The 55584-nt window shown below is 59.2% G+C and carries 45 protein-coding genes, 1 tRNA gene and 1 pseudogene (1 of these 47 only partly in view); 18 read left to right on the forward strand and 29 right to left on the reverse strand.

The window, feature by feature from the left end; all coding sequences use genetic code 11:
* The 3 genes in view from M5C56_RS15300 to M5C56_RS15310 are tightly spaced (each overlapping or abutting the next) and all read right to left on the reverse strand, a layout consistent with a single transcriptional unit that may run on beyond the window.
* Positions 1 to 606: the 5' portion of a TolC family protein gene (locus M5C56_RS15300; protein ID WP_103494098.1), read on the reverse strand. 885 nt of this gene lie to the left of the window's left edge; the window shows 606 of its 1491 coding nt (coding positions 1-606); the start codon lies at positions 604 to 606; its stop codon lies beyond the left edge, outside the window.
* Positions 599 to 1798 carry an ABC transporter permease gene (locus M5C56_RS15305; RefSeq protein WP_103494099.1) on the reverse strand — a complete coding sequence of 400 codons (1200 nt, stop codon included), beginning with the start codon at positions 1796 to 1798 and terminating at the stop codon, positions 599 to 601. Before M5C56_RS15305 ends, M5C56_RS15300 begins: the two co-directional genes overlap by 8 nt.
* Positions 1795 to 2499, reverse strand: coding sequence for an ABC transporter ATP-binding protein (locus tag M5C56_RS15310; RefSeq protein ID WP_103494100.1), 705 nt, complete (start codon positions 2497 to 2499; stop codon positions 1795 to 1797). The genes M5C56_RS15305 and M5C56_RS15310 overlap by 4 nt, the downstream gene beginning before the upstream one ends.
* A 466-nt stretch (positions 2500 to 2965) precedes the next feature.
* On the opposite strand from M5C56_RS15310, the gene M5C56_RS15315 reads away from it, so the two are divergent.
* From M5C56_RS15315 to M5C56_RS15350, 8 genes are all read left to right on the forward strand, one after another.
* On the forward strand, positions 2966 to 3721 hold the full coding sequence (locus tag M5C56_RS15315) for a TetR/AcrR family transcriptional regulator (RefSeq protein ID WP_103494101.1): 756 nt from the start codon (positions 2966 to 2968) through the stop codon (positions 3719 to 3721).
* Positions 3722 to 3897: 176 nt separating this feature from the next.
* A complete protein-coding gene (gene fdnG / locus M5C56_RS15320) occupies positions 3898 to 6963 on the forward strand; it encodes a formate dehydrogenase-N subunit alpha (RefSeq protein ID WP_247263184.1) in 3066 nt (1021 codons plus the stop codon).
* Positions 6963 to 7904 carry a formate dehydrogenase subunit beta gene (gene fdxH / locus M5C56_RS15325; protein WP_103494104.1) on the forward strand — a complete coding sequence of 314 codons (942 nt, stop codon included), beginning with the start codon at positions 6963 to 6965 and terminating at the stop codon, positions 7902 to 7904. The genes fdnG and fdxH overlap by 1 nt, the downstream gene beginning before the upstream one ends.
* A complete protein-coding gene (locus M5C56_RS15330) occupies positions 7901 to 8554 on the forward strand; it encodes a formate dehydrogenase subunit gamma (protein ID WP_103494105.1) in 654 nt (217 codons plus the stop codon). Before fdxH ends, M5C56_RS15330 begins: the two co-directional genes overlap by 4 nt.
* A 4-nt stretch (positions 8555 to 8558) precedes the next feature.
* A complete protein-coding gene (fdhE, locus tag M5C56_RS15335; RefSeq protein WP_103494106.1) occupies positions 8559 to 9482 on the forward strand; it encodes a formate dehydrogenase accessory protein FdhE in 924 nt (307 codons plus the stop codon).
* Between the two features lie 83 nt (positions 9483 to 9565).
* Complete coding sequence (selA, locus tag M5C56_RS15340; RefSeq protein ID WP_103494107.1) at positions 9566 to 11053, forward strand: L-seryl-tRNA(Sec) selenium transferase; 1488 nt, start codon at positions 9566 to 9568, stop codon at positions 11051 to 11053.
* Positions 11050 to 12975 (forward strand): selenocysteine-specific translation elongation factor, encoded by a 1926-nt coding sequence (gene selB, locus M5C56_RS15345; RefSeq protein ID WP_103494108.1) that lies wholly within the window; start codon positions 11050 to 11052, stop codon positions 12973 to 12975. Before selA ends, selB begins: the two co-directional genes overlap by 4 nt.
* Positions 12976 to 13089: 114 nt before the next feature.
* Positions 13090 to 13185: transfer RNA gene (locus tag M5C56_RS15350), tRNA-Sec, on the forward strand.
* 101 nt (positions 13186 to 13286) lie between these two features.
* On the opposite strand, the gene M5C56_RS15355 is transcribed toward M5C56_RS15350, so the two are convergent.
* Positions 13287 to 13901: a TetR/AcrR family transcriptional regulator gene (locus tag M5C56_RS15355; RefSeq protein WP_103494109.1), complete on the reverse strand. Its 615-nt coding sequence runs from the start codon at positions 13899 to 13901 to the stop codon at positions 13287 to 13289.
* Between the two features lie 146 nt (positions 13902 to 14047).
* Here M5C56_RS15355 and M5C56_RS15360 point away from each other — a divergent pair, with 146 nt between their 5' ends.
* From M5C56_RS15360 to M5C56_RS15375, 4 genes are all read left to right on the forward strand, one after another.
* Positions 14048 to 14488 (forward strand): hotdog fold domain-containing protein, encoded by a 441-nt coding sequence (locus M5C56_RS15360; protein WP_103494110.1) that lies wholly within the window; start codon positions 14048 to 14050, stop codon positions 14486 to 14488.
* An 80-nt stretch (positions 14489 to 14568) separates the two neighbouring features.
* Positions 14569 to 14979, forward strand: a complete 411-nt coding sequence (locus M5C56_RS15365) for a DUF2946 domain-containing protein (protein ID WP_103494111.1) — start codon at positions 14569 to 14571, stop codon at positions 14977 to 14979.
* A 125-nt stretch (positions 14980 to 15104) separates the two neighbouring features.
* Positions 15105 to 15710 carry an SCO family protein gene (locus tag M5C56_RS15370; protein ID WP_103494112.1) on the forward strand — a complete coding sequence of 202 codons (606 nt, stop codon included), beginning with the start codon at positions 15105 to 15107 and terminating at the stop codon, positions 15708 to 15710.
* Positions 15711 to 15739: 29 nt separating this feature from the next.
* Positions 15740 to 16198, forward strand: coding sequence for a copper chaperone PCu(A)C (locus tag M5C56_RS15375; protein WP_103494142.1), 459 nt, complete (start codon positions 15740 to 15742; stop codon positions 16196 to 16198).
* Between the two features lie 75 nt (positions 16199 to 16273).
* Here M5C56_RS15375 and M5C56_RS32485 read toward each other — a convergent pair.
* The 6 genes and pseudogenes from M5C56_RS32485 to M5C56_RS15405 form a co-directional block, all read right to left on the reverse strand.
* Positions 16274 to 16405, reverse strand: a pseudogene (locus M5C56_RS32485) (type VI secretion system protein TssA); the annotation flags it as partial.
* A 372-nt stretch (positions 16406 to 16777) separates the two neighbouring features.
* The gene (locus M5C56_RS15385) at positions 16778 to 17134 is read right to left on the reverse strand and encodes a DUF1640 domain-containing protein (RefSeq protein ID WP_103494114.1); all 357 of its coding nucleotides are present in this window, start codon (positions 17132 to 17134) and stop codon (positions 16778 to 16780) included.
* A 297-nt stretch (positions 17135 to 17431) separates the two neighbouring features.
* On the reverse strand, positions 17432 to 19432 hold the full coding sequence (locus tag M5C56_RS15390; protein ID WP_103494115.1) for a U32 family peptidase: 2001 nt from the start codon (positions 19430 to 19432) through the stop codon (positions 17432 to 17434).
* A gap of 122 nt (positions 19433 to 19554) precedes the next feature.
* Positions 19555 to 19935, reverse strand: a complete 381-nt coding sequence (locus M5C56_RS15395) for a RidA family protein (protein ID WP_103494116.1) — start codon at positions 19933 to 19935, stop codon at positions 19555 to 19557.
* A gap of 72 nt (positions 19936 to 20007) precedes the next feature.
* The gene (locus tag M5C56_RS15400) at positions 20008 to 21063 is read right to left on the reverse strand and encodes a sulfotransferase (protein WP_218171190.1); all 1056 of its coding nucleotides are present in this window, start codon (positions 21061 to 21063) and stop codon (positions 20008 to 20010) included.
* A gap of 66 nt (positions 21064 to 21129) precedes the next feature.
* Positions 21130 to 22806 carry a bifunctional sulfate adenylyltransferase/adenylylsulfate kinase gene (locus M5C56_RS15405; RefSeq protein ID WP_103494117.1) on the reverse strand — a complete coding sequence of 559 codons (1677 nt, stop codon included), beginning with the start codon at positions 22804 to 22806 and terminating at the stop codon, positions 21130 to 21132.
* A 457-nt stretch (positions 22807 to 23263) separates the two neighbouring features.
* Between M5C56_RS15405 and M5C56_RS15410 the strand changes: the two genes are divergently transcribed.
* The 4 genes from M5C56_RS15410 to M5C56_RS15425 all read left to right on the forward strand — a co-directional run bounded on the left by M5C56_RS15410 (position 23264) and on the right by M5C56_RS15425 (position 28061).
* Complete coding sequence (locus M5C56_RS15410) at positions 23264 to 24292, forward strand: class I fructose-bisphosphate aldolase (RefSeq protein WP_103494144.1); 1029 nt, start codon at positions 23264 to 23266, stop codon at positions 24290 to 24292.
* Positions 24289 to 24891: a histidine phosphatase family protein gene (locus M5C56_RS15415; RefSeq protein WP_103494118.1), complete on the forward strand. Its 603-nt coding sequence runs from the start codon at positions 24289 to 24291 to the stop codon at positions 24889 to 24891. The genes M5C56_RS15410 and M5C56_RS15415 overlap by 4 nt, the downstream gene beginning before the upstream one ends.
* 246 nt (positions 24892 to 25137) lie before the next feature.
* A complete protein-coding gene (locus M5C56_RS15420; RefSeq protein WP_103494119.1) occupies positions 25138 to 27123 on the forward strand; it encodes a methyl-accepting chemotaxis protein in 1986 nt (661 codons plus the stop codon).
* A gap of 17 nt (positions 27124 to 27140) precedes the next feature.
* Positions 27141 to 28061: a substrate-binding domain-containing protein gene (locus M5C56_RS15425; RefSeq protein WP_103494120.1), complete on the forward strand. Its 921-nt coding sequence runs from the start codon at positions 27141 to 27143 to the stop codon at positions 28059 to 28061.
* A 30-nt stretch (positions 28062 to 28091) separates the two neighbouring features.
* Here M5C56_RS15425 and M5C56_RS15430 read toward each other — a convergent pair whose 3' ends face one another.
* The 19 genes from M5C56_RS15430 to M5C56_RS15520 all read right to left on the reverse strand — a co-directional run bounded on the left by M5C56_RS15430 (position 28092) and on the right by M5C56_RS15520 (position 52920).
* Positions 28092 to 29318 carry an MFS transporter gene (locus M5C56_RS15430; RefSeq protein ID WP_103494121.1) on the reverse strand — a complete coding sequence of 409 codons (1227 nt, stop codon included), beginning with the start codon at positions 29316 to 29318 and terminating at the stop codon, positions 28092 to 28094.
* Positions 29319 to 29654: 336 nt separating this feature from the next.
* Positions 29655 to 30731, reverse strand: a complete 1077-nt coding sequence (locus M5C56_RS15435; protein ID WP_103494122.1) for a DNA/RNA non-specific endonuclease — start codon at positions 30729 to 30731, stop codon at positions 29655 to 29657.
* Between the two features lie 412 nt (positions 30732 to 31143).
* Positions 31144 to 35052 (reverse strand): hypothetical protein, encoded by a 3909-nt coding sequence (locus tag M5C56_RS15440; RefSeq protein WP_103494123.1) that lies wholly within the window; start codon positions 35050 to 35052, stop codon positions 31144 to 31146.
* A gap of 36 nt (positions 35053 to 35088) precedes the next feature.
* Entirely contained in the window at positions 35089 to 36030 is a 942-nt protein-coding gene (locus M5C56_RS15445) for a hypothetical protein (RefSeq protein WP_103494124.1), read from the reverse strand.
* Between the two features lie 71 nt (positions 36031 to 36101).
* Positions 36102 to 37217 (reverse strand): hypothetical protein, encoded by a 1116-nt coding sequence (locus M5C56_RS15450; RefSeq protein WP_103494125.1) that lies wholly within the window; start codon positions 37215 to 37217, stop codon positions 36102 to 36104.
* 19 nt (positions 37218 to 37236) lie between these two features.
* Positions 37237 to 37947, reverse strand: a complete 711-nt coding sequence (locus M5C56_RS15455; protein ID WP_103494126.1) for a hypothetical protein — start codon at positions 37945 to 37947, stop codon at positions 37237 to 37239.
* A 9-nt stretch (positions 37948 to 37956) separates the two neighbouring features.
* Positions 37957 to 39591, reverse strand: a complete 1635-nt coding sequence (locus tag M5C56_RS15460) for a hypothetical protein (RefSeq protein ID WP_103494127.1) — start codon at positions 39589 to 39591, stop codon at positions 37957 to 37959.
* 22 nt (positions 39592 to 39613) lie between these two features.
* Complete coding sequence (locus M5C56_RS15465; protein WP_103494128.1) at positions 39614 to 40678, reverse strand: polyprenyl synthetase family protein; 1065 nt, start codon at positions 40676 to 40678, stop codon at positions 39614 to 39616.
* A complete protein-coding gene (locus M5C56_RS15470; RefSeq protein WP_103494129.1) occupies positions 40678 to 41994 on the reverse strand; it encodes a hypothetical protein in 1317 nt (438 codons plus the stop codon). Before M5C56_RS15470 ends, M5C56_RS15465 begins: the two co-directional genes overlap by 1 nt.
* Before the next feature lie 24 nt (positions 41995 to 42018).
* Positions 42019 to 42417, reverse strand: coding sequence for a hypothetical protein (locus tag M5C56_RS15475; RefSeq protein ID WP_103494130.1), 399 nt, complete (start codon positions 42415 to 42417; stop codon positions 42019 to 42021).
* 29 nt (positions 42418 to 42446) lie between these two features.
* Positions 42447 to 43388: a hypothetical protein gene (locus M5C56_RS15480; protein ID WP_103494131.1), complete on the reverse strand. Its 942-nt coding sequence runs from the start codon at positions 43386 to 43388 to the stop codon at positions 42447 to 42449.
* Between the two features lie 516 nt (positions 43389 to 43904).
* The gene (locus M5C56_RS15485) at positions 43905 to 44687 is read right to left on the reverse strand and encodes an SDR family oxidoreductase (RefSeq protein ID WP_103494132.1); all 783 of its coding nucleotides are present in this window, start codon (positions 44685 to 44687) and stop codon (positions 43905 to 43907) included.
* Positions 44688 to 44847: 160 nt separating this feature from the next.
* Positions 44848 to 45102, reverse strand: coding sequence for a hypothetical protein (locus tag M5C56_RS15490; RefSeq protein WP_247263183.1), 255 nt, complete (start codon positions 45100 to 45102; stop codon positions 44848 to 44850).
* Positions 45103 to 45107: 5 nt separating this feature from the next.
* Positions 45108 to 45854: a substrate-binding domain-containing protein gene (locus M5C56_RS15495; protein ID WP_103494134.1), complete on the reverse strand. Its 747-nt coding sequence runs from the start codon at positions 45852 to 45854 to the stop codon at positions 45108 to 45110.
* A 165-nt stretch (positions 45855 to 46019) separates the two neighbouring features.
* On the reverse strand, positions 46020 to 46805 hold the full coding sequence (locus tag M5C56_RS15500) for a hypothetical protein (protein ID WP_103494135.1): 786 nt from the start codon (positions 46803 to 46805) through the stop codon (positions 46020 to 46022).
* A gap of 45 nt (positions 46806 to 46850) precedes the next feature.
* Positions 46851 to 48014, reverse strand: coding sequence for an MFS transporter (locus tag M5C56_RS15505; protein WP_103494136.1), 1164 nt, complete (start codon positions 48012 to 48014; stop codon positions 46851 to 46853).
* Entirely contained in the window at positions 48011 to 48814 is an 804-nt protein-coding gene (locus M5C56_RS15510) for a hypothetical protein (protein WP_103494137.1), read from the reverse strand. The genes M5C56_RS15505 and M5C56_RS15510 overlap by 4 nt, the downstream gene beginning before the upstream one ends.
* Positions 48815 to 48826: 12 nt before the next feature.
* Positions 48827 to 50266: a radical SAM protein gene (locus tag M5C56_RS15515; protein ID WP_103494138.1), complete on the reverse strand. Its 1440-nt coding sequence runs from the start codon at positions 50264 to 50266 to the stop codon at positions 48827 to 48829.
* The gene (locus M5C56_RS15520) at positions 50266 to 52920 is read right to left on the reverse strand and encodes a glycosyltransferase (protein ID WP_103494145.1); all 2655 of its coding nucleotides are present in this window, start codon (positions 52918 to 52920) and stop codon (positions 50266 to 50268) included. Before M5C56_RS15520 ends, M5C56_RS15515 begins: the two co-directional genes overlap by 1 nt.
* Before the next feature lie 360 nt (positions 52921 to 53280).
* On the opposite strand from M5C56_RS15520, the gene tkt reads away from it, so the two are divergent.
* Complete coding sequence (gene tkt, locus M5C56_RS15525; RefSeq protein ID WP_103494139.1) at positions 53281 to 55362, forward strand: transketolase; 2082 nt, start codon at positions 53281 to 53283, stop codon at positions 55360 to 55362.
* A gap of 3 nt (positions 55363 to 55365) precedes the next feature.
* Positions 55366 to 55584 (forward strand): hypothetical protein (locus tag M5C56_RS15530; protein ID WP_247263182.1); only part of this gene is annotated, 219 nt, incomplete at its 3' end.

The following is a 55584-nucleotide window of genomic DNA, read 5'->3' on the forward strand; positions in this document are numbered from 1 at the left end:
CACTTCCCGGTAGGCGGTGATAATGTCGCTGATGGTCTGCGCGACGTTGGACTTGAGGCTAAGGCGGTTGACCTGCTCGGCGATCCGCGCCACCCGCAGTGGGGCGGTGGTCACATCCCAGCCGGCCCCCCTCAGCAGGGGCTGGATAATTGCCAGGTCGAGGCCGTCGCTGCGATAACGACCGGCGACATCGGCATTGGTCAGTTGTTGGGTCCAGGCCATGCTCAGGCGGGTGCCGTACTCGCTGAGCAGGCTGGTGGTCGGCGAAAGGGTGGTATTGCGCGAGCTGTCCTTGGAACCCCGGTTCGCTTGATAGGTGCCGCTGAGCAACAGCTTGGGATTGAACACATCTTCGGAAACCCGCAGGTCGAACTTCTGCGCGATCCGTTGCAGGTAGGCGCTGCGAATGCTGCGGTTGTTGCGCAGACCCAGGTACACCGCGTCCCCCAGGGTCAGGTCGGTATTCTGCTGGCTCAACAATACGCCACGGGCCTGATTGTTGCGCAGGCTTGGAGCTGACGGCTGGCCGACCAGAGCGTCGGCGGCCAGCGCCGGGCAGCCCGACAGGCAGAGCAGCAGAGCCATCCATGGCCGGGGTCTATTCATCGCGCAGGGCCTCCACCGGTTGCAGTCGTGATGCTGAAATCGCCGGGTAAAGGCCGAAAAACAGGCCCACCAGCAGGGTACTCCCGACCCCCAATGGCAGCGACAGCACCGCCAGGGAGAATTGCCAGGCGGATATCCGTGCATACAGGTAGGCCGCGGCCATGCCGAGCAGCGCACCGCAGAACGCACCGACGGCGGTCAGGCTGACCGCCTCCAGCAGAAACAGGTTACGGATATCCTTGCGCCGCGCCCCCAGCGCCATGCGCACACCGATTTCCCGGCGGCGCTCGGAGACGTTCATCAGCATCACATTCATCACCCCGACACCGCCGCCGACCAGGGAGATGCCGCCCAGGGCCATCAGCAGGTAGCCGAAGGTCCGGCTTTGCCGGGTCATGCCGTCAATCATCTGTTGCGGTACCTGGACCTCGACCTGGCGGCCCCTGAGGCGCTGTTTCAAGGCCTGGGTCAGGGCATCGGCGACTTGATTGGTGTCCTGGCCGGGGGCCACCCGCACGATGAGATTGCTGATCTGCGGGTCGCTCATGATTCGCCCCAGGCCTTCAAGGGGGAGAAACAGCGAGTCGTCGGCCTGCACCGGAATCAGGATGGCCGGCGGTTGGCTGCGGGCGATGCCGATCACCTGGAACAGGTAGTCATTGATGCGGATGCGTTCGCCCAGGCGCAGCGGGTCGCCGGGTTTGCTCAAGGCCTGGGCGATCTTGTGCCCGACCACGACATAGGTTTCGCCGTGATCGAAGTCGGAGATAAAGCGTCCTTCATCCAGTTGCAGGCGCATGGCCCCCATCAACTGGGCGGTGCTGCCCACCAGATTGGCGTTGCTGGCCCGGCCGTGAAACACCACCGCGGCGCTGGACAGGGTGATCGGGGCGATCTCCAGCAGGCCTGGCAACGCCGTGTTCAACGACGACACATCGAGGGTCGCCGGCATCGACGTGCGTACATCGGCATTGCCGGGAAACTGCACCGACAACGTATCGGTGCCCATGTCCTTGAAGATCGCCGAGGCTTCCTGGGCCGCGTTGTGGCCGATATTGATCAGGGCGATCACCGATGAACTGCCGATGACAATCCCCAGCAAGGCCAGGAGCGAGCGTTTACCCAAGGTCCTCAGGCTGACAAAGGCCTCGTGGAGCAACTGGCTGGCACTTTGTTCGACCTGCACGCTCATGCCGGGCAGGCCTCGCGTATCACGCCGTTGTGCACCCGGATCTGCCGCCCCAGGCGTTGGGCGATCTGCGGGTCGTGGGTGACGATGATCAGCGTGACCTGGCGGACGCGATTGAGCTCCAGCAACAGGTCCATGATTTCCCGGGCGGTGCTGCTGTCGAGGTTGCCGGTGGGTTCGTCGGCGAGGATCACCGAAGGTTCCCCCACCAGCGCCCGGGCAATCGCCACCCGTTGGCGCTGGCCGCCGGAGAGGTCGGCGGGGCGATGGTGCGCGCGCGCCTCCAGGCCGACCTGTTCGAGCATGGCCATGGCCCGGGTCAGTGACTCGCCACGGGGGACACCGCGATAACTCAGGGGCAGGGCGACATTGTCCAGGGCGCTGAGGCGCGCCAGCAGGTTGAAACTCTGGAAGACGAAGCCGATCTGCCGGTTGCGGATCGCCGCCAACTGGTCGGGGCTGGAGTGGAAGATGTCATGGCCGGCAAAACGATAGTGGCCGCTGTCGGGCAGGTCGAGCAACCCGAGGATATTGAGCAGGGTGCTTTTGCCCGAACCGGAAGCGCCGAGAATGGCACAGCTTTCACCGGCCTCGATGGACAGCGAGACATTGTCGAGAATGGTGAGGGTTTGCTCGGCGAGGCGATAACGCTTGGCGATGCCCTGCAGGGAGATGAAGCCTTCGTGAGCAATCGTGTCTGTCATCGCTGATCGCGCCGGCCGGCTTGACCCGGCAGGAGCCTCCGTCCCGGGCGCTTTGTGGGACGCTCAGGCGGTTCTCGGGGCAGGGACAAGCACAAGGTTTATTTTATTGTTTCAAATAATTGTTTGAATAGTAACCGTGATCTTGGGGCGACGCCAGCCGCCGGGTTCAAGGAAGGCCAAGACATTTCAGGCAGGGCTTTGTGACAACTGGATACATTTTATTGGTCGGTCAAGCCGGCCGCGACGAGTGCAGGCACTAGCCTTGCTCACGAGGGACAGCCTGGACACAGTTGCCTCCAACTGTGTCTTTTTGAACCCAAATAGAATGGTTTTCAAACACCCGATAAGACACGGTACCCGGCGTAGAGGCTTGCTTTCAAAGGTTTTCACGGGTATAAAAAATCAAATTTATTTTTAAAACACTGTTCATCCGGTCAAATTTTCACCCCGCAAAGGCTCCTCACATATGGTCGCAAAGAAACTCAGTGCCCCGAATGTCACCAAGACCCGACTACTGGATGCCACGGAGGCACTGTTTATCAAATACGGCTACGACGCCGTGTTATTGCGCCAGATCACGGAGCGCGCCCAGGTCAACCTGGCCGCGGTGAACTATCACTTCGGGGACAAGGATTCCCTGATGACCGCCTTGCTCATGCAGCGCCTCGGGCCGCTCAACGAGCAGCGCCTGGAACTGTTGGCCAAATGCGAGGAACAGGCGGACGGCCCGCTGGACTGCGAGACCCTGCTGGGGGTTCTGTTCGCCCCGGCCATGGGCCTGGAACGCAGCGGCGATGGTGATGAAAGCCGCTCCTTCATTCGTTTTCTGGGGCGGGTCTACAGCGATACCTCACCCTTTATCCAGGAGTACCTCAAGGAGCATTACCAGCCGGTTTTCGAGCGTTTCTTCAAGGCCTTTGCCCTGGCGCTGCCGGATATGCCGCGCAATGAAGTCGGGGTGCGCCTGCAATTCGCCCTCAAGGCGATTTCCGGGGTGATTGCCGGGACCGAGCTGCGTTTCCTGATGCAGGCCATGAGCCTGGGGCGCCCGGCCACGGATGCCGAAGTCATGGCCAAGCTGATCAGCCTGGTCTCGGCCGCCATCCATGCGCCGATGCAGGACCGCAAAGCCGAGCAGGCGCTGGAGCGCGTGCTGCAGACCCAACGCTCGATTCGCCAGCAGGGCGTGCCGGTCACGGCCAAGGTGGCCGGCAAGCCATAGCGGATTGATCCCTCGTGTATTGGCGCGCCCATGTTTGAGCCGATACCGATGATCAGGTCACGTCGCACAATCGCCAATCATGGCTAGAGTGAAACTGACGGCAATTGTGCCGCCACCGTGATCGTTTCAAAGAGCCCGGCACCTGACCGGGACCTTCACCTGATCGGGAGTACGCGATGGATCTCAACCGTCGTCAGTTCTTCAAGGTCGCCGCCATCGGCCTTGGAGGCTCGAGTCTGGCCGCGTTGGGCATGGCCCCGACGCCCGCCTTCGCCGAGCAAGTGCGCCACTTCAAACTCACCCATACCCATGAAACCCGCAACACCTGCCCGTATTGCTCGGTCGGTTGCGGGCTGATCATGTACAGCCAGGGTGATACCGCGAAGAACGTGGTCCAGGACATCATCCATATCGAGGGCGATGCCGACCATCCGGTCAATCGCGGCACCCTGTGCCCCAAAGGCGCCGGCCTGCTGGACTTCATCCACAGCCCTGATCGCCTCAAGTACCCGCAGGTACGCAAGCCGGGCAGCCAGGAATGGACCCGGGTTTCCTGGGATGAGGCGCTGGACCGCGTCAGCGACCTGATCAAGGCCGACCGCGACGCCAACTTCATCGAGAAGAACGCCCAGGGGCAGACGGTCAACCGCTGGCTGACCACCGGATTTCTCGCCGCTTCGGCGGCGTCCAACGAAGCCGGTTACCTGACCCACAAGGTCATTCGCAGTCTCGGCATGCTGGGGTTCGACAACCAGGCACGTGTCTGACACGGCCCGACGGTGGCAAGTCTTGCCCCGACGTACGGCCGTGGCGCCATGACCAACACCTGGACCGATATCGCCAACGCGAATCTGATCCTGGTAATGGGTGGCAATGCCGCTGAAGCGCATCCGTGCGGCTTCAAATGGGTGACCGAAGCCAAGGCCCACAACCAGGCACGCCTGATCGTGGTCGACCCGCGGTTTACCCGGACCGCCTCGGTGGCCGACTATTACGCGCCGATCCGTACCGGCAGCGATATCGCCTTTATGGGCGGGCTGATCAATTTCCTGCTGACCGAGGACAAGATCCAGCACGAATATGTGCGCAACTACACCGACGTATCGTTTATCGTCAAAGCCGGCTTCGGCTTCGAGGACGGGCTGTTCAGCGGCTACGATGCGGCCAGCCGCACCTATACCGACAAGTCCTCCTGGGGGTATGAGCTGGGCGAGGACGGTTTCGCCAAGGTCGACCCGAGCCTGCAACACGAGCGCTGCGTCTACCAGCTGATGAAACGGCACTACAGCCGCTACAGCCTGGAACTGGCGAGCCAGACCTGCGGCATGCCCCAGGACGCCATGCGCAAGATCTGGGACGAAATCGCCACCTGCTCGCAACCGGGCAAGACCATGACGATTCTCTATGCCCTGGGTTGGACCCAGCACTCCATCGGCTCGCAGATCATCCGCAGTGCGGCCATGGTCCAGCTGTTGCTGGGTAACGTCGGCATGCCCGGCGGCGGGGTCAATGCCTTGCGCGGTCACTCCAATATCCAGGGGCTGACGGACCTCGGGCTGTTGTCCAATTCGCTGCCCGGCTACCTGACCCTGGCTTCCGATGCCGAGCAGGACTACGACACCTATATCGCCAAGCGCGCCCTCAAACCCTTGCGCCCCGGCCAGTTGTCCTACTGGCAGAACTACGGCAAGTTCCATGTCAGCCTGATGAAAGCCTGGTATGGCGCCAATGCCACCGCCGAAAACCACTGGGGCTACGACTGGCTGCCCAAGCTCGACAACCCTGGCTACGACATCCTGCGCATGTTCGACCGGATGGGCCAGGGGCTGGTCAACGGCTATATCTGCCAGGGCTTCAACCCGATTGCCGCGCTGCCCGACAAGAACCGGGTGACCGCGGCGCTGGGCAAACTCAAGTGGCTGGTGGTGATGGATCCGCTGTCCACTGAAACCTCGGAGTTCTGGCGCAACGCCGGACCTTACAACGATGTCGACACCGGCAGTATCCAGACCGAGGTCATTCGCTTTCCGACCACCTGCTTCGCCGAGGAAGATGGCTCGCTGACCAATAGCAGCCGCTGGCTGCAATGGCACTGGAAAGGCGCCGAGGGGCCTGGGGAAACCCGCACCGACGTGAAGATCATGAGCGAACTGTTCCTGCGTCTGCGCAAACGTTATCAGGCCGATGGCGGCGCTTTCCCCGAGCCGATCCTCAAGCTCAGCTGGCCGTACAAGATCGCTGATGAACCGTCACCGGAGGAACTGGCGCGGGAAATCAACGGTTACGCCAGCGCGGACTTCACCGATGCCACGGGGACTGCCATGAAGGCCGGCCAGCAACTGGCCGGATTCGCCCAGCTCAAGGACGACGGCAGCACCGCTTCGGGCTGCTGGATCTTCTGCGGCAGCTGGACCGAGCAGGGCAACCAGATGGCCCGGCGCGACAACAGCGATCCCTACGGCATGAAACAGCACCTGGGTTGGGCCTGGGCCTGGCCGATGAACCGGCGCATTCTCTACAACCGTGCGTCCGCCGACACCCAGGGCAAGCCCTGGTCGCCGGAAAAACGCCTGGTGTGGTGGAACGGCAAGGCCTGGGGCGGCACCGACGTGCCCGACTACAAACCCGATGTACCGCCGGAAGCCGGGATGAACCCGTTCATCATGAACCCCGAGGGCGTGGCGCGGTTCTTTGCCGTGGACAAGATGGCCGAAGGGCCGTTCCCGGAGCATTACGAGCCGTTCGAAACCCCCATCGGCATCAACCCGCTGCACCCGGACAACAAGAGGGTCACCAGCAACCCGGCGGCCCGGATCTTCGATTCGGTCTGGGACAGTCTGGGCGTGGCGAAGGATTTCCCCTATGCCGCGACCACTTACCGGCTGACCGAACATTTCCACTTCTGGAGCAAGCACTGCAAGCTCAACGCCATTGCCCAGCCCGAGCAGTTCGTCGAGATCGGCGAGCTCCTGGCCAAGGAGAAGGGCATCGTGGCCGGCGACCGGGTGCGGGTCAGCTCCAAGCGCGGGCATATCGAGGCGGTGGCGGTGGTGACCAAACGGATTCGGCCGCTGCAGGTCAACAACCAGGTCGTGCACCACATCGGCATCCCGTTGCACTGGGGATTCACCGGGGTGGCGCGGCATGGCTACCTGACCAACACCCTGGTGCCGTTCCTCGGCGATGGTAATTCACAGACCCCGGAATCCAAGTCATTCCTGGTCAACGTGGAGAAAATCTGATGGCCAGCCAAGACATCATTGCCCGTTCGGCGACCACCACCTTGCCGCCCTCCGTGCGCCAGCAGGAAGAAGTCGCCAAACTGATCGACACCACCAAGTGCATCGGCTGCAAGGCCTGCCAGGTGGCGTGTTCGGAATGGAACGAGCTGCGCGACGAGGTCGGCCATAACCATGGCACCTACGACAACCCCCAGGACCTGAGTGCCGAAAGCTGGACCCTGATGCGCTTCACCGAGCATGAAAATGCCGCCGGCAACCTGGAGTGGCTGATCCGCAAGGACGGTTGCATGCACTGCGCCGACCCCGGCTGCCTGAAGGCCTGCCCCAGCCCGGGGGCGATCATCAAGCACGCCAATGGCATCGTCGATTTCAACCAGGACCATTGCATCGGTTGCGGTTACTGCATCACCGGTTGCCCCTTCGACATACCGCGCATCTCGCAGAAGGACCACAAGGCCTACAAGTGCACGCTGTGTTCGGACCGGGTGGCGGTGGGACTGGAGCCGGCCTGTGTGAAAACCTGCCCGACCGGGGCGATTGTCTTTGGCAGCAAGGAGGACATGAAGGAGCACGCCGCCGAACGCATTGTCGACCTCAAGTCCCGCGGCTTCGACCAGGCCGGCTTGTACGACCCGGCCGGGGTCGGCGGCACCCATGTGATGTACGTGCTGCACCACGCCGACCAGCCGTCGCTGTACGCCGGCCTGCCGAACCAGCCGAGTATCAGCCCCTTTGTCGAATTGTGGAAAGGCATCAGCAAGCCCCTGGGCCTGCTGGCGATGGGCGCCGCGGTGCTGGCGGGCTTTTTCCACTACGTGCGCATCGGCCCGCAACGGGTGGAGGAGGATGAGCATCCGGCCCCCCCGGACAGCAGCGTCCATCAGGTCGATCCGAGCGTGCATGTCTTTGATCCGAAAACCGGTGAGGAGCCACGGCCATGAGCGACAAGCCGATCCTGCGTTATACCGCCAACCAGCGCACCAACCACTGGCTGGTGGCGATCCTGTTCTTTATGGCCGGCCTGTCCGGGCTGGCGCTGTTTCACCCGTCGTTGTTCTGGCTCAGCCAACTGTTCGGCGGCGGTCCCTGGACCCGTATCCTGCATCCGTTCATGGGCCTGCTGATGTTCGTGCTGTTCCTCGGATTGGTGATCCGCTTCTGGCGGGCCAACTTCTTTATCGCCAACGACCGCTTGTGGCTCAAACGGGTAGATCGGGTGATCCGTAACGAGGAGGAGGGCGTACCGCCGATCGGCAAGTACAACCCCGGGCAGAAACTGCTGTTCTGGACGCTGCTGGCTTGCATGTTGGTCCTGCTGTTCAGCGGCGTGGTGATCTGGCGGGCGTATTTCAGCCAGTACTTCGGCATCGGCAGCATTCGCCTGGCGGTGTTGCTCCATGCCCTGGCGGCGTTCGTACTGGTGTTGAGCATCATCGTGCATATTTATGCCGGTATCTGGATCAAGGGCTCGGTCGGGGCCATGCTGCATGGCTGGGTCAGTCGTGCCTGGGCACGCAAACACCATGAGTTGTGGTACCGCGAGGTGACCCGGAACGAAGCCTCGACCGCCGAGCCACGGAAAAAGGGATAAGCGCTTGAGCACGATATTGGAACCTGGACAGATCGAGGCTTCGGCCAGTTCGCCGCCGTTTCTGCATCTGCCGCCGCCGACGCTGTTCGCCCTGCGCGCAGCGCGGCTGGAGCAGTTGGCGGTCGGGCATCCGCTGGCCGAATATATCGGACTGGTGGCCGGGCTTTGTCGGGTGCAGCAGCAACTGCTGGATCAACCGCCAAGCACCGCGCTTCCCGATCCTGAGCGCCAGCGGCTGTGCCTGGAGCATGGCCTGCCGCCGCTGGCTGCTGACAGCCTGGTGCGCGAAGACCTTTGGCTGCCTTGGCTGGACGCCTTGTTGTCGGGTCATGCCACCCGTGTCCCCGCCGTGCGACAGGCCATCAGCACTTTGCAGGACACCTGGGGCGGGCAACGTAAAGTCTGGGCGCTGGCCTTGCTCGGGGGCCAGTATTCCGGCCTGCCGGCAGCCTTGGTGCCGTTTCTCGGGGCGGCCTTGCAGGCGGCCTGGAGCTATTGGCTGCTGAGCGTGCCGAACCTGGCCTTGAAACCCGGCGACAGCCTGAGCCAATGCCCGGCCTGCGGTTCGCCGGCCATGGCCGGGGTGATCCGCCACCGGGGCAAGTTCAATGGCCTGCGTTACCTGGTGTGTTCACTGTGCGCCTGCGAGTGGCATGTGGTACGGGTCAAATGCATCTACTGCGAACAGAGCAAGGGACTCAAGTACCTGAGCCTGGGGGATGACGGCCACGAAGCGGGTCATGCACCGTTGCGGGCGGAAATCTGCCCGGGCTGTAACAGCTATCTCAAGCTGCTCTATCTGGAAGAAGATGCCGAGGCCGAGGGGCTGTCAGCTGATATCACCAGCCTGGCGCTGGATATTCGTCTCGATCAGGAAGGGTATCTGCGCCAGGCACCCAACCTGTTGCTGGCGCCAGGGGGCGATTAGGCGATGGCGTCGTGCCCCTCCCTCAAGGAACGAGCGAGGCGTCTACACTCAGGTTTCCGCATCGCGTCTTCAGGAAACCGCTGATGTCCTCGAGCCTTGCCGCTGTCCCGCCACGTCTGCCTTCCATCGATAGCCTGCTGCGCGACCCCGCTTGCCAGCCCCTGGCCGAGCGCTATGGTCGGGATGCCTTGCTGACAACCTTGCGGCAGTTGCTCGATGAACTGCGTGAACCGGTCCGTTCGGGCCAGCTCACGGCCAACGAACTGACCCCGCCCGTTCTGGCGGGCCGAGCCGGCGAACGCCTGTTCAACCAGCACCGCAGCCGTGTGCAACGGGTGTTCAACCTGACCGGCACGGTGCTGCACACCAACCTCGGCCGGGCGCTGCTGCCCGAAGAAGCCATAGACGCCATGCAAATCGCCGCCCGTTACCCGCTCAATCTCGAATTCGACCTGCGCAGCGGCAAGCGTGGCGACCGTGACGACCTGATCGAAGGCCTGATTCGCGAACTGACCGGCGCCGAAGCCGTCACCGTGGTCAACAACAATGCCGCCGCCGTGCTGCTGGCCCTCAACAGCCTCGGGCAACGCAAGGAAGGCATCATCTCCCGGGGCGAGTTGATCGAGATAGGCGGGGCCTTTCGCATCCCCGATATCATGGCCCGCGCCGGTGTCCGCCTGCATGAGGTGGGCACCACCAATCGCACCCATGCCCGAGACTACGAAACCGCCATCGGCCCACGTAGCGGCCTGTTGATGCGGGTGCACGCCAGCAACTACAACATCCAGGGCTTTACTGCCCAGGTGCCCACCGCCCGGTTGGCAGAGATTGCCCATCGCCATGGCTTGCCGTTGCTGGAAGACCTGGGCAGCGGCAGCCTGCTCGACCTCACACGCTGGGGCCTGCCCGCCGAACCCACGGTGCGCCAGGCGCTGGAAGACGGCGCCGATATTGTCACCTTCAGCGGCGACAAATTGCTCGGTGGGCCCCAGGCCGGGTTGATTGTCGGGCGCAAGGAGTTGATCGCGAAGATCAAGAAGAACCCGTTGAAACGGGCGTTGCGGGTCGACAAGCTGACCCTCGCCGCGCTGGAGGCGGTGCTGGGGTTGTACCGTAACCCGGACCGATTGGCTGAACGTTTGCCCAGCTTGCGCCTGCTGACCCGACCCCAGGCGGAGATCCTTGCCCAGGCCGAGCGTCTGCGTCCGTTGTTGGCCGGCGTCTTGGGGGAGGGCTGGAGCGTCTCGGCGATGCCGGCGCTGGGCATGATCGGCAGCGGTAGCCAACCGGTGGCGCGGCTGCCCAGCGCGGCCTTGTGCCTGCGGGCGAATACCTCGAAGCGCCTGCGCGGACGCAGTTTGCATGGGCTGGAGGCGGCGTTGCGGGGGTTGCCGATTCCGGTGTTGGGGCGCATCGATGATGATGCCTTGTGGCTGGATCTGCGTCAGTTGGATGACGAGGCGGTCTGGGTGGCGCAGCTTGCGGGGTTGAACCTCGGGACCGCGTCATCGTTCATCGCGAGCAAGCTTGCTCCTACAAAAAGCGGGCCGCAGGGGAGTCGGACGAGGTGATCGTCGGCACGGCGGGGCATATCGACCATGGCAAGACGAGCCTGCTCCAGGCGCTGACCGGTCAGGCCGGCGACAAGCGCCGCGAGGAGCGCGAACGCGGCATCACCATCGATCTGGGTTACCTCTATGCCTCGCTGGAGCCCGGCTGCGCGCTGACCGGTTTTATCGATGTGCCCGGCCATGAGCGATTTATCCATAACATGCTGGCCGGCGCCCAGGGGATCGACCTGGTGTTGCTGGTGGTGGCCGCCGATGACGGGGTGATGCCCCAGACCCGCGAGCACCTGGCGATTGTCGAGCTGCTGGGCATTCCCCGGGCATTGGTGGCGATCAGCAAGTGCGACCGGGTGGAGCCTGCGCGCAGGGCCCAGGTGCGCACCGAGATCCAGGCATTGCTGGCGTCCGGCCCTTATGCCCGGGCACCCTTTATCGAGGTTTCCAGTGTCACCGGTGAGGGTATCGAGACCTTGCGCCAAGCGTTGCTCGAAGCCCAGGGCGAGGTCCGGCGACGCAGTGATGAGGGCGGCTTTCGCCTGGCGATCGACCGCGCCTTCAATGTACCGGGCAGCGGTATCGTGGTCACCGGCACGGCTTTGTCCGGTCACGTTGGAGCCGGTGATGTCCTGGCCCTTGGACCTACCGGCAAAGCGGTGCGGGTCCGTGGTCTGCACGCGCAGAATCAGGCGGCAAGCAAGGCGTTCGCCGGGCAGCGGGTCGCTTTGAACTTGAGTGCCGAGCGCCTGGCGCTCGAGCAGATTCATCGCGGTCACTGGCTGCTGTCCGAGTGGCTGCATGCCCCGACCCAGCGGCTGGATATCGAACTGCGACTGCTCGCCAGTGAAACCCGCCGGTTCGAACACTTCAGTTCGGTGCACATTCACTTGGGCACCCAGGATGTACTGGGCCGGGTGGCTTTGCTGGATACCACGCAGTTGGCGCCGGGAGGCCTAGCCTTTGCCCAGTTGCTGACCCATGCACCCTTGCAGGCCGTGCACGGTGACCGTCTGGTGTTGCGTGATCAAAGCGCACAACGGACCCTCGGTGGTGGCCGGGTGCTGGATCCCTTTGCGCCAACCCGTCAGCGCCGCAGCCCCGAGCGCCTGGCGCAGTTGCAGGCCTTGGCGCAGGCCCAAAGCCTGGAGACGGTATTGCCGACATTACTTGCCGGCAGCACCGGGGGTCTTGATCCACAACGCCTGGAGCGTCAGTTCAATCGTCCGCGCAACAGCTGGACGCTGCCCGCCGATATCAGTGTGATCGCCACGCGCCAAGGCTCGTTGTTGTTCAGCAGCACAGGTTGGCAAGCCCAGAAGGACGCCTTGCTCGCGCAACTGGCACGCTTTCACAGCCTGGAGCCCGATCAATTGGGGCCGGACCGCGATCGCCTGCGGCGTTTCGCCGCCTTGGCGCTGGAACGACCGGCATTTATCAGCCTGCTGGACTCGCTGCTCGACGACGCAGCGATTGCAGCAAGCGGCCCCTGGTTGCATTTGCCCGACCATCAGGTCCGCCTGAGCGCAGACGACGAGAACTTGTGGCAACAGCTGCAACCGCTGCTGGACCAGGGCGCAATCGATCCTCCGTGGGTACGCACCCTGGCACTGTCGACCGGGCAGGATGAAAACGCCGTACGCTTGCTGCTGCGCAAGCTGGCGAGGCTGGGGCAGGTGTACCAGGTGGTGCACGATCGTTTTTACACGGAGGCGGCGGTCCGGCAATTGGCGGCTATGCTGGTGCAATTGGCGGCGGATAATCCGACGGTACAGGTGATCGCCTTTCGTGATCGGCTGGGCCTGGGGCGTAAACGCTGTATTCAGATATTGGAGTTTTTCGATCGGATCGGCCTGACCCGGCGTGTCGGCAACTTGCGCTTTATTCGTGCTGACAACGCACTGGCCCGGAGTGCGCCGCAAAACCTGTAGGAGCCTGGCTTGCCAGCGAAGAGGCCCTTGAGAGCGCTAAAAGCTTCGCTGGCAAGCCAGGCTCCTACAGGTTTGTAGCGTGCCCAAGGCCTCGTCCAGGCGTACAGATTTCAAGGAAGGCAATCGCGCCCGGTGGCGCGGCCGGGCTTCAAACCCGGTTGGGGACGGCATCCGTTCCCGGGCAGGTTCGACTCCGGCTGCCTTCCGCCACTTTGTGGGAGCGGAGCTTGCCCGCGAAGACGACCGTGAGGTCGCTTAAAGCTTCGTGGGCAAGCTCCGCTCCCAAAGGTTCTGCATCAGTCTTTGAAAGACTAGATCTGCAGCGAGCGCCAGGCCGCTTCGGCCAACTCGTTCCGGAAAGTCACGGGGCGACTCTGGACCCGCCCGGATAACCAGGCCCGGCAATAGTTCTCCGCCTGCCCGACAATCAACGACAGCAACAGCTCGGCCGGAACATTCTTGAGGCCGTCGGCATGGGCCGGCTCGCCCAGCCATTCGCGCAACTGTCGGTTACGCGCCTTGTTACGGGTGGCCAGCTCCGTGGCATGGGGCCCCTGGGCCACGACAAAACGCGCCTGGAACTGGAATCGTGCCCATTGCGGTTGCGCGTCGACCCAATCGACATAGCTGTACACCAACGCCTGCACACCGTCCTGCAATGTCTCGGCAGCCGAGAGATAACGCTCACGCAAACCGGCCTGGTCTTCCAGTGCGGCGAAAAACAGCGCCGCCACCAGCCCCTCCTTGTTGCCGAAGTGGTGATAGATCGCTCCCACGCTGGTGTCGCATTCGGCGCGGATGGTTTCGATGGTCGTGGCTTCGATCCCGTGCTCGTTAAAGCTGGACAGGGCCTGCGCCAGGATCGCGCGTTTCAGTTCGGCCCGACGGCCCGGGTAACAGCGTTCGAGAAGATCGAGGTTTTCCATGGAAGCAACAACCTGAAGTCCGGTGGCAAGGCAGCAATCTTATGAAACAGAAGCCTGAGCTTGACAGATTTTCCATTAACAGAATATTGTTCTTTTACAGAATATTATTCTGTTAATCGAACAAGACACCCACCGAGGTACACCCGATGAGCCAGTTCCTGAGTATGTTCACCAGTGCAGGTCCGGAAAAATTCAGTCAGATGGCCTGCCAGATCGCCCCGTACTTCAGCACCATCAATCCGTTGATCAGCGAGCTACGCGCCGGGCATTCGCAGGTGCTGGTGCCGTTTCGTCGGGAAATCACCAATCACCTGGGTACTGTCCACGCCATTGCCCTGTGCAACGCCGCCGAGCTGGCAGCCGGGGTGATGACCGATGTGTCGATTCCCGAGGGTGCGCGCTGGATTCCCAAGGGCATGAGCGTGGAGTACCTGGCCAAGGCCAAGACCGACGTACGTGCCGTGGCCGATGGCAGTGCGGTTGACTGGTCGACGGCGGGAGACAAGATCGTCGTGGTGGACATTCGTGACGAGGAGGGTGTGCAGGTATTCACGGCGCGGATCACCATGAACGTCAAGCTGGCGTAAGCGTTGAACCCGTGGTGCGGCGCCCGATGTGCCATTTTGTCGCACCACCGGCCACAGCGACGGTGTTACATTCTGCGCCCATGAAACCCATCCCGTCCCTTCGACCGTCCGGCCGCCGCCGCACCGGTGCCTGGCTCAGCTTGCTGGCCATGCTGCTGGTCTTCGCCGGCCCGCTGATCGGGCAGGGGCTGAGCCTGGCCCACGGTGCCGGTCCGGCGATCGAGGATATCTGCGGCGCCGTGCCCGGCCTGAACCCGGTGGCGCAGCAAGACTCCGTCCCGGTGGATCATCACGGGACGATGCTCTGGGAAAAGTGCGGTTATTGCTCGCTGCTGTTCCAACACCCGGCCCTGAGCGACTCCCATGCCCTGGCACCTCGCCTGGCACTGGTCCCGATCAGCTTTGCCCACAACCACTTCATCCCCGAGCAAGCCTCGGCCCCGGTTTTTCCGGGGGCCCGTTCTCGTGCACCGCCTCAGGCCAGCGTCTGATCCGCCGCACCGATCATTGTCGAAACGATCTGCTGCCGATAAACCCGACGCCCTGATGTGCGTCAATGTGCATTTATCCGGCAACGCCAGGCCGCGACATCGCTCCATACGAAGGACTACAGAACATGAATGAATTGCTGACTCGCCGCCAGGTCGTTGCCGGCCTTGGCCTGCTCGGCCTCGGCGCGCTGACCGGCTGCGACAGCTCCAACCGCTTGTCGTACAAATACGGCAAGGACCTGAGCGACGAGATCCTCGGGCGGACCTTCAAGCTGAAGGACACCGCGGGCAACGTCAAAACGCTGTCCAGTTACCGCGGCATGATGCCGATGGTGTTTTTCGGCTTCACCCAGTGCCCGGCCGTCTGCCCGACCGCGCTGGCCAGGGCGGTACAGGCTAAGAAGCTGATGGGCGTGGACGGCGATCGATTGCAGGTGATCTTCATCACCCTGGACCCGGAACGCGATACGCCCAAGGTCCTCGATGCCTATGTAAAGGCCTTCGACCCGAGCTTTGTCGCGCTCTACGGCACCCTGGAAGAAACCGCGGCCACCGCCAAGGAATTCAAGGTGTTCTACGAAAAGATCCCCAGCGGTTCGACCTACACGCTGTCCCATTCGGCGACCAGTTTTGTCTATGACACGCGGGGCGTACTGCGCCTGGGACTGTCGCCATCGCTGTCGGCCAAACAGTGCGCCGAAGACTTGCTCACGGTGATGGAAGTCTGCTGATGAATACTCGAATTTATAAGGTTGCGGCCATGAAACCCTTGAACGTCCTGATGTTGTCCCTGCTCGCGTTGCTGAGTGGCCCGGCCTTTGCACAAACCCGCGTGGATGACGCCTGGGTCCGCGCCACCGTACCCGGTCAGCCTTCGACCGGGGCCTTTATGCGGATCACCTCAAGTGACAACGCCAAGCTGCTGGAGGCGAAATCGCCGGCGGCCAAGATCGTGCAGATCCACCAGTCGAAGATGGACAATGACGTGATGAGCATGCAGCCGGTGGCGTTCGTGCCGTTGCCGGCGGGCAAGACCGTGGCCATCGAGCCTGAGGGGTATCACGTGATGCTGATCGACTTGGTGGGGCAGGTGAAGGAGGGCGACGAAGTGCCGCTGACCCTGGTGGTGGAAAACGCCAAGGGTGTCAAGGAATCCATTGAAGTCAAGGCCCGCGCCCGGGCACTGAACAGCATGGCCGATCACGGCGACATGCACTGAAGGTAGACGCCGTATTCAAGGCAAGACCCCGAGCAATCGCCAGATCCGCTGGATATCGGGGTCGGCCTTGATCAACTAGCCAGGCAGTTCCGGCAGCTCCATATTCCCCTAATCCACTGCACGGTTGATCAGGTAGGGCACCGGGCTGTGGGGCTCGACCCGTTTCAGATAGTCGGAAATAACCTTCAACTGCCGGTAGGCGGCCTGGGGTGACGCCGCCATGGGGTTGGCCAGGCTCTGGCACATGCCGAAGGGCATGATATTGACCTGGGGAAACAGAAACCGCTGGAAGCTCATGATGGTCAATCACTGGGTGAGGAATGCCCATGCGGCTTACCAGACAGTTGGCTTTGGCAGCGTTCGCGGCTGCTGCTGGACGCCGATCAGCACGGAACCAATCCGCACTGCCGGCAGAGCCTGCCACCCTCGCGGTCTGGGGCAATACACCGGCAGCACAACAGGCCGCGGTGACCGCCATTCGCAACAATACCGCGGGGGCGTCGGTCAACTGGACCGCCGGTGAAAGACTGGCATTCACAACAGCCGACGTTGCCGGAGCGATATTTGTATAGTGGGTGGTCAGGATGACCTGGCCAGTAACTCAAGCCCCATTTTCAGCAGCGGTACCGCGACACAAATAAAAATCAGGCCGAACTGCCAGCGCAGGATTTTGTTCTGCGACTCCAGCCCCGAAATGGAAGAGCGCAGTTCGGCGCCCTGTTCCTTGATCAGTGCGCGCAATTCGACGCCGTGCTCCCTGATGGCTGACCCCAGCTCCGAGATGGAGGCTTTGAGGTGTGTCTCGGTTTGTTGCAAGTCAGATTTTGACGCGAGATTTTCCACATCGGCCTCCCAGGCATCTACAACTGCCTTGGCCTTGTTTGCCGGAATGGTGGCAGCTGTCAGTGCATCGTATAAGGTAAGCGATAGTTTCATCATGCCTCCTGCAATTGACAAGTGACCGGAGACATCTCATGACGGCTGCCCCAAGGGCTTGTAGCCATCATCAACATAGCCTTCCTGGCCGTGTGCTGTGAACAACAGCGATCCAGTCCATAGACTCGACTAAACCTGCCAGGATAGATAGTCGGACATTTCCTGGTGTTGCGTAGGTTTGAGAGGCGCATGAGGGTGTATTCAGGAGCGCCCTCGAACAGATGTTGTACCGCATGACTCAGACGCCTGAAAACGGGGAGCTTTAGCTCCCCGTCCTTTTGTCAGCCCCTCATACTCTCAGTGCGGCGCCCGATGAATCGTCTTGAGCAGATCTTCAGGACTGATATGCCCAACGACTTGCTGCACGCCGCTGCCTGGTAGCGGCAGGTCAAGGATATGGCCCTTGATCTTCCCGACTACGTGCATCTCACAAGGCTTGCAGTCGAACTTCAGCGTCAGCACTTCGTCACCGTGGATCAGCTGCATCGGCGCGACCTTGGTGCGCACGCCCGTCACACCCTTGGCCTGCTTGGGGCAGAGGTTGAAGGAGAAACGCAGGCAGTGCTTGGTGATCATCACCGGCACCTCACCGGTCTCCTCGTGCGCCTCGAAGGCCGCATCGATCAGCTTGACGCCGTGACGGTGATAGAAGTCGCGGGCCTTCTGGTTGTAGACGTTGGCCAGGAACGACAGATGCGAATCCGGGTACACCGGTGGCGGCGTGGTCTCGGCCTTGCGGCTGCCCCGTGGGTGCGCGGCCACACGGGCCACGGTCAGCGCTTCGATCACTTCACGGCGCAAGGTCTTGAGCTGCGAATTAGGAATGAAATACGCCTGTGGCGCATCCAGCTTGATATCGGTGGCGTGGTACTGGGTGGTGCCCAGTTGGCCGAGCAGGTCCTGCAATTGCTCCAGGGCCTGTTCCGGTTTGTTGGCCAGACCGAACGGACCGTCCAGGGCAACGCTGGCGCTGACGCCTTCTTCGCTGGTGGCGGTCAGTTCCAGGCGTTCTTCGCGCAGACGAGCCACCCACGAAAGGCCGATCCGGCGTTCGGCGGAGGTCTTGAGCAGGGCTTGCTGCCAGTTGTGGTCCAGGTTACGGCTCAGCGGATGGTTCGGCCGCAGGTTGTGCAGCCCGGCCGGCATCTCGTTGGGCTCGACGCGGTAGCGATAGCGCTTCTCGCCATCTTCTTCGAATTCGCCCTTGGGTTCGGCGATGTTGGCGCGGAAGCCCACTACCTCGCGCTTGACCTGCACATTGAGGCCGTCGCCGTTGGACAGCGGCTCATGGGTCACCACCTGCATATCGCGCTTGCCGACTTTCTCCACCACGCCCACCGGCAGGCCGGTGAAGGTTGGGGTGTCGAAGGCACCAATGTCGATCTTGCGATCACTGACAAAGTAGTCGGTGCTGCCACGATGGAAGGTTTTCTCCGGATCGGGCAAGAAGAAATGCGCGGTACGACCACTGGAAGCACGGGCCAGGTCCGGGCGGTCTTCGAGGACGTCGTCCAGGCGCTGGCGGTAGTAGGCGGTGATGTTCTTCACATAGCCCATGTCCTTGTAGCGCCCCTCGATCTTGAACGAGCGCACGCCGGCTTCGACCAGGGCGCGAATATTGGCGCTCTGGTTGTTGTCCTTCATCGACAGCAGGTGCTTCTCAAAGGCGACCACACGACCCTGGTCATCTTTCAGGGTGTAGGGCAGGCGACACGCCTGGGAGCAATCGCCACGGTTGGCGCTACGGCCATTCTGCGCGTGGGAGATATTGCATTGACCGGAGAACGCCACGCACAACGCGCCGTGAATGAAGAACTCGACTGCGGCATCGGTCTCGTCGGCGATGGCGCGGATCTCTTGCAGGTTCAGCTCGCGGGCCAGTACCAGCTGCGAGAAGCCGGCCTGGTCGAGGAACTTCGCCCGTGCCAGGGTGCGGATATCGGTCTGGGTGCTGGCATGCAGCTCGATGGGCGGAATATCCAGCTCCATAACGCCCAGGTCCTGGACGATCAAGGCATCGACGCCGGCATCGTAGAGCTGATGGATCAGCTTGCGGGCCGGTTCCAGTTCGTTGTCGTGCAGGATCGTGTTGATCGTGGTGAACACCCGGGCGTGGTAACGACGGGCGAACTCCACCAATCCGGCGATATCGCTCACTTCGTTGCAGGCGTTGTGGCGCGCGCCGAAGCTCGGGCCGCCGATATACACGGCATCAGCGCCATGCAGGATGGCCTCGCGGGCGATAGCTACGTCGCGGGCGGGGCTGAGCAATTCCAGGTGATGCTTGGGTAGGGACATGTTTTTTTAGTCAGGCTTCACGGTCAAGGCGTGCATTGTAGCGGCGAAACGCCTGACCGACACCCGAATGCTGCCAGTCGGCGACCACTCGCTGAGCGCGGCCGCCGGATAAAACCGCGAACTCAGCCCTTGGCGGCCATCGCGGTGACTTCCACCCGCATGCCTTCGACCGCCAAGGCCGCCACGCCAACGGCTGCGCGCACCGGCCAGGGCTTGGCGAAGAAGCGTTTATAGACTTCGTTGAAGGCGGGGCGATCGGCGATGTCGGTGAGGTAGATGGTCAGGTGCAGAACCCGGTCCATGGAACTGCCGGCTTTTTCCAGTGCCACTTTGAGCGCCTGTAGCGTGCACTCGCTCTGCAGGGTGATGTCGCCCAGTTCCAGGCTGCCGTCGGCACGGGTAGGGATCTGGGTGGAGACCAGCAGGCCGCCGAAACCGGCAACATCGGAGGAGATGGAATCCGCGTCGGGGTCGGGAAGGAAGGTAATGTCTTGGTTCGCCATGAAATTCTCTTGCTTGAGGTGGGATAGGCGGATTATGCCGATTTGCCCGGCTACTCCGCCATCCGCCTGGCGTTATCGACTTCGCTCAAGCCGACTGCGCACCGAGGCCAGGTAGTCCACGCGGTATTGACGCAAAATGTAGTCTTGGAAATTCTTCTGTTCCAAGTCTTGCCAGGCAAATTTGCGGGCGTCACCTGAGCGCTCGGCGGCGTCCACCAACATGTGCGTGTCAAAGGCGAAATTGGCCTCGGTCATGGGCTCATAGCCATATCGCAACATGAACTCCTTGGCCAGGGTCTCGATAACCTCGATCTCCTGGGTGCTCAGTTGCCCTTTGAATTTATCAATATTCGTGGTGATCGGCGAAGAGCTGTTGGATGACCAAAGCGCCGACATTTTCGAAATCTGCCTTGCCTCCCGGGATTCGGAGATGTCGAGCATTTTGTCGAGAAATTCAATGCCGAAAAAATGGCAGATCTGCTTGAGCGTCGATTCTTCATCGAGCAGGAAATCTTCATAGCGTATGGTCAATACGCGCCCGGGGTAACGCTCGATCAAGGATTGCGCCGCTCGATGCGCCGCCACCCAGGTTTGTGCATTGATCAAGGTGTCGAAGTCATGAATGATCGCGCGATTCATTGAAGCGACCTGCGCACGGGGGTCACGGACAACATTGAGCAGCAGCATATTGGGGAAAAGCTGCATGAGTTCATGGGCGTAGTGCACATCGTCGAGCGACTTGTCCATCGCCACATGGGCGTGCTGCTGTTCCGCCGCGCATAACAGCAACTCCCAGGTAATCCGATGCACGCTTCGCGGCTCGTGGCGAACCCGCTCGAAAATATCGATCGGATCGAAAGCGCTACCGGGCCATTTGACGATGCTGGCGGCCTGCAGACCGACAACATCGACCACCATGCGAAAGTAGGCGTTGTCATCGGCGATATCACCGTACAGGGGAACAATCGGCATATAGTCAGCGATGTGCAACGGATAAGGTGAAAAGAACTGCGGATTAAGATTGAGACGTAGGCGCAGAGCATGACTACCGCAGCGACGCAACGGGATCATCAAGATGGGCCGTGGGCGCGCATTGCCAGTGGACACAGGTTTGTCGGTCACGTTCACGTCGTTCTCCTTGGAAACACAGCGGGCTCAGGCTACTTGGATGGGTGTATACAAGGCTGTTGTGGTTCAGGGCTCATGAAGGAGAGAGGAGGGGAGATAGTCCAGCTCGACCAGGGTGGCAATGATCAACTCCACCGCCTGGGCCGCACTCAGGGAGGCGGTGTCAATTCGCAAGTCGGGATAGAGCGGTGCTTCATAGGGGGCATCAATACCCGTCATCCCCGGTAGCTTCCCGGCCCTGGCTTTGGCATACAAACCCTTTCGGTCACGTCTTTCACAAACCTCCAGATCCGCCGCTATATATATTTCGAAAAAGGCCGTCTTGTGGGTGCCGGCCAACTCTCGACAGACCTGGCGCGTACTCGCGTAGGGTGCAATACACGCGCAGATTGCGATCCCGCCGGCCCTGGCGATCTCGATAGCCACAAAACCAATACGCTCTACATTGGCCTCGCGGTCCTCTTTTGAAAAACCGAGCCCCTTGCAGAGGCTATGTCGGACCACATCGCCATCCAGCAAACTCACGGTTCGTCTCCCGTCCTCCCGCAGTCGCACGGCGATGCCATTGGCAATCGTTGACTTGCCGGCGCCAGACAGCCCGGTGAAAAAGAGCACAAAGCCTTGCTGTTGTTTCGGACGATATGAACGACGCAGTTCTGCGACGATATCGGGTGTACTGAACCATTCGGGAATTTCCGCGCCGCTGGCCAGTTTTTCCCTGACGGCGGTTCCCGACAGGCTCAACACGGCGGCACCTGGTGGCACCTCTGAGGCCGGCGCGTAACGTCGCTCCTCCTTGATATACAACATTTCCTCGAAGGCCAGGATCTGCAGGCCGATTTCCTGCGCATGTGCCAACGCCATTTCCTGGGCGGCATAGGGGGAGTAGAACGCGTTGCCGTGCTTATCGTTGCCGGGACCGGCGTGATCACGGCCAACGATAAAGTGCGTGGCACCAAAGTTCTTGCGAATCAGGGCGTGCCAAACGGCCTCACGGGGGCCGCCCATACGCATGGCCAACGGCAGCAATGACAGCAGGACGGCATCGGCGGGGTAAGACTTCAGGGCGTGTTTGTAGCACCTGACACGGGTGTAATAATCGATATCATCCGGTTTGGTCAGCCCGACGACGGGCTGTAGCAACAAGGCCGCATTGGCCTGTTTCATGGCGCGAAGGGTCAGTTCGACATGGGCACAATGCATCGGATTACGTGTTTGAAAGGCAACGACCGCGTCCCAGCCACGACGGGCTATTTCGCGTTTGACTTGCGCGGGCGACAAGCGCAAATCAGAAAAATCATAGTGCGTCACCGAGTCGACTTTTTTGATGATCCCGCCGACATTGAAAGCATGCTGCCGATACAAGGCTGCCACACCGGGATGGCCCTTGTCCTGGGTGCCAAAAACCCGCAACGCCTCGATGTGATGGTCCGGTTGGTAGATTGACTCAATGGCCAGTACGGCTAATGTGAGGCCTTCCGGATCACGTAGCGCCAACTCGCCCCCGGGTACCAACTGATCAGCCAATGCCTGCGGGATATCCAGGGTGATTGGCATTGGCCAAAGGGCACCCGAGCTCAGTCTCATGTGGTGGACGACGCTGAGATAATCCTCTAAACCGAGAAAACCCGTCAGTGGCGAAAAGGCCTCGTTAGCCAGAAGCTCCAGGTCACAGAGTTGTCTCGCGGAGAGCACCCAGAAAGGCAGGGAGGACAGGTTATGCTTTTCTTTGTAGTTCTCCACGAGAAGGTGCCCCTCTTTATTCGAATCGACCCAGTTTAGAACGCACCAAAATCATGATGCGCGCAGAATAAAATCAAAGAGTTGAATGCGAATTGACGACGCTTTTGAGGGTGAGCAAGCTCGATTGCTCAGCGTCCTTGCGCATGCTTTCATTTCCTTATATGGATATAGCTTTATGTAAGCCGAAGTAGAGCGTGATATCAAATGGCTGTCAATGCATGGGCATAGAACAAAACGGACTTGATGTTTTTTATCCTGAGTATTAACGGGTGTCCAGGGCTGGGGCAGCTCTTTGGTGAATCTGGCGCTTCGGTCATCTTCTACACTGTGGCCAGCCGCCGGAAATCCTCATTCACGGGTGAGAAAATCATCGCACGCTCAGGCAAGGGCAATCATGACCCCCATGGTCGTGGACGATCGGGGAGCCGCTGATTCCATTATTGACAAGGAGTTGAACATGAATGTGCAAGCACTGATAGACACCACCAGAAGGCTGGTCGCCGACTACAAAGGGTTGCTGGCCATGGACGAAAGCACTCCGACGTGCAACCGCCGTTTTGCCCCATTGAGCATCCCCCAGACCGAGGAGGCCCGGCGGCTCTATCGGGAGCTTATCGTGACAACGCCGGGGCTGGGCGACTACATCAATGGTGCGATTCTCTACGATGAAACCATTCGCCAGCACACAAAAGACGGCTTCTCATTCAGTGACGCCCTGGGCGCCGCGGGTGTTATTCCAGGCATCAAAGTGGACATCGGTGCAACGGATCTGGCCGCTCATCCAGGAGAAAAAATCACCGAGGGCCTGGACGGGCTGCGCAACCGGCTCAAGGAATACTTTCAAATGGGCGCCCGGTTTGCCAAGTGGCGTGCGGTCATCACCGTGGGGAGCGGCATTCCCAGCAGCGGTTGCATCGAGGCCAACGCCCAGGCGCTGGCCCGTTATGCCGCGTTGTGCCAGGAGGAGGGGCTGGTGCCCATCGTCGAGCCGGAAGTGCTGATGGACGGTGAACATACCCTGCAACGGTGCGCCGAAGTAACGGAGGAGGTTCTGCGCATTGTTTTCAAACAGCTGCACGCCCAACGGGTGCTGCTCGAGGGGATGATCTTGAAACCGAATATGGTGCTTCCCGGCTTGGGATGCACCACGCCGACAACGCTGGCCGCAGTGGCCGATGCAACCGTGAGCTGTCTGCTGCGAACCGTTCCCGCCGCTGTCCAGGGCGTTACATTCTTGTCAGGAGGACAATCGGCAGAGCTGGCCTCGGCCCGATTGAACGCCATGAATCTGGCGTTCAAGTCACGGCAGCCCTGGGCTTTGGCGTTTTCCTTTGCTCGTGCCGTTCAGCAGCCGGCTTTGGAGATCTGGCGCGGTGAGGAGGCTAATGTGGTGGCCGCTCAACAGGCACTGTTACACAGGCTCAGATGTAACCACGCGGCATGCCGGGGTGAATATGACGCTGCTCAGGAAAGTCCGGCCGTATGAAAGATCCCGTACACATTTATCTGATGAGACACGGCGAAACCGAATGGGCACTTTCCCGCCAGCATACCGGTCGCACGGATATCCCGTTGACGGCGCATGGTGAGGAGGAGGCGAAGACTCTTGCAGCGCAGCTGCGGGATATCCCCTTCCGCCATGTCCTGACCAGCCCGCTGAAGCGCGCGCAACAAACCTGCGCATTGGCGGGGCTGGGAGCATCTGCCGTCATCGTCCCGGACTTGGTGGAGTGGGACTACGGCGACTACGAAGGGAAGCGCTCGGTCGATATTCTCAAGCAGCGACCGGGCTGGAATCTTTTTCGCGACGGCTGTCCGCACGGCGACAGCCCAGAGCAAATTGCCAGTCGTGCTGACCGGATCATTGCTCAACTGAAGGCGTTGGACGGCAATATTGCGCTGTTCTCCCATGGTCAGTTTTCTTCGGTCCTGGCCATGCGATGGGTGGGGTTGCCGGTGGTTTCAGCACAGCATTTTCCACTGGATACGGCATCACTGAGCATTCTCACCTACGACGCCCACCACCCCGAGGTGGCGGTCATCGCGCGATGGAATGCGTTATCGGCACAGGGTGGAAACGGCTAAAAGAGCTTATTCAAAAAGTGCGATTACGCGCTTTTTTCAAAAGAAACTTCAGGTGTCTTAGCGTATGGCTATTCTCAGTCGTTAATGATGCGCGTCATTCATCGCGATCAGCGACCGTTGCCAACAGGCGGAGCCTAAAGTTGGTCATTGCCACGCCGATAATATTCCAGGCTACCAAGAAACCGCCAAGATTGGTGCTCTGTGCAACGCACGCTTGAGTCCGTATAAAAATAAAAGAGGATAGCCATGACCATTCTTCAGCGAGTGATTGGCGGCTTTGCCGTGTTGTTGGTGGTGTTGCTCACCATGGTCGGCATCAGCTATCAAAGCACCCACTCGATCAGCGAACGCTTGACGATCATTACCGGCCAATCTGCACCGTTGAGCCGGGCGGCCAGCGAGCTTTACGTTCATATCCTCAGGGCCAACCAGGCGCTGCTGGCTGTTCTTATCAGCAATGACCCCAAGCAGATCGATGACGGTAAGCAGCCATTCAACGACAGCCTGGTGCGCTTTACTCAATTGCTCGAGAGTATTCCGACCTATATCGGCGATCACCCGCAGCTACGCGACAACCTGACTCAACAACGCCAACTCAGTGCGGCTTATGTCGAACAGGCCCAGAGCCTGATGGAGACCCATCGCCAGTATGTGGCGCAAGTTGCCCTGACCCACGAGTTGCAAGGTTACAGCAGCAGCCAGGGAGTCCAGCTGACCAGCTATCTGCGCGATTATATCGCCCGTGAGCGCAGTGCCGGTGCCGATGAACACCTGGCCGCAGCGGAGAAGTTGCTGCTGGAAGTCAATAAGTCCTACGACAGTCTGGCCGCCCACGCCGCCAAGCCGGATATCGTGACCTTGCAGCGCCTGCTTAACCTGCAGGACGAGGTGATTAACTCGCGGGTCCAGGCATTTTGGGCGGTTGACCCCAGGGTAGGGCGCATCGTCGCGGTCATGGTCAACCGTTTGCTCAACGACCTGACCGGCAGTGATGGGCTGTACCGTGCCTTTCAGCAGGAAGCCAGCCTGGCCGACCATGTTCGCGAACAACGCCAGGCGACGGAAACCCGCCTGCAGGCCACGCTGGACAAGATCGGCGAATTCGGTAGCCAGTCTCTTGACGTGGCCAGCGCGGCGAAGAGCGATGCCGACGCCACCATCAGCAACAGCCTCAGCCTGCTGTTGATCGTCTGTGTGCTGGCGGTGTTGGCCGCCTTGGTGATCGGTACGTGGGTGGCCTTCAGCCTGCGTCGGCCGTTGGCGGCCTTTCGCGAGGTGTTGAAGCAGCTTACCCGGGGTGACATGCGGGTGCGCTTCGATGTCAGTCGCAAAGATGAATTCGGTGAACTCGGCGGCTACCTCAACGAACTGACCCAGTCCTTGCAGACCACCTTCCGTGAGCTGATCGGCTCCGCCGATACCCTGGCCCAATCCGCGAGCGATAACGCGGTGGTCAGCGAGCAGACCACACGGGTAGTGGATGAACAGAAAGATCGCCTGCATTCCGCTGCTTCGGCGATGACCGAGATGGAGAGTACCGTCGAAGAAGTCGCGCGGCGGGCGCAGGACACCCGTAGCGCGGTGGACGACACCAGCGAGCTGACCCACAAGGTGCAACAGCGAGTAGCCGAGACCATCGTCAATATCCGCCAGCAGGCCGAGCAGGTGAACAAGGCCTCGGCGGTCACCGACGAACTGCAGAAATATGGCCAGAACATCGACAGTATCGTCGATGCGATTCGCACCATTGCCGAACAGACCAACCTGTTGGCGCTCAACGCCGCCATTGAAGCGGCCCGTGCCGGCGAGCAAGGCAGGGGCTTTGCGGTGGTGGCTGATGAAGTGCGTTCACTGGCCAGCCGCACCCAGGCGTCGACCAGCGAAATCCAGGAAATGATCGGCCAGATGCAGGGCAAGATTCATTCCGCCGTGCAAGTGATGAACGAAAGCCAGGTGCAATCCAACAACTGCGTGACCTTGGCCTCTGGCGCCGATGAGCTGCTGGTGGCGATGGGGGAGGCGGTGGGCACCATCCGTGACATGAACATCCAGATCGCTGCCGCCACCGAGGAACAGAGTGCCACGGTGCAGGAAACCAGCCGCATGGTCACCCAGATCAACGACTCCGCCCAACAGGCCGCCGAGGGGGCCGAGCGTACGGCCAGCAGCAGCCAGGGCCTGTCGGACATGGCCAAGGTGCAGCGTGAGCTGCTCCATCATTTCAGCGTATGACGCCGGGGAGACCGAACATGAAACAGTGGTTGACGCTTGCCTTGGGTATCAGTTGCCTTACTGCCGGTTTGGCCCAGGCCGCTACGCCGCTGTTGGGCGTGGCCATGGCCAAATACGACGACAACTTCCAGACCATCCTGCGCAATGGCGTGCAGAAGCATGCCGCCGTGCTGGATACCGATATCTTCATGGAAGATGGTCATGACAGCGCCGAGTTGCAGATGCGCCAGTTTCGTAACCTGGTCAATTCCAAGGTAGACGCCATCGTGGTCGCGATGGTCAATGCCAAGAGCGCCCCTGAAATGCTGCGTTTGGCCACTGCGGCGAAAATCCCGCTGGTGTTCGTCAACCGCAACCCGGCCCCCGACAAATGGCCGGGGCAGACGGCGTTCGTCGGATCTGATGAGCTGGAGTCGGGCACACTGCAAATGGAAGAGCTGGCCCGTCGCGCCAACTACAAGGGCAATGTGGTGATCCTGGTGGGGGACCCCAACAACAAGTCCTCGTTGATGCGCACCGAAGATGTGGAAAAGGTCGTCGCCAAATACCCGAACATGAAAGTGGTACAGAAGAAGGTTGGTAACTGGGAGCGTAGCCAGGCGGCTGCCATTGTTATCGATTGGGTCAAGGCGGGCGTGGACTTTTCGATCATCGCCGCCAATAACGATGAGATGGCTATTGGCGCGATCATGGGGCTGGAAAAGGCCGGTAAAAATGCCAAGGACTATTGGGTCGGTGGCATTGATGGCACGCCTGACGGTTTGAAGCTGATGGCCGATGGCAAGATGGCCGTGAGTGTGTTCCAGGACGCTATCGGCCAGGCGAATGGCGCGGTGGAGGTTGCGTTGCGCCTGGCCAGGGGGGAGAGCCTGGATTCACCATTGATCTGGGTGCCGTTCAAGCTGATCACTCCGGAGAATCGGCAGGAGTTTGAATGAACCAGGTGCACACTTGACCAGCCTTCTTGGTTAGCTGGGTTGGGCCGCCAGGCTATTGCTGACGTTACTCCCCAGCACAAGCACCGTAACAAAACCGCAGCCCACCAGGGCCGTCGCCAGGCTCAACAGCACCGAACTGCCCAGTTGGTCGACGATCTGCCCGCCAAAGAATGAGCCCAGGGCAATAATCACCTGGAACAAAGCGACGAAGAGCGGCATGCCGCGCTCCACATCCTTGGGTGCTACGACAAACATCCAGATGCTGGCGCAGGCCGGGAAGGCGCCGAAGGCGAAGCCCCAGAGCGCTATGAGCATCGCTGCGCCGGTCATGCCCGTGGCGAAGTAGGGAAACAGGGCGGTGCTGGTGCCGATCATCAGGGCGACCAGCAACAGGGTGTGACGGACACTGCGGTTGGCGGCGAAACCAGCGAAAATATTACCCATTACCCCGGCCACGCCATAGAGCAGCAGCAATGAGCCAATAGTCGGCCCGTCGAAGCCTGCGCTGTGTTTGAAGAAGGGGGCGACATAGGTGTAAGCGGCAAAGTGCGCCAGGCCAATCAGCAGTACAGCGATCAAGCCAACCCGAGATTGTGGATTGATGAACAAGGCCGGCAGGTCGCTGATGCGAATGGCCTTTTCCGGGGTGAGCCGCGGTAGCAGGAATATCTGCGCCAGTAGCACCGGTACGCCCAACAGCGCGGTGACCAGGAAGGTCATGCGCCAGCCCATCAGGCCACTCAGCCAGGTGCCTACGGGCACACCCAGTACGGTGGCCAATGTCACGCCAACCATGATGATCGAGGTGGCCTGGGCTACGCCGACTCCCTTGGGGGCCAGGCGGCCGCTGAGGGCAATGGCAGTGGCCCAGAAACCGCCGATACTGATGCCCAGGAGTACGCGGCCGAACAGCAGCAGACTGAAGTCGCTGGCGTAGGCCACGACCGAGTTGGCGATGATCATTATCAGCGTCAGGCCGATCAGCAGATAGCGACGGTCCATGGCGCCAATGCCGACAGACAGCAATGGCGCGGCGAGGGCGGCCATGATGCCGGGCAAGGTAACCATCAGTCCGGCGTGGCCGGCACTGATACCCAGATCACCGGCGACGTCGTTGAGTACGCCCACCGGGAGAAACTCACTGGTCACCAAGGCGAAGGCACCCACAGCGACCGAGAGAATCGCCAGCCATTGCTGCTTGACACTCTGTTGATTATGTTCGGGAAGACCTCGAGGGGCCTGGCTTGCGCTTGGCATGGTGTTGGGTTCCGGGGGGAATTCGCCTGAAGCCAGGCGGAAGGGAGAAATTGGAGGCGATTATATGAATCGGTTCTGGCAACCCAATAGGCGGGGGCTTCGATAGTAATCATCAGTGCAATCGATGAGAGGCTCCAAGCAGAGCGTCCGCGGGTTCGATTTGAGGAGGCGACAGAAATTTAAGGCGCAATGTCTGAAGCTGACACCAGGTGGGACCTTATGAATATATCGTATTCAACAAGTGGGCGATGTCAGATGTTCATAAGTAGCTCACAGGCCCGAGAGGAGGGCAGGCACTGATGCTTGCCTGCAGCTATCGAGTCTTCGAAATCAAGTTCAGTAAGGCTTATATCTTTTGACTCTGCCGGTACCGCGAACAATGCTGCTCAAAGCATTGCTGTCTGCGAACGCCAATCGTGCGCGCTTGTCGCTGTTGTGCTTGGCGCTGATCAACATGGCATTGCTGTAAACGGCCGCTCCGCTGGCAGACTTGGCAATAATGTGATCGACCTGAGGTGTGAGATCATGACCACCTTCGACCAGTAGACCAACCCGCTGGCCTGGAATGCGGTACTTGTCGGTGTACACAGGGTCAACGATGTCGTCGCTTATAAGATACCCATCGTTGAGAACGCGGTTGACTGCGCGGATAGTTTCGATCTGTGTGCTTGAAAATTCGGCTGCCTGCGACAGTATTACGCGGTCATTCCAATGCGCAAGCTGCTTGGGGTCATCCTTGACGGACTTCCACTCGGCATAATCGAGGAACGCGTAAGGCCTTGCCGCGGCAGGAAAAACGGGGAGCCGTCGGTAAGAGGGAAACCCTACAGTATTCAACTGGTCCTGGATGTCCCAGCCTGCGTTTGTCATTTCGTCGATGAGTGCGAGGTATTCGGCCTTCTTCGTCGGGTCGGCACCGCCGATGATAGGCGCTGGCTTTGGATGCAGAATAGGCCACGTGCGTGTGCGATTGACGTGCAGGCCGGCCAGGACTTTCGTGATAATCGTGAACCGCGTGGGCACACGCTGTTCTTCGGAAATTTCGGTAGCGTAATCGCAGGTGATGGCCACTTCGCAATTACCTCCTGCGGCATCCACCCAGCTCTCAAGCTCACGCTCGAATTGGCGCCATATACCTCCCGAGTTGAATGAGCCATACATCGGAACCAGGTTGCTCGAGGACTCGGGCCCACCAAACTCCAGAGCAATGAGGTGTCCTCGGTGGCAGTCTTCGTGCCGGGTGTCAGCCACTCCACCTTCATACATCGAAAGAGGCAGGACCGTGTTGTTTCGTGGAGTTGGCGTGTGAGGCTTCACCCCCGGTGACATCTCGGCAACGAGCCGTTTCACACGCTGGCGGGCTCCACCCTTGAAATTTTCAGGAGGATTGCTGAGGAACTGTACGAAGCGCATGGTCCTTCCTTGGAATGAGTGGATGGCCAAACAAACTGGGGAAATCGTACAGGGAGTGTGAACAGCGAAGCAAGGTGTGTGGCGCAGGTGCGCCGCAGCAGTAACACTCGAAACATATTACTCAATTTCACTTATGGGCGGTGTGATACGTTCATAAGAATTGCAAGCCATTGATAGATAGGAAGACCTCGTGCTTATAACGAGCTAGAAGTTCACGAAAGTGTGTTCATAAGTAATCCGTCCTCTGAGCTAAACCCAAGAGCAAAGAGGGCGTTAATAACACCTTTGAGCACCTCGTAGTTTCTTGGCCGCAGCCTGTAATCAATCCCCTTTAATCGGTGATCCGGCGAGCAGTCAACGCCTTCTCCGTAGCTATCGCTGGATCAGCTTGGGCCGAAACACAACCTCTCTCTCATGCGGCGGCCAGCAGACCGCTCTTTATCGCGCAATTCTTGATGGTGTTGTAGAGAAAATCGACAATCTCTTGCGCTTCTTCGGCGGTTTTGTTGAAGACTGCAATCAGCATCTTTTCCACGTCCTCGGCAACATAGCCAACGGCTTGCAAAACGATGGCGGCCTGCTTCCACGCGAGTTTGAAGGTGTCTCTGAGGACCCTACCGATTTGCTCGATCCCTTCAATTCCTTTCAAGATGCCTTGGTAGACATATTCCAACCATTTCTTCGCGTCCTGGAACAATCCGACAAAGAACTGTTTGATCTTGTCCAGCAGGATGCCCGGCAGGTTGCCCAGCGGACCGACGTTGATATCCAGGTCAAAGGCAGCGATGTCATGAGTACTGCTGGCCACTGTGAAGCTGAACGAGGCGTTGGCAAATATTTCCTGTTTTGTGCAGCCAAAATCCAGGGCAGCATTAATGGTGTCGTCTATGGTTAGCGTACCGAGCGGTCCCAGATCGATGGACTGGTCGATGCCGACGCTGGCCGAACCCTGTGCGTTGATTGAATCAATACCGTTGATATCGGCCTGGAGGTTGAAGGTCGAACCGCCGAAAGTGGTGTCCTTGATTTCGAAATGACAACGGTCGGTCTGGATATCGATATCGATTTGCGGGCCGATCCCCAACAGATAAGCCTCGCCTGAGATCCGGAACGCGGGAACTCGATAGTGCGGCTCCGGGTTGTTGGCGTCCGAGAAGGTACACAGCAACACACTAGGGCCACCCAAGCCCTGGGCGCCGGTAAGCTTGAACAGTTTGTCATTGCCGATGACGATTGGCGCCATCTCGACATTGAAGCCGATGCCCTTGTTAGGCATGACCTCAACCTTGATCTGTTCTCGGATCAACAGGAACTGGATGTCGGAAAAGATGTGGAAACCCTGTGGGAACGTCAATGTGGCGATGCTGACTTGCTGAGGTACAACATACAGTTGCGCTTCGAGCGACACTGAGATCTGCTGTCCGTTACGCTGCATTTCATAGTGGTACATCATGGAAAGATCGAGCAGATACCATTCCTGGTCCGGGGTGTTCACGATCAGTTGGATCTGGCCGCTATCGGTGGGCAGGTTGATCCCGCCGGCGGCGAACATCTCGCGGATTTTGGCCAGGTCGTAGTGGTTCAGTGCATCATGGTAAGCCTGCCAGTCACTGTCGAAGCTGTGCAATCCGCCCACGGCTATCCGGGTTAGTACATCGCGCAGAAAACCGGGCAGGTCCGAGGCAACGGCGCCGGTCAGCTCGTCGAATACCTTGGCCAGGCTCAGGTTGCTGATGGCGCCGGCGACCATGGATTGACTAGGTTGCACGGTATCGATGAACACCGCCAAGGAGCTGTCGATGTCGGCGATATCCAGTTCGGCGGCAAATCCGATCGAGGGTTCACCTTCGAAGGAAATGCCAAGCTCGAATGCCAATGCCTTCAGCTTGAATACCGAAAAGTCGATGGTGCTTTTACCGCCTTCCACCACCATGTCGCCCGATACGAATGCTCCGTTTTCCACCACTGCCAAGCTGACATCAAAGCGCACCGATTGCGACTCGATGGTGGTGCGGGCGGTGGCGGTCAAATAGAACTCAACCTCTTCAGCCTGCATCTGCACGCCCAAGGCGCCGCTCAGCATCACCGACTGATTGATTACCGTGCTGATATTAGCGAAGAGCCGTGCGTTGGTGCCGGCATCGGTACCGATAAAGACTCCGGCATCCAGGCTTGTGTCTTGCGAAATGGACAGCATTTTGGCCAGATTCTGCAGGATCTTGTTTTGATTCAATTGAGTTTGTGCGTAAAAGTAGAAACCTTTTTGCAGTCCGCCCGACCAGGCTGGAATAGTGATTTGCTTCGATTTGATCTGCGGATTTTGGAACAGGTCCAGCGCAGGGAAGGTGAAATCGGACTTCTTCAGCGTGGAAATGATCACCACCTGCTCGCCGGAGATAGGAAAGATATCCAGGAATGCCTGGATAGACGAAAGTCCGGGTAGCGCCGACAGTTTGCACAGGGACAGGTCCAGGCCCAGGGCGAAGCCCCAGGTACCCTGTTGGTCCAAGAGCTCGAAGGCCAGTGAGCCGGCGTTTGCGACCTGGGTCCCGAACGAGAGCTTGAATTGGTCTTCGGTCTTGGTGATCAACAGGGTCGAGTCGGTGAACGGCAAGTCGCCGAGCCCGCTGGGCAGTATGTCTTCGGCGTTGCATAACCAGCCGATCAGTCCGTTCAACGTGACTTGGGGGAGGGCACCACGCAACGCCAGCCCCTGAGTGGGGTCATAGGACATGGCCAGCGTCAGGCTTTCATCGAAGACCAGCCCGCCGGCAAACTGAGCCGAGGTCTTGCCGCTTGATCCGGTCCCCTTCGACAAGCCGAATTGAATGTCCTCGATGGTCAAACTGTGCGGCCCCAGTGGAATCACCCACCCAGGGGATTTGGCCATCTCGGTATAGAAGTTGTAGCCGGCCTGGGCATCGATGTTGACTGACAACTTGTCGATGGTCAGGTCCGTCGGAGGCTGGATCGCCGGCAGGTACTGCGTGACCAGCGCCTGCAGCGGCAGTGTCACCGAATCTTCCAGTTCGCCGGCAATAAAGAAGTCCGGATAACCGGCACTAACGTGAACCTGGGCGGCTTTGCCGATCAGGAACGATGCATCTATCGAAGCGCCAGGTGCTGGAGTGGCAAAGGGCGTGGTGACATAGAACTCGACGGATATGGATTCGAGCAAAAACTCATCGTCCAACAGTTTCCACTGGGCGTCCGGGATACCAACGGTCAAGTAGACGTAGTCGGTGCTAAGGCCGGTGGCCGACCCCGTCAGTGCGATCGCAGCATCCAGCAACTGCATTTTGCCGGCGTCATGCAGGGCGTCTTGCAGCGACTTGGGCAGGTAGTCGATCAACGTCGCGATGCCCGCCAAGTCCAGCAGGTCTGCCAGATTGTTCAAGCTGAAACCGCTGAATTCTCCGGTGATGACCAGCTTGCGAGTGCCCTTGGGAATCTTCGATGACAGCTCGATGGTCAGACCGGCACTGGGTATGGTCAACGCGCCACTGATCGCCATGAATGGCTCGTAGCTGGGGTTGGCCGTCCACCATTGCGCGCTCAATGGGCTGTAGATAGAGAAGATCGTCTGGGTAAGCGCAAGCTTGTCGGAAATGGATAGTTCCAGTCCAAGATCGGTGAACAGGCTGATGCCCGGTGGCGATTTGTGTTCTATCCATGGGAAATTGTTGACGCTGTCGCGCAGCGGAGGCACCTGCACGGTGGGTTCGATAATGTTGCCACCGATCGCGAAGCTATCGTGGACGTCCAGCAGACTCTCCAACGCCAGCAGTATGCCTTTGAGTTCAACGATGCCGGCAAAGCCTAACCCCGCGTCCAACGACACCGGCACTGTGCTGGTGCCCAAATCGATATCAACAGCAATGGCATCGGTCAGTGCATAGAACCACGCCGAGGTCAGTGCGAGGTCATCCAACGCCGAAGTCTGCGGATCGGTCACGCTGGAACTGAAGTCGAAGCTGACCGGCAAATCCGGGAAGCTGTCGGAGAATTTCCAGTTTTGTCCCGCGCCAATCAAGGTGAACATCAGCCGGACGCTGACGTCGCCGCTTTGCGGATCGAGCACAAAGGTGGCCGTCACCGGGGCGTTATCCACTCGGCGAAAAAGCGAGGCGGTGCCGACCCGCTGCACCGTATTGCCGCCGTCGTCGGGACCAGGGCTCGCATTGGAAATTGTCAGTGGTTGATTGTCGAAAATGCTCCCGTAAAAGCTGGCGAATTTCGCCGTGCTCACCGTGTCGGCCACGATGGTTGTCTTCCCGTCATGTCCTATCTTGAGGTTCTCGCGAAGCGTTTGGATATCCATGGCCATTTCTTCATCAGAGAGCGAAGTTCGCTGCGGTTATTCTTCGAGAGTCATTACGATAGGCATGTGGTCGCTGATGATCTTGGCATTCTTCATTGCCAGTTGCAGTTGCATGCGGGTGACAGTCATGAAGGTGAAGCTGTACATGATTTCCTGGAGGATGACGTTGGGAACACAGACCTTGAGCTCCCAATTGGAGGTGATGCCACGGATGAATATGTTGTCGTAGGCGCTTACCAGGAAGGCGTCGTCAACATCGCCTTGCTGTATCATTTTTTCGCGATTGGCGATGTCATTGACGAACGACTTCAAGGAGGTAAGGGTGGTTTTTTCACCATCGAATACGCCGGAGAACTTCAGGTTGGTCAGAGGCGCATAGGTAGCCGCTTTGGCAGTGTCGTAGTTGAAGTCGCCAGAGATCAAAAAGGTCGCGTTGCCGTTGTTGATCTCGATCTCGGTGGTCAGATCTGCTAGCAGCTTGATGGTCGCATCTTTCTTGTGATACTTGGGTTGTGGGGCGTGCCAGAGCAGGCAGTTGAGCTCCTTGGGTTTGCCAGCGGTTCTGGCCTGCATGTTCCAGAACAGTGGATTTCGGTCAGCGAAGATCACCTTGGTGCTGGCGGCGACGGCCATATTGCTGACGCTGATGTTTGCGTCGTCCCAAAGCAACGCATACTTGTCGGCGCGCCGGGCGAAAGTATGGGCCACTTCAATATTTCGCTGCGACACGTCGTACTTCCACTTACTGCCTGAGCCTACAAGCTTCTTGCGATCGTTGATGGCCTGGGCCAGTACTTGCACGGCCTGTTCGCCTGTGCCCAGCGTTACTTCCATGACACCGATGACACTGGCCTGCATCTCGTCAATCAGCACGGCTATCCAGGCCGCAACGTTGACGTTGCGAAAGACGTCCTTGGCGCACTTCTTCGATGACAGGCTTTCGATATTCCATGACATGTAATCGGCGATTTCGGGCATGGGCGTCCACTCCATGTGATGGCGATTACGGTATCCCGGCGGTGCCTGCGCAGGCACCGCCGGAACATCGCTCAGTAGGCGGTGACGCTGGCGGTGCCTGTCAGCAGGATCTGATTGCCTACGCCCGTGATGTTCAGATTCTGCGGCGACACCTTCAGGGTAATGCCTTCGAAGTTGCCGCTTAGATCAGGGATTTGCAGCAGGCTCTGAGTCAACTGTCCCTGGATCGTTTCCTGAATCTGACCTTCGACTACATCATTGAGGATGGCCAGGGTGATGGCGGAAATTACACCGCCGCCCAACGTCGCCATCCACGCCCAGAAATTGGATGGGGTGATGCTGACCGAGGGGCGGGAAACATTGCCTCCGCTTATACGGATGTTGCGTTGTGCATCCACCACCACTTGCAGCGTCGCGGTGACCGGACTGATGGAGATATCCCAGTCTGCCGGGCCCAAGCTGTACTCACCGCTCAGATTGAGCGTCAGCGTCAGATTGCCGTTATTGACCGAAGCGCTGTAACTGTTCAGGTGTACGACAGCACCGCTGGCCGAGTAGGTCTTTTGTACTGTGCTCCACCACAGATTGGCGACAACCTGCTGGATCAGCGGTTCGGTGAGTACCAGGTTGAAGCCGCCATCCGCCGGGGGCTGCTTCTGGCTGATCGCGACCGGCGAGCTCAGTCCGCCTGCCGCATAGGCATTCCCGCCTTCGATCAGCAGGGCGTATCCGGCAAAAGTGATACCGTTGATGGGCCCCAACGGTATGGAGATAGCGGATATCAGGCTGTCCACCTTGCTGGCGATATCACTCTTCTTGGCGTTCAGGACCCCGAGCACGAATGGATCGTTTGTGACAAAGCTGATATCGGTAACCGACAAACGCACCACACCGTTGCCATTTATCGTTGCCCGTGCGCTGGCATTGGCGCCAACCGTGCTACTGGTGGGATCCTGGCCGGTCACTGTCACCGTCAGGTCCACTGGCATGCTGACCAGGAAGGTCTGGCCGCTACCGCTGGCGGCTAAAGCGAATTTCGGTGGTGCTGACACGCTCCAGGTCAAGCTGGCGTTTATTTCGGGGATGCTTGTGGTGTCGCCCAGCTTTGGCCCTACAGTGGGAAAAATGGATTCGCTGGCATTGTTCAACAGCGATTGCGAAAGACCCGCGATGAAGTCGGTGGACATGGTCGAGACTCCTTGTCGATCAGATATTGGCCAAGGCCTTGCGGGCCTCTTGGGTGGCGATCTGCGACAGGCTGGCGAGCAGATCGGGATTGGAGATCTCGCTGTTGAGCGCGTCGATGATCTTCTTCTGGTTGGCGTCCTCATTGAGCAACTGGTTGATGGTGGCCTTGAAGACCGTGTCCAGGTCGACGACGATCGTCAGGTTGCCGTTACCGATGACCGGATTGATTGATAACGAGCTGAAGTTGACGACTGTTGTATCGAGCTGTCCATCCACCGCCTCGGTAGCACTGAAGACACCGGTCAAATCATCGACATGGTTGATGGTCAGGCTGATGGTGCCAGGCGGCATGTCGCTGTGGTCCAGCGTGACATGCAGCTCGCCATTGGCCAGAATCTGGTTGGGTACGGTGGCGGGCCGTTGATACCCGTCCTGCGTGTTGGGCTGTTTGGCATGGAAGGTCACCGTGCTGCCGTCGACGACGATCTCGGGGTTGGTTCCACTATCGAACTTCACCTGGCTGTTGCTCAACCCGCGAATATTCAGTTTCTTGATAACGATGTCGATTGGAACCCCTTCGAGCGAGAACGAGCCCAGATCCACTGCGGCGATGGTACGTGGGTCCAGGGCACTACCGTCCGCGTTGTAGAGAATCTTGGACAGGTAGAAGTCGGAAGAGGGCGTCAATAGCATGTTTTCCAGCAGTTGGACGAGTTGACTGTCAGACATGGTGTTCCCCTAGCTGTTGAGTTGGTTGAGGATGGCTTTACGCGCGATTTGGCTGAACTCTTCGGACAGTTGCGGCGCCTGAGCGCTGAGCGCGTTGTTCAACGCGTTGGCAATCTGCGACTGGACTTCGGGTTTCTGGAACAATCTGCCGATGATCTGTTCAAGTGCGGCGTCGTGAGGCGTCAGAGTCACCGACACACCTATCTGGGCGCTGTCCAGACGTGCGCTGATATTGCTGATCGTGAGCGTCAAGTCATTCACGTCGGCGCCTGATGGGGTGATCGTCAGGGCGCTCTGCAAGTTGACCAGGGTCGCGGTCAGGGTGCCCACCAGTGGGACGGGCTTGAAGCCTTGCTGGGTCAGCGAGAACCCGGCGTTCACTTTAAGCGGCGGCGCCGGCGGAACAGGCTGCCTTACCGGCGGACCTGGCCGATCGAGCTGACGCACCGGCCCTTGCGCCAGCCCGCCGAAATTGAGCGTGGCGGCGATCCGCGGTGTGCTGAGCGTGACCGCCGCCAGCGGGGCTTGAGCGTTTGAACCGCCCGTGAGCGTCAGGTTAGTCAACTGAATGTTGGTGTACTTCAGGCCCCCGAGCGTCTGATCGGGTACATTGACCTGAGGGTTGGAATAAGGCTCCAGCACCGGATCCGACGAGGACGCAAGCTGCCACGGGAGATACCAGTTACTGTCCGCTTCGTTCAACGCCACGCGCATGCGATCGAACAGGAACAGGTCCACGGGTGAGGCCGCGTCCTGGCCACTGTCGTCACCGGGCATGCCCTGGGCAGGGAGTGGTCCGAACACACTGGACATGAGGCTCTCGGTCTGTGTGCCGAGCATGTTGTTGACGCTTTGCAGGTTGGAGGGCGAATTCAACATGTTGCTTAACGTGCCGACCATTGCTGCCTGGCCTTCGGGATCGTTGAGCGCGTCCTTGATCGTTTCAATTAACTGATCTTTGCCCGTAAAGTCGCCATCCAGAGTGAGCTGTGTGAAGTTCAGTTTCACCGGACCGCCCTGCACGCCGGTAACTTGCAGTTCGCTCACCGCGATGGCCAGCGAACGCATTGCGGCGCTGCCTTCGATGGTCACGCTGGCCTGCGCGTTCAACATGCTTTCGCTGAACACGACACTGAATGCACCGGTGCCGATGATGTCAGTGGTCGAGGTGTTGGGAGCGTCCCCGATCAGGAGGGACTGGTCGATGTGATAGTTGCCGGACATCGTAAGCTGCGGCAAGTCTTTCTGCCCTGAGGAGGCGTTATAGTAATTGAACAGCAATGGCAGGCTGATGGAGTAGCCTTGGCCCGTGAGTGTGGAGGCCGACGGATTGACGAAGATGTTTTGCAAGCCGTCCACCTGTATTGCTGACAGGCTCAGGTGCGGATACTGCTTGTTAGGATCGGGCACGCAATCTTGCTGGTTCACGATGGACCAATTCTCGGCAAACTGCTCGGCGATATAGCTGCCGTTGTCGCCGGTCAGATAGCCCAGATCCTGCTGGTCGGCATGCAGCGGCAGCACCAGATGGCCATCGCTCCCCTTCATCTGCGCCAGTTGCCTGGGCAGCCACAACTTGGCATTGGCCGGGTCGTTGAGGCACGGTTGCAGGGTGTCGAGAAAAAAGCTCATCAAAGTGCTCATAGGTGCTCCGTTAGGTGCGGTTTCAGCCGTTCAATGGCCGATCAACGACGTGTAGCGTCAATTCCTCCAGAGCATCGCGATATCGGCCTGGAGGAAATGGCTCGAGATAGAACAACGCCTGCAAGGCTTCGCGCCGGGCGGCCGCGTAGGCCTTGTCGATACAGCCGCAATCACGCAAGTCGTCCAATGCATCGCCCAACAGATGACCACTCAATGGCGTGCCTTCGCGCAGTGATTTGCTGATCGCATGTGTCGGGCCCAGCGTCTCCATCGCATAGACCAGCGGCAGCGACAGTCGCCCCAGTGACAGGTCGATACCTGACTGCTTGCCCGCCGAACTTTCGTACTCCACCACATCGAGCACATCGTCCATGATCTGGAACGCGCGACCCAGGGCGCGGCCGAAGAAGCCGCCGCGGCGCGCGTCACGGCTGCGCCCGCCTGCCAGATCGATACCCCCCTGGCAGGCCAGGCGAAACAAGACCGCGGTCTTGCGGTCGATGGTTTGGTAATAGCGTGCCAGGCGTGCATCGTGATCATCGGGCAGGGTCCGATCCAATTCGTCCAACTCGCCCCGGCAGATATCGAACGCGGTATCCAGCACCAACCGCACCAAGGTCATGTCGCGCTCGGTATCCACCGCCGTGGCAAACCCGCGCAGTGCCTGTACGAATTGCAGATCGCCGATCAGTAGTGCGGTCTTGCTACCGCGAGCCGCCGACACCGATGGCAGCCCGCGTCGCAATTGCGCTTCGTCGACGATGTCGTCATGGATCAAGGTGGCCACATGCAGCATCTCCAGCGATGCCGCGCCTTTGTAGACCTTGTCGGGCAGAGCCCCGTCCTGCGCGATTAGCCGTGCCGACAGCAGCATGACCAACGGACGTATCTTTTTCCCGCCGGCAAACATTTGCCGTTCAACGTCGGTGAGATAGGGCGCCTGTGGTTGCAACGCCAGCTCAACTTCTTGCCGGAAGCGCACGAGGTCTTCGGCCAGTAGTTCTTCGCTGATGCGCGCGTACACTGATGCCGACGATGCTATCGGCCGCTGCGGGATGACAGCGGCAATGGAATTGCTTGCCGACATCATGCCTCCTGGCTGGCCAGCGTTCGCAGTACGCGAGTCAGTTGGCTGGCAATGCGGTCTTCGAGGATGCCTCGGATGAAGTTGGCGTTGCCCAGGCGCGAACGCGCGACCTCACCGGCCTGGCCCTGCCACTGCGCCCTGTCAAGGTCCAGTGTCGGTACGCTCAAACTGCTGCGTTGTAACTTGAGCGTCAGCGCGCCATCAGGCTGCTCGCTGAGGGTGAAGACGAAGCGGCTTTCGGCGAGCGAACTGGAGAATGGTCCGCTATGCAGAGGCAAGCGGCGCTTGGGATCATGCAGACGCAATGATTCGGCATAGATGGCTTGCACACGCACTATTGTGTCGGCGTCCATGATAAAACCGTGCTGGACACATAGATCCAGATCGGTATCGTCATGGCTATTGTCGGCAATCCGCGACAGCGCCTCCCTCAGGCTCTGGGTCTGCGACAGGAGATTTGCCTGACTCACGGGTGGGGCTGTATTGACGGTGTCGTAAACAGAAGCTGCGGTCATCGGCAGCACCGTCTGCTGCGTGTTTTGAGTGTTGGTCGAAACTTGTGCCTGAAAGCTCAACGCGGCCAGCGCGGCATCGGGGTAGGGCGTTTGACAAGCGTAATAGACATGAAGCTTCTGCGTGAAAGCATTTCTGTTGTAGGACCACTGCTGAGTACCGAATAGCTTGTCCTGCGGATTTACCGGCATACCCGGTGTATCCAGCGCTAGCGACGTGTAGTCGGACATCTCTGCGGTGGCACCACCCCTTATCCAGGCCGTGCGCAATTGCGAATTGGTATTGAAAATCTCGGTATAGACGTCGTTGTGCTGGTTGAATGTATCCAGCAGCGAGCGACCGTTTGCAGTCTGATTCAATTGGGTGCGCTGATCGTTGGCTTGCTGCAGCTGGTCATACTGTTTCTCGGTGATAGTCGGTGGATCGGTATCATCAGCAGTACCCGCACCAATGGCAAAACTGGTCAGCGGCGCCATCAACCCGCCGGTATCCAATTGCACCCTCGCACTTTCCAGGCCGAACAGGTCATAGGTTCCGCTTAGTTGCATCGGCGCCAGGGTCACCACGATACGACTGGCGTCACGGTCGGGAACGATGGATACCAACTTCACTGGCGACACGGATATGTCGCTGAATGCCAGTAATAATTCGCCGCCGTTGGCATTGCCGGGAATGTCCACGTGGGTGGCCAGCGGATAGGGGCCGCAAGCCGATACCGAAAATTGCCGGGGCAGGGTAGCGGTCAAGGAGGCCGGGCCGGAGGCCGCTGTCAATTTCGGCAGGAAGTCGTCGATAGTAGGCATGCGATGAGTGCTCTCGTAGGCAGATCAGATGCTGGAAGAGGGGGTTGGAGTGGTGATCGCCAGCTTTGCGACGATTTTCAGCATCGGGGTGTTGCCAATGCTGACGCTACCAAAGGTCAGGGCGCTGGGGGCGATGCGGATACCATTGGTATCGTAGTTGGGCACAGAGCCGATGGGCTCGACTTTCCCTTGCAACGCGTCCTTGGGTTTGTCCTTGACCTCTGACGCAATGAGAGTCGCAATGGGATATGCGACTGCAGACAGGATCTTCTGGACCAGGTTTCCAGTCGGCGTCAATTTAAAGGTCAGTGAAGGCACCGACGTTATAGTCGCGCTGATGGCGACGCCATCGACTGCCACGGTCAGGTCGATTTCGGCAGGCGATGGGCTGATAGAGACATCGTAATCAAACATGCTCGACATGCGCGTTGCTCCGGCAAGGATTTTGAGGGTTACAGCAGGGCCGCACCGATGGCACAACCTGCCGCTGCCAGGGCCATGCCTGCCGCGGTGAGGGTGGCCTTCGCATTGAGCGAAGCGCTCAGTTGCGCATTGATGGTCAATGGGGCCACCTGCTTGACTGTGGCCGATAGCGAGGAAATCGAGCCGCTGTAGCTCCAATCGGCCAATTTTTTGAAGTCGCCGCTATCGGAGAATGGATGCCCCTGGTAAGGCTGCAAGAAGGTAGCCATTGCCGTGTTGAGTAACGTATTGCTGGCGATCACGAACACGTCATCGGTGGGCCAGGTAACTCCTTCAATATCAAGCGCACTGGTGTTGCTGGTAAGCGTCGTCGCGCCGAGCAAATAACTTGTAGTCAACTGCAGCTGTATAGGATTGAGCGTCACACCTTTCCAATCGAGACTGGGCAGGTGCACGATTGCCAGCGCCTGATTCGCAGAGGCGAAAATTTGTGGCAACAGCATCAGGTTGAATATGGCTTTGTCCCACGTGGAGAAACGACTCTCGTCCAATGACACCGCTACCAGGTCGAGTGCCAGTGTTCCCGGAGTAAAGGTGAGCGTTGCATAGACCACCACGCTCGGGGCAGTACCGCCTACGGAGGGCGCACTACCCAGCGTGTAGCTGGCCGTCAGCGTCGGCAAGGTGAGCTGGACCATCGGCAAACTGGGCAAAGGGATGCTCTGGGCGCCATTGGCTTTGCCGTTCGGCGCAAGCGCGGCATTCCAGATATCCAGGGTGGGAGGACCAAAAATAAGGCTAGGCGCAGCACCGACATCCCAAGTCAGCGTCACAGCTCCGAGGTTCGGCAGGGTCTTGGGCAGGCTACCCTTGAATGGGTCGTTGGTGCTAGGGGCGTTCTTGTAATACTCGCCCAACAAGGTGTTGAGCTCCGTCACGCTAATGCCTGCGGCCGCGTCGAAATTGGTCATCCCTGTACCTTCCTAATGTATGTGAGCATCCGTCTCACACTCGAATGTAGCAGGTTTTTAAAAAGCCACCTTTTTCAAACGGGAAAATTCAACTTGTTCTTCTGTAGGCGACGATAGCGGTGCTCATTGGGGCGCACACGAACACAAGATAGCTGTTAAAACGACGCCCGACAGCTGCCGCAACCTCAGTGAACGCAGAGTCAATTCAGAGAAGCACGTAGACGGCTGAGCACCTCGTTTAACATAATATACATTATGCGAAGTTATGGATTGAGACCTACGGGCCCTGGCCTGCATAAATCGACGTAACCTCAGGCACCTAAGCCAAGCCACTACGCCGACATGACTGCTTGCGACGGTTCCGCGCTCTGAACCGAGCCGCTTCACCGCCACAGGCAAAAACTCCACAGCAACATCGAGCGACGGTGTCAGCAAGCTGACAAGCAAGCGTTCGCCCGATGCGTCTCACAGAAAACGATAAACGCCAAGGACACCCGTGGCGCGGTGCCAGGCGTATCAGTCCTCCCCGAACATCGCGAGAAAGTTTGGCTGGCCGTTAGATGCGGCCAAACCGCCGTCGACCGGTATGATTACCCCGTTGACGAAGCTGGCGTCATCACTGGCCAGAAACGCAATGACAGCCGCGACCTCTTCCGGTAATGCCTGTCGACCGGCCGGCAGACGGGCGCGAAACGCCGACATGATGGCCTCGTTCTTCTCGATCTCTGCCGTCGCATCGGTGCTGGTGAGGCTGGGAGCGACGGCGTTTACCCGGACGTTCCTAGCGGCGTACTCCAGGGCAAGCGACCGGGTCAGATTGCTGACCGCCCCCTTCGCTGCGTTGTACCCGCTTCCTCCCCAGTCACCACCCAGGCCGGAGGCTGACGATACATTGACGATTGAGCCCTTGGTGGCGAGCAAGTGAGGCAACGCCTCCCGGCAGCCAAAATAGACTCCGTCCAGGTCAGTGGCGATCTGTCGCCGCCAGTCCTCTGTGGAAAGCTGGGCGAATGGGCCAAAGATGGCGAAGCCGGCGTTGTTGACCAGTACGTCCAGCCGGCCGAACTTTGCGACGGTGTCGGCTATGAGCCGCTTGACGTACGTCTCGTCCGAGATGTCGCCAGGATGGAGCATCACCTTGGTCGGATCGGCTCCTTCCACTGTTTTGGCGAGCTTGTGTTCGCGGCGGCCGTTAAGCACCACCGATGCGCCCTCGGACAAGAACCGGCGGGCCGTAGCGGCCCCAATGCCTGTCCCGGCCCCTGTCACGACTACAACTTTGCCTGCGAAACGATTCATGTTGTTTTCCTCCGCGTATGGTTGATGAACACGGGAGTTGACGTTACGGCGGCCAGGCCAAAAAACTTCGCCCTGGCACTGGTACCACCCGTGAGGAGCGTTTCGAGCCACATAGATTAAAGCTCAGAAGCGTTCGAGCATCTCAGCAATTGCTGTACGATCAGCAGCGGCCCTCAAAAAACGCCAAGGACAGAAAATGCGCGCTGAACGTGACGATGACGAACCAAGGGTGACCAGAAAGACTCCGGAACGCCGCCTGGCCTACGAAATCGCGATTGGGATCATTTGGGGTGGTTTGGGACTGGCTGCGATACAAACAGTGCTTGCGCTGATTGCCTGGCAGATCTACATCCACGACGTGAAAGTCGCGTTCGGGATCCCGGGTCACTAGACCTTGCACAATCAACAAGGGCATGGCGCTCATTCCATCCCTTTGGCCTGCAATAAACTCACGGCTTTTTCTTCACCCAACGCCTTGATCAACTCGAGCGAGTCCTTTGCATGCCGAGAACCTTTCGCCATTGCTGCCGTGTAGGTCGTATAGCTCTGGATTTCGGCCGGGAGCGCTCCAACAAACTGGATGCCGGGTACAGCCAATAATTCGCTGATTTGATGAATGGCAACGCTTGCCTCACCGTCGACGAGCTTCGTACCCACCAGCCCACCATTCACCATGACAGCCTTTCTGGCAACCTCTTCAGAAACGCCCAGCTTATCGAATAACCCAGTCAGGTAGATCCCCGATGAGCCTCCAGACTTGGGGTCGATATAAGCAATTTTTGCCTCAGAATGCAGCATGGACTTGAAGTCGTTGACCGTGGAAATCACTGGCTTCGGAGTGTTCAACGGGACGGCCACACCGATACCGACCTTCGCGACGTTCTTCGCAGTATCCTTGTCCAAACTCCCGGCGGCTTCGAACTTGCTGACCAGCGAATCCGTAAGAATCGCCACATCAAAACGTTCCCCTGACTCAATCCTTTTGTTCAGCTCCCCGGCAGTACCGTTAGAAATATTCAGGGTAATATGCTTCGAAGCCTCAAGCTCCGGCGCGATGGCCAATAACACCGGTTTGAATGCTCCCGTGGTCAACACCTTGATTTCAGCGGCTTGCGCACCGTTGAAGGCTGTCAGCAATAAAACAGCGACTGCAAGTTTTGACTTCATAACCCCACCTGAATATCACGCTAGAACCCCGGGGACATCGCCCTCGGCTGAGACAACACTGGGGCCGGATGAGACTAGCCCCGGGGAAAGCTCATTTCAACCAATCCCCTACGCTTGATCAGCCGCCAGAAAAACACACACCAAACCTCTCGGCCAAGCGTCCTTTCAGCCACTGTTGCCGGCGATGGTGATGTAGTCGGTATAGAGCTGCGGAGCGCCAGAAAAAGACGCCAGTTCACGCCACTCGTCGTACATACGCTCACTCTCCTGATGCTCGCGCACGAACGTCAGGGCCTTGTCCGTCGAAACATCCAGCTCAGGGTGGAAGGCGTTCAGGGACTCCAGGCTTTCGATTTCCAGCATGACCGCGTATTGGTCGAGGCGACTGCCGCCCTGCCCTTTGAGCATGTGAAATTTCCAGCCCGGGTAGTCTTCCACCCGGTGAATATTGCCGGTGATGAAATCCTCGAAGGTCTCCGGCGCCACGCCGGAACGCAGGGCCAGGTTGTGAATCCCCACCACGCGGGCCAGCGCTTTGGCCTGATAGTTAGGGCCTTCCGGCAGTGAGCTGTTGGTGTTCTCAGCCACTGTTGAATAGTAGGAGAAGATGGTCGGTAGCTCGGCGAAGGTTGAGAAGGTTTTCCACTCGGCAATCAGAGCCTGTGCCTGCGAATGTTCCCGCCAGAACCCCCGCGCACGGATGGTCTGATCGCCGTTGCGGTCAATATACTGGGCGTACTGTTCCGCGCTGGGTGCCTCCTGCAGCATCAGATACTGATTTTCCCTTTCACCGCGCAACCCTTTCAATAATGTCCAGTGCCAGCCCGGATAAGCCGGGATCCCGACACCGCGTTCGCGCACGAAATTTTCGAAATGCTCAGCCGTAACGCCCTTTTTCAAATTGAGGCCAATGTAATGCAGGCTGAACACCGGACCGGATAATTGACTCATAAAGACTCCATGGATTAACAACGTCAGGACAGACCTGTCATGGCCTCAACGCGCAATGCGTCGGGCACTGGAACAGACCAGCAGCATGATCACCACTCCCGCGCTGAAAGCCGTGGTCAGGCTGGAATGGTGGGCAACAAATCCGATAAGCGCCGGGCCGCTCAACAACCCCGTGTAACCGATAAGGGTCACGGCCGAAAGCGCGAAGCTCGACGGGACATCCGGCTGGTTGCCGGCGGTGGTGAACAGAATCGGGATGATATTGGACAGGCCGATGCCTGCCAGGATGAACCCGGCGAGGGCCACACCAGGGAGATCGATCGAGACGATCAGCAGCAGCCCGACTGCGGCACATGAACCGCCCAGCATCAGCATGCGTTGCCGGCCGAACGCGTTGACCAGGCTATCGCCGTACAACCTGCCCAGCGCGACGGCGATGGCATAAAGGGTGTAGCCAAAACCGGCGTGGCTTTTTTCCATGCCACGCTCCGTATGAAGGAACACAGCCGACCAGTCCAGCATCGCGCCCTCAATCAGGAAGATGAAAAAGCACAACACGGCAATAAACAGAATCCCCGGGTGTGAGAGCGCCTGAAACGTACCGCCAGACTCACCGCTTTCCTGCGGCCGCTTGGCGAGCAGATGACTGGAAGCCGTCATCACCACAAGCGCAATCAGCAGCACGATCAGGAAAATGGCTTGCAGAGGCATCAGCCCAGCCCACAGCAGCAGACTGACGCCCCCTGCCCCGGCGACACAGCCAATGCTGTAGAAACCGTGAAATCCGGACATCCTCGCCTGCCCGCTGTCACGTTCGACAATCACCGCCTGGGCATTCATCGACACATCCAACAGGCCGTTGACCGCGCCAAAAACCAGCAATGCGCCGCCAATCTCCACGGCAGAGGTGGCGTGCATCATGAACGGCAGGATCAAACAGAAGACCGCTGCGCAGGCAAGGATCAGCGTCCGACAGCCGAGCCTGGCGATGGCGCGCCCGGTAAAGGGCATTACCAGCATGGAGCCCGCCGCAATACAAAACAGCAGCAGGCCCAGCGTGCCGTCATCAATATCGAGCCGGGCTTTGACAAATGGAATCAACGGCGCCCAGGACGCCATGCCCAGCCCGGCAATAAAGAAGATGCCCCGTGTGGCGTTCTGCTGACGAAGATTCGAGCCGCTCTGCAAGAGGGATACATTTGTACTCACAGGCTTTGCGCCACTGACAGATAGTCGGTATAGATCTGCGGCGAGCCGGAAAACGAGGCCAGTTGCTTCCACTCTTCGTACATCTGCTTGGTGTCCCGGTGTGCCCGGGCAAATTTCGCCGCTTCATCGGTGGCGATATCCGGCTCCGGATAAAACACATCGAGCGCCTTCAGGCTCGCGATCTCCATCAGCACCACGTACTGGTCCAGACGGTTGCCCCGCTCGCCTTTGAGCAAGCGGAATTTCCAGTCCGGATAGTCCTCGATGCGGTGGTGGTTTTGCGCAATAAAGGTCTCGAAGGTCTGCGCCTGGACATCGGGGCGCAACGCGAGATTGTGGATACCGATAACCCGCGCGACAGGCTCCTCCCCTGCCCGCTCCTGGTAACGCGGGCCATGGGGCACGGTGCTTTTGCTGTTTTCCGCCAGCAGCCGATAATCGGTGTAAAGGGTGGGTAGCTCGCTGAAGGTAGCGTAACGCTTCCACTCCCCGAGAATATCCAGCGCTTCGGGATGTTCACGCCAGAACTGGTGGGCCAGTTCTGTTTTATTACCATCCGCGGCCATATAACAATCGCGCTGCGCGGCGCTGTCGATCTCAAACAGCATCAGGTATTGCCCTGCCCGTTCGCCCCGCAACCCGCGTAACAAGGTCCAGCTCCAGCCCGGATAGCTGGGAATATGTACGCCCTTGTGGCGAACAAAGTGCTCAAACTGTTCTGGCGTCACGCCGGCTTCAGTGTCGATAGCAATGTAGTAGAGGCTGAAGACCGGCACGGACGAGCTTTTTTGCTGTTCCATCGGATACCTCCCTCAGGCTTGCGGCGTCACGAACTGGGTGTTGATGACGGCTTCGACCAGCGTTACGCCGTTGGGCGTCAGGCTGACCAGATCGCCATCGACACTGACGAGAGCCTTGTCGACCAGGGTTTTGAGCGTGCCGCCGATAATCGGATTGTCGTAAAAGCTTCTGCCTTCAAAACGCTGTTTGAAGACCTGGTCATTCACTGGAATCAGCGTGGAAAGTGCCATTTTGAAAGCATTCACTTCGCGCTGGAGCGGCGAGAACCCCCGGCTTTCATCAATCGGCAGGCGGCCTTCATCAAGTGCCTGCTTGTACTTGTTGTAGCCGGTGATATTGATGGCTTCGGAGCCCGTGCATTTCGAGCTGCCACCAAGACCGATCGCCACTTCCGGGTACTGTTTATCGAGATCGGTGATAAGCCCCTTCCATTTCTCCGGTTGTCGATGGTTCTGGTGGAAGTACATGGTCGGGTGTTCGCGATAACCGGATGACAGGTGCTGCTCCACCAGCTCGCGCATCTGATACTGCTTGCCAAGACCCGGGAAGCTCATGTCGTTGACACTGATCAGCCCTTTTCTCTGCCAGTGGCTTTCTTTCTCTCCCGACACGCCGGTACGGGTTTTCATGAACTCCTCCATGTGCAGCTTGCTGATGACCACATGGGAAAGCTCGAGCTCGAGGGACTTCTCCATGTCGTATTTCACGTCATCCACGCTTTGGCCGAGCATGCCGTAGATAAGGTCGACGCTGACCCAGTCCAGGCCGATTTCACGGGCGTGATGGATGGTTTCCACGCACTCGTCAGCGGAGTGCATACGACCGCAGGCCGAGATGATACGGTCATTGAAGGATTGGGTGCCGAAGCTGATTTTGCTGAACCCCAGCTCCTTCAACAGCGACAGGTAGGGTTTGTTCAGGGTGCCCGGTTCGCCCTCAAAACGCAGGGTGGCGGCCGAGAAGTTGAAATGGCTCCGGTAGAACGCCATCAGACGACGCAGTTCCTGCTCAGGCAGCAGTGACGGCGTACCGCCAAAGATGTTGAATTCGCCCACTTCAGCCTGAGCCAGACCGGGGACTTTCTGGAGCCACATCGTGGCCTCTTTGATGTTGTAATCCACCAGGTCCCGGAACACCTGCTGCGACGAGGCGGCCTTGGGGTTCAGGATAACCGTCGGATACTGGCAAAAATGGCAACGGTAGCGGCAGGTGGGAATATAGGCCCAGAGGTGAATCTGCCTGGCCTGCTTGATATCGCGATCCATGTCGGCAAAAAAAGAGGACAGCGGATAGTCGGGGATATCGCCAGGAAAAACATGGCAGCCGAACGGGTCGTTGAACACGTACTCCAGAAAGGCGCTGTTGTCGGGGCGCGAGAGAAAGTCGTAGACCCGTGGCGTCGGATAGTTCAAGTCGATATCGTTCAGTGAGCCCAGCGCTTCGCCATTCATCAGAATACCCCTCCGTTCGCAAAGTAGTTATGGGCTTCACCGGACTCGCGGTCTTCGGCGAAGTAGTAGACAAAGCGCTCGAAGTCTTCCGGTTTGACCCCATCGAAGCAGGCCGGCAATGGCGGCGGGAAACCGATGTCCTCGCCGACGGCACGGCGCAGGGCACTGAAGATCTCCTCGCGGAACTCGAAATAGAGGCGATAGGACGGGGTCTTGTAGGCGTGAATCGGTTTGAAATCGATGACCCGCGAGCCCTGTTTGATTTCATCGATACGCTGATACATACGATCGGCCACCGGCTCGCTGAAAAACTCACGTACAGCCGGGCTTTCCAGCAGAATCCGCGGGTTGAGCAGCGCCGGCAGCACGATGTTTTTGGGCACATAGTCCTTGATCGAGTAGTCCCAGGCCTGTTGCGACTGCACAGGCGTGGTGTCCCGCAGCGTTGGGGTTTGCTCTTCGACGTCGGGGCGTACGTCCTTCATGATGATGATTCCGTCCTGCCCATAGGCGTTGCCGGTAATCACCTCATCCAGAATGGTATCCACACGACGGCTGTTGATCTCGATACGGGAATCGTGGGCGTAGACCGGCTTACCGCCCCAGGCGATCACCCGGATCCCGAAATCCCAGTCATCGGAGAGGTGTTCGACAAAGCGGCCCTTGTCCAACTGGTAGAAAATCTCGATGCCGCCCACTTTGTCGTAGAGGCCCCGCTCGACGGCAAACCCCTTGCCGTCCGGAAAACCGCCAAACAGTGAAAATGACATCTCGCGGCAGCGCAGGGTCTTCTGGATCTCGTTGAGCAGGTTCGGCCGATGGCGAAAGGACGCTTCGTTGTAATAGTAATTACAGGTGCCCAGATCGCCGTTCTCCTCGAGCATTTTTTCAATCAGCGCGTGCAGCCAGTAAGGGTCCACGGTGCAGTCCGCATCGGCGGAAGCAATGTAGTGTTTATTCTTGACTCCCAGGCGGATGTCGCGCTGTTTTGAACGCAAGGAGGCATAGTCCATGCCGCGTTTTCTGGCAGATGAAACACCTTGGGTGGTCTCCTGGATAACGTGAATATCCAAGGTCGGGTTTTCAGCCTTGAAGGCGTTGATTTTTTTTACCGAGTCATCCGTGGAGTTGTTATCCACGATGATCAGTTCATAGGTGGCGTGGGTAATCAGGCCACCCCGTGTTTTCTGATTGAATAAAGAATCCAGCACACTATCGATGCGATCACTTTCGTTATAAACCGGCAGCACAACCGAGACAAAGACAGCCTCACGCATATTTCCTCCAGAAGGACTCAAGTCCAGCATGCCAATGACGTTATTGGAGAGCACCTGCTGACCGATGGTGAAGTTTTTATGAGCCATTTCAGCCATCAGCGTCTTGTTATTCAGCAACTGATAGACATCGTCAATAAAGTCATCATCAGGCAGGCCATCCTGCTCTTCCGCGATCGACATGACCGGCGCTTCAAAACCATGCTGGCCATAGACTTCCTGATAATATTCGTAGCGGCTCGTGATATAGCAGCGCCGGCTGCTGATCGCCTCCCCCACGGGATTGCCGTAGCTGTCATACCCCCAGGAAGTGAGAAAGGAAACCAGGTCGCAGGAGTAATACAAATCCTCAATGGTCGTGGACTTTTCCTTCGTCGGCATAGAGTCATGGAGCAGTGAGCCGATGAACTTGATAAAGCCCTCGACTTGTAGCTCCCGGGCCAGTTTATTCAAGGCTTCAAAATAGCCAGGATGTTCATGGGGATCGCCGGCGACCGCGAGATACACTCTTCGGCGGCTACCGTTCCGGGCAAAAAGCGCGTTCAACCGATGGACCAGGTGGATATCCCTGTCCTGTCGTTTTTGCGGAATGATGCGGGTCGTGCGGGCAATCAGGACGTCGCTGTCGCGGATATCCAGGCTTTCCTTGATGTTCGTGCAGGTCCCCTGCCCGCTGAAATCATAGGTATTCTTCCTGACCTTGACGTCGATGGCGTGATCGCACCATTCCTCGAGTTTGTTCTTCAGGTGCTGATTGAGGGTCACATAGGTAATGTAGCGGGATTGAACCGGCTTGACGGCATGGGGATACGGCTCCGGACCGTATTTCATCACAGTCTTCTCACTGTTCCACATCAGGTCATGATCGCGCCAGATAACGAAATTCCCCAGGCCATGCTTTTGCCCATAGGCGTCGATGGCCAGGTACAAGGCTTGGGTGTAAATAATGTTTTCCGGCAACGTTCCGTTTTCAACGATCACATAACGGATATCCAGTGTTTCCCAAAACTGCACCATTCGATGAGCCAGTGCCTGTGACGACTCGCGAATGGCGATTAAAAGCCGTTCCTGCTCTTCTGGAGAAACCGCGGTCTTTTGACCGATCAAGACACTGTGCGAATACTCTATGAAATCCCGGCTGTAATGCGGGACAGTCTCTATGTCTTCGATGCGAACCAGGGTAAACACGCCCTGATAGATATTTTTCTCGTGATCATAAGGCCTGTTGAAATTGCCTTTGTCGATCTTGATGTCATAGCCCAGGTCGAGATAGGACGTAATCTCACTCTGCTCAAGGCACTTGGCCATCTTTAATGCTTCAACCGTAATGCCCGATACCGCGACAGCATCAAATGATATAAATATGGCTCCAGCATGCATGCTCATACCCCTCAAACCAATAGGAAGTCATTGATTACCACGCACTCGAAACGGCTAGCCTTGAATCATGCTTTATCCATTTTTTGTTTTATGAGAGGGTCATATGTAACCTCTCGAAATTAAAATACTCGTCTGTACGAGTCGAATCAACAACTCATACAGACGAGTTTTGGTTTTATTTATTCATGGCCCGGAAATGGGGGACAGGACGTATCCAGCTTCCAGAGTGGTGTAAATCGGCCAGACTTCCCGAATGGCCCAACGGGCTTGAAATAAATGAAACCCTTCGGCACCTGACTGATCCACTGATAAGCGACATACCAGTCCCCCACCTTCTCTTCACCTCACCGAGAGACCACCATGTCCAGCGAACTCGACCAGCAATGCATTGACACTCTGCGTTTCCTATCGGTGGATATGGTGCAAAAGGCCGACAGCGGCCATCCCGGTTTGCCCCTCGGCGCCGCGCCGATGGCCTATGTGTTGTGGACCCGCTGGCTGAGGTTCAACCCGCACAATCCGCAGTGGCCTGACCGCGATCGTTTCGTGCTCAGCGCCGGGCACGGTTCGGCGTTGCTCTACAGCCTGCTGCACCTCAGTGGCTACGCGCTGACGCTGGACGACATCAAGCAGTTCCGCCAATGGGGCAGCAAGACGCCGGGACATCCCGAGCGCGGGCACACCCCCGGCGTGGAAACCACCACCGGGCCGCTGGGCCAGGGCCTGGCCAACGCGGTCGGCATGGCGATGGCCGAGGCGCAACTGGCGGCGATCTACAACCGTCCCGGTCACACGGTCGTCGATCACCATACCTACGCGCTCGTCGGCGATGGCGACCTGATGGAGGGCGTGGCCAGCGAAGCCGCCTCACTCGCCGGCCACCTGGGGCTGAGCAAGCTCACCTGCCTCTACGATGACAACGCCGTCACCCTCGCCGCCGGCACGGCCATGACGTTCTCCGAAAATCGCGCGGCGCGCTTCGAGGCCTACGGCTGGCACACGGTGTCGGTGGAAGATGGTAACGATCTCGGCGCAATACATGCCGCCTTGCAGGCGGCGCGGGAGCAAACGACGCGGCCGTCGTTGATTCTGGTGCGCACCCATATTGGCTACGGCTCACCCGAGCAGGACAGTTTCAAGGCCCACGGCTCGCCCCTCGGCGTGGACGCCGTGCGCAAGACCAAGGAAAAGCTGGGCTGGCCCACCGAGCCGGATTTCCTGATACCCGACGCCGCCTTGGCGCACTTTCGCCAGGCCGTGGAACGCGGGGCACGCAATGAAGCGGATTGGTGTGTGCGCATGGACGCCTACACCCAGGCCTTTGCAGAACTCTCCCAGGAACTGCAGCAGCGCCTGGGCGGCGAACTGCCGTCAGGCTGGGATGCGGACATTCCCGTGTTTCCCGCCGATGCCAAGGGCCTGGCCACACGCGATGCCGGCGCCAAGGTGATGAACGCCATCGCCCCGCGGCTACCGGCACTGAGCGGGGGCTCCGCCGACCTCGATCCTTCGACAAAAACCGTGCTCAAGGGCCTCGGCGACTTCAACCCTGCGCCAATGACAGGCACCGATCAACAAGGCTCCGACGCCAGCGGCTGGAGCCAGGTCGGTCGCAACCTGCACTTCGGCGTACGCGAACATGCCATGGGCGCCATCGTCAACGGTTTGGCCGCCCATGGCGGTTTCATCGCCTACGGCGCGACCTTCCTGGTCTTCTCCGACTATATGCGCCCGCCCCTGCGCCTGGCAGCTCTGATGGGCCTGCACGTGGTGCATGTGTTCACCCACGACAGTCTGGCCCTCGGCGAGGACGGCCCGACCCATCAGCCGGTCGAACACCTGGCGAGCCTGCGCGCCATCCCGAACCTGCTGTTGATCCGCCCCGCCGACGCCAATGAAACCGCGGTGGCCTGGCAGGTCGCCATGACTACCCGTGACCGCCCTGTCCTGCTGGTCCTGACCCGGCAAGCATTGCCTACCCTGGACCGCAACCGCTATGCCGCGGCCGATGGGTTGCGGCGCGGGGCCTATGTGTTGAACGACAAGGCGAGCCGTGAGCCCGAGTTGATCTTGATCGCCAGCGGCTCGGAAGTCGCCTTGATCCTGGCGGCGGGCGAACGCCTGGAGGGTGAAGGCATCGCCGTGCGTTGTGTCTCGATGCCCAGCTGGGAGTTGTTCGAGGCCCTGCCCCAGGCCGAGCGCGACGCCGTGCTGCCGCCTTCGGTCGGCGCGCGACTGGCGGTCGAATTGGGCGTGCGTCAAGGCTGGGAGCGCTATATTGGTAGTGATGGCGACATGTTGGGGGTGGAGCGATTCGGCGCCTCGGCACCGGCCGATGTCCTGCTGCGCGAATACGGCTTTACCCTCGACAATGTCTGCGCCCGCGCCAAGGCATTGCTGGCACGGCCGTCATCAGCAGGCACAACCCCGGAAAGAGGCTAAATCGTGAACAAACAAGACACCGCCTTCTACAGTCTCCTGAATGAAATCGCCCAGGGCAAAAGTGAGATCAAGGATCCTGCCGAGGTCGACACGCTGGAACGCTTGATCAGCTTCAACTATGCGCAAGCGCTGGCCGACGTCAGCCATCCGCAACTGGTCTACAGCGGTGCTCAAATGACCCCCATGGGAAGAGCTTTCCTGGCGGAATGCAGGGCAGCAGAA

This window comes from Pseudomonas sp. MWU13-2862, from assembly GCF_023242495.1.
In the GTDB taxonomy this organism is placed as follows: domain Bacteria; phylum Pseudomonadota; class Gammaproteobacteria; order Pseudomonadales; family Pseudomonadaceae; genus Aquipseudomonas; species Aquipseudomonas gingeri_D.

Coding starts and splice junctions, on each gene's coding strand:
- M5C56_RS15490 (WP_247263183.1), bottom strand. CDS start 45,102: ATGCCCTTGTTGATTGTGCAAGGTCTAGTGACCCGGGATCCCGAACGC.
- M5C56_RS15360 (WP_103494110.1), top strand. CDS start 14,048: ATGAGCCAGTTCCTGAGTATGTTCACCAGTGCAGGTCCGGAAAAATTC.
- M5C56_RS15415 (WP_103494118.1), top strand. CDS start 24,289: ATGAAAGATCCCGTACACATTTATCTGATGAGACACGGCGAAACCGAA.
- M5C56_RS15370 (WP_103494112.1), top strand. CDS start 15,105: ATGAATGAATTGCTGACTCGCCGCCAGGTCGTTGCCGGCCTTGGCCTG.
- M5C56_RS15475 (WP_103494130.1), bottom strand. CDS start 42,417: ATGTCGAGCATGTTTGATTACGATGTCTCTATCAGCCCATCGCCTGCC.
- M5C56_RS15365 (WP_103494111.1), top strand. CDS start 14,569: ATGAAACCCATCCCGTCCCTTCGACCGTCCGGCCGCCGCCGCACCGGT.
- M5C56_RS15450 (WP_103494125.1), bottom strand. CDS start 37,217: ATGTCCACCGACTTCATCGCGGGTCTTTCGCAATCGCTGTTGAACAAT.
- M5C56_RS15315 (WP_103494101.1), top strand. CDS start 2,966: ATGGTCGCAAAGAAACTCAGTGCCCCGAATGTCACCAAGACCCGACTA.
- M5C56_RS15460 (WP_103494127.1), bottom strand. CDS start 39,591: ATGAGCACTTTGATGAGCTTTTTTCTCGACACCCTGCAACCGTGCCTC.
- M5C56_RS15390 (WP_103494115.1), bottom strand. CDS start 19,432: ATGTCCCTACCCAAGCATCACCTGGAATTGCTCAGCCCCGCCCGCGAC.
- M5C56_RS15430 (WP_103494121.1), bottom strand. CDS start 29,318: ATGCCAAGCGCAAGCCAGGCCCCTCGAGGTCTTCCCGAACATAATCAA.
- M5C56_RS15355 (WP_103494109.1), bottom strand. CDS start 13,901: ATGGAAAACCTCGATCTTCTCGAACGCTGTTACCCGGGCCGTCGGGCC.
- M5C56_RS15485 (WP_103494132.1), bottom strand. CDS start 44,687: ATGAATCGTTTCGCAGGCAAAGTTGTAGTCGTGACAGGGGCCGGGACA.
- M5C56_RS15310 (WP_103494100.1), bottom strand. CDS start 2,499: ATGACAGACACGATTGCTCACGAAGGCTTCATCTCCCTGCAGGGCATC.
- M5C56_RS15330 (WP_103494105.1), top strand. CDS start 7,901: ATGAGCGACAAGCCGATCCTGCGTTATACCGCCAACCAGCGCACCAAC.
- M5C56_RS15305 (WP_103494099.1), bottom strand. CDS start 1,798: ATGAGCGTGCAGGTCGAACAAAGTGCCAGCCAGTTGCTCCACGAGGCC.
- M5C56_RS15520 (WP_103494145.1), bottom strand. CDS start 52,920: ATGCATGCTGGAGCCATATTTATATCATTTGATGCTGTCGCGGTATCG.
- M5C56_RS15385 (WP_103494114.1), bottom strand. CDS start 17,134: ATGAAACTATCGCTTACCTTATACGATGCACTGACAGCTGCCACCATT.
- M5C56_RS15420 (WP_103494119.1), top strand. CDS start 25,138: ATGACCATTCTTCAGCGAGTGATTGGCGGCTTTGCCGTGTTGTTGGTG.
- M5C56_RS15395 (WP_103494116.1), bottom strand. CDS start 19,935: ATGGCGAACCAAGACATTACCTTCCTTCCCGACCCCGACGCGGATTCC.
- M5C56_RS15510 (WP_103494137.1), bottom strand. CDS start 48,814: ATGGAACAGCAAAAAAGCTCGTCCGTGCCGGTCTTCAGCCTCTACTAC.
- M5C56_RS15465 (WP_103494128.1), bottom strand. CDS start 40,678: ATGTCGGCAAGCAATTCCATTGCCGCTGTCATCCCGCAGCGGCCGATA.
- M5C56_RS15480 (WP_103494131.1), bottom strand. CDS start 43,388: ATGACCAATTTCGACGCGGCCGCAGGCATTAGCGTGACGGAGCTCAAC.
- M5C56_RS15470 (WP_103494129.1), bottom strand. CDS start 41,994: ATGCCTACTATCGACGACTTCCTGCCGAAATTGACAGCGGCCTCCGGC.
- fdxH (WP_103494104.1), top strand. CDS start 6,963: ATGGCCAGCCAAGACATCATTGCCCGTTCGGCGACCACCACCTTGCCG.
- M5C56_RS15440 (WP_103494123.1), bottom strand. CDS start 35,052: ATGGATATCCAAACGCTTCGCGAGAACCTCAAGATAGGACATGACGGG.
- tkt (WP_103494139.1), top strand. CDS start 53,281: ATGTCCAGCGAACTCGACCAGCAATGCATTGACACTCTGCGTTTCCTA.
- M5C56_RS15410 (WP_103494144.1), top strand. CDS start 23,264: ATGAATGTGCAAGCACTGATAGACACCACCAGAAGGCTGGTCGCCGAC.
- M5C56_RS15515 (WP_103494138.1), bottom strand. CDS start 50,266: ATGAATGGCGAAGCGCTGGGCTCACTGAACGATATCGACTTGAACTAT.
- M5C56_RS15455 (WP_103494126.1), bottom strand. CDS start 37,947: ATGTCTGACAGTCAACTCGTCCAACTGCTGGAAAACATGCTATTGACG.
- M5C56_RS15375 (WP_103494142.1), top strand. CDS start 15,740: ATGAAACCCTTGAACGTCCTGATGTTGTCCCTGCTCGCGTTGCTGAGT.
- M5C56_RS15495 (WP_103494134.1), bottom strand. CDS start 45,854: ATGAAGTCAAAACTTGCAGTCGCTGTTTTATTGCTGACAGCCTTCAAC.
- M5C56_RS15445 (WP_103494124.1), bottom strand. CDS start 36,030: ATGCCCGAAATCGCCGATTACATGTCATGGAATATCGAAAGCCTGTCA.
- M5C56_RS15500 (WP_103494135.1), bottom strand. CDS start 46,805: ATGAGTCAATTATCCGGTCCGGTGTTCAGCCTGCATTACATTGGCCTC.
- M5C56_RS15425 (WP_103494120.1), top strand. CDS start 27,141: ATGAAACAGTGGTTGACGCTTGCCTTGGGTATCAGTTGCCTTACTGCC.
- selA (WP_103494107.1), top strand. CDS start 9,566: ATGTCCTCGAGCCTTGCCGCTGTCCCGCCACGTCTGCCTTCCATCGAT.
- M5C56_RS15435 (WP_103494122.1), bottom strand. CDS start 30,731: ATGCGCTTCGTACAGTTCCTCAGCAATCCTCCTGAAAATTTCAAGGGT.